The organism is Streptomyces sp. NPDC056160, from assembly GCF_042268205.1.
Taxonomy (GTDB): domain Bacteria; phylum Actinomycetota; class Actinomycetes; order Streptomycetales; family Streptomycetaceae; genus Streptomyces.
This window is the reverse complement of the sequence record NZ_JBHJUW010000052.1, coordinates 1-51,599: the sequence shown is the minus strand read 5'-3', so window position 1 is coordinate 51,599 and position 51,599 is coordinate 1. Positions and strand designations below refer to the sequence as shown.

General features: G+C 71.8%; 48 protein-coding genes. 22 read left to right on the top strand and 26 right to left on the bottom strand.

Annotated elements, in window-relative coordinates:
* Positions 1-88: 88 nt before the first annotated feature.
* Complete coding sequence (locus ACFC02_RS20665) at positions 89-508, bottom strand: tautomerase family protein (RefSeq protein WP_376359037.1); 420 nt, start codon at positions 506-508, stop codon at positions 89-91.
* A 265-nt stretch (positions 509-773) separates the two neighbouring features.
* On the opposite strand from ACFC02_RS20665, the gene ACFC02_RS20660 reads away from it, so the two are divergent.
* The 3 genes from ACFC02_RS20660 to ACFC02_RS20650 all read left to right on the top strand — a co-directional run bounded on the left by ACFC02_RS20660 (position 774) and on the right by ACFC02_RS20650 (position 3,266).
* Positions 774-1,268, top strand: coding sequence for a winged helix-turn-helix transcriptional regulator (locus ACFC02_RS20660; RefSeq protein ID WP_376359043.1), 495 nt, complete (start codon positions 774-776; stop codon positions 1,266-1,268).
* A 169-nt stretch (positions 1,269-1,437) separates the two neighbouring features.
* On the top strand, positions 1,438-2,019 hold the full coding sequence (locus ACFC02_RS20655) for a DUF6817 domain-containing protein (protein WP_376359034.1): 582 nt from the start codon (positions 1,438-1,440) through the stop codon (positions 2,017-2,019).
* A 332-nt stretch (positions 2,020-2,351) separates the two neighbouring features.
* Positions 2,352-3,266, top strand: a complete 915-nt coding sequence (locus ACFC02_RS20650; protein ID WP_376359031.1) for a ketopantoate reductase family protein — start codon at positions 2,352-2,354, stop codon at positions 3,264-3,266.
* A gap of 262 nt (positions 3,267-3,528) precedes the next feature.
* On the opposite strand, the gene ACFC02_RS20645 is transcribed toward ACFC02_RS20650, so the two are convergent.
* Positions 3,529-3,996, bottom strand: coding sequence for a hypothetical protein (locus tag ACFC02_RS20645; RefSeq protein WP_376359028.1), 468 nt, complete (start codon positions 3,994-3,996; stop codon positions 3,529-3,531).
* Between the two features lie 427 nt (positions 3,997-4,423).
* The gene (locus tag ACFC02_RS20640; protein WP_376359025.1) at positions 4,424-5,521 is read right to left on the bottom strand and encodes a LacI family DNA-binding transcriptional regulator; all 1,098 of its coding nucleotides are present in this window, start codon (positions 5,519-5,521) and stop codon (positions 4,424-4,426) included.
* Between the two features lie 227 nt (positions 5,522-5,748).
* Between ACFC02_RS20640 and ACFC02_RS20635 the strand changes: the two genes are divergently transcribed.
* From ACFC02_RS20635 to ACFC02_RS20605, 7 genes are all read left to right on the top strand, one after another.
* A complete protein-coding gene (locus tag ACFC02_RS20635; RefSeq protein ID WP_376359022.1) occupies positions 5,749-6,924 on the top strand; it encodes an ABC transporter ATP-binding protein in 1,176 nt (391 codons plus the stop codon).
* Positions 6,925-6,940: 16 nt separating this feature from the next.
* Positions 6,941-8,212, top strand: coding sequence for a spermidine/putrescine ABC transporter substrate-binding protein (locus tag ACFC02_RS20630; RefSeq protein ID WP_376359019.1), 1,272 nt, complete (start codon positions 6,941-6,943; stop codon positions 8,210-8,212).
* Positions 8,213-8,253: 41 nt separating this feature from the next.
* A complete protein-coding gene (locus ACFC02_RS20625) occupies positions 8,254-9,081 on the top strand; it encodes an ABC transporter permease (RefSeq protein WP_376359040.1) in 828 nt (275 codons plus the stop codon).
* Positions 9,078-9,923 (top strand): ABC transporter permease, encoded by an 846-nt coding sequence (locus tag ACFC02_RS20620; RefSeq protein WP_376359016.1) that lies wholly within the window; start codon positions 9,078-9,080, stop codon positions 9,921-9,923. The genes ACFC02_RS20625 and ACFC02_RS20620 overlap by 4 nt, the downstream gene beginning before the upstream one ends.
* 84 nt (positions 9,924-10,007) lie before the next feature.
* Positions 10,008-11,009 carry an SIS domain-containing protein gene (locus ACFC02_RS20615; RefSeq protein ID WP_376359013.1) on the top strand — a complete coding sequence of 334 codons (1,002 nt, stop codon included), beginning with the start codon at positions 10,008-10,010 and terminating at the stop codon, positions 11,007-11,009.
* Positions 11,010-11,125: 116 nt separating this feature from the next.
* Complete coding sequence (locus ACFC02_RS20610) at positions 11,126-12,034, top strand: PfkB family carbohydrate kinase (protein WP_376359010.1); 909 nt, start codon at positions 11,126-11,128, stop codon at positions 12,032-12,034.
* Positions 12,035-12,134: 100 nt separating this feature from the next.
* Positions 12,135-12,644 (top strand): hypothetical protein, encoded by a 510-nt coding sequence (locus ACFC02_RS20605; protein WP_376359008.1) that lies wholly within the window; start codon positions 12,135-12,137, stop codon positions 12,642-12,644.
* Between the two features lie 23 nt (positions 12,645-12,667).
* Here ACFC02_RS20605 and ACFC02_RS20600 read toward each other — a convergent pair whose 3' ends face one another.
* The 3 genes from ACFC02_RS20600 to ACFC02_RS20590 all read right to left on the bottom strand — a co-directional run bounded on the left by ACFC02_RS20600 (position 12,668) and on the right by ACFC02_RS20590 (position 18,451).
* Positions 12,668-12,940 (bottom strand): FG-GAP repeat domain-containing protein, encoded by a 273-nt coding sequence (locus ACFC02_RS20600; RefSeq protein ID WP_376359005.1) that lies wholly within the window; start codon positions 12,938-12,940, stop codon positions 12,668-12,670.
* A gap of 185 nt (positions 12,941-13,125) precedes the next feature.
* Positions 13,126-13,794: a TetR/AcrR family transcriptional regulator gene (locus tag ACFC02_RS20595; protein WP_376359002.1), complete on the bottom strand. Its 669-nt coding sequence runs from the start codon at positions 13,792-13,794 to the stop codon at positions 13,126-13,128.
* Positions 13,795-13,975: 181 nt separating this feature from the next.
* Positions 13,976-18,451, bottom strand: coding sequence for a type I polyketide synthase (locus ACFC02_RS20590; RefSeq protein ID WP_376358999.1), 4,476 nt, complete (start codon positions 18,449-18,451; stop codon positions 13,976-13,978).
* 282 nt (positions 18,452-18,733) lie between these two features.
* Between ACFC02_RS20590 and ACFC02_RS20585 the strand changes: the two genes are divergently transcribed.
* Entirely contained in the window at positions 18,734-19,555 is an 822-nt protein-coding gene (locus tag ACFC02_RS20585) for a BTAD domain-containing putative transcriptional regulator (RefSeq protein WP_376358996.1), read from the top strand.
* On the opposite strand, the gene ACFC02_RS20580 is transcribed toward ACFC02_RS20585, so the two are convergent.
* Both ACFC02_RS20580 and fabG read right to left on the bottom strand, forming a co-directional pair.
* Positions 19,545-20,282 carry a thioesterase II family protein gene (locus ACFC02_RS20580; RefSeq protein ID WP_376358993.1) on the bottom strand — a complete coding sequence of 246 codons (738 nt, stop codon included), beginning with the start codon at positions 20,280-20,282 and terminating at the stop codon, positions 19,545-19,547. The two genes, ACFC02_RS20585 and ACFC02_RS20580, sit on opposite strands and share 11 nt — an antisense overlap.
* A gap of 242 nt (positions 20,283-20,524) precedes the next feature.
* A complete protein-coding gene (fabG, locus tag ACFC02_RS20575) occupies positions 20,525-21,229 on the bottom strand; it encodes a 3-oxoacyl-ACP reductase FabG (RefSeq protein ID WP_376358990.1) in 705 nt (234 codons plus the stop codon).
* Here fabG and ACFC02_RS20570 point away from each other — a divergent pair.
* Positions 21,182-21,388: a hypothetical protein gene (locus ACFC02_RS20570; protein WP_376358988.1), complete on the top strand. Its 207-nt coding sequence runs from the start codon at positions 21,182-21,184 to the stop codon at positions 21,386-21,388. The genes fabG and ACFC02_RS20570 overlap by 48 nt on opposite strands.
* Positions 21,389-21,452: 64 nt before the next feature.
* Here the strand turns inward: ACFC02_RS20570 and ACFC02_RS20565 are convergent, their stop codons facing one another.
* The 3 genes from ACFC02_RS20565 to ACFC02_RS20555 all read right to left on the bottom strand — a co-directional run bounded on the left by ACFC02_RS20565 (position 21,453) and on the right by ACFC02_RS20555 (position 24,070).
* Positions 21,453-22,682 (bottom strand): beta-ketoacyl-[acyl-carrier-protein] synthase family protein, encoded by a 1,230-nt coding sequence (locus tag ACFC02_RS20565; RefSeq protein ID WP_360970028.1) that lies wholly within the window; start codon positions 22,680-22,682, stop codon positions 21,453-21,455.
* Positions 22,682-22,945: an acyl carrier protein gene (locus ACFC02_RS20560; RefSeq protein ID WP_376358983.1), complete on the bottom strand. Its 264-nt coding sequence runs from the start codon at positions 22,943-22,945 to the stop codon at positions 22,682-22,684. The genes ACFC02_RS20565 and ACFC02_RS20560 overlap by 1 nt, the downstream gene beginning before the upstream one ends.
* 114 nt (positions 22,946-23,059) lie before the next feature.
* A complete protein-coding gene (locus tag ACFC02_RS20555) occupies positions 23,060-24,070 on the bottom strand; it encodes a beta-ketoacyl-ACP synthase III (RefSeq protein WP_376358980.1) in 1,011 nt (336 codons plus the stop codon).
* A gap of 253 nt (positions 24,071-24,323) precedes the next feature.
* On the opposite strand from ACFC02_RS20555, the gene ACFC02_RS20550 reads away from it, so the two are divergent.
* From ACFC02_RS20550 to ACFC02_RS20535, 4 genes are all read left to right on the top strand, one after another.
* A complete protein-coding gene (locus ACFC02_RS20550; RefSeq protein WP_376358976.1) occupies positions 24,324-25,475 on the top strand; it encodes an aldo/keto reductase in 1,152 nt (383 codons plus the stop codon).
* A gap of 95 nt (positions 25,476-25,570) precedes the next feature.
* Entirely contained in the window at positions 25,571-26,269 is a 699-nt protein-coding gene (locus ACFC02_RS20545; protein ID WP_376358973.1) for an HAD family phosphatase, read from the top strand.
* A gap of 77 nt (positions 26,270-26,346) precedes the next feature.
* Positions 26,347-27,042 carry an HAD family hydrolase gene (locus ACFC02_RS20540; RefSeq protein ID WP_376358970.1) on the top strand — a complete coding sequence of 232 codons (696 nt, stop codon included), beginning with the start codon at positions 26,347-26,349 and terminating at the stop codon, positions 27,040-27,042.
* A 61-nt stretch (positions 27,043-27,103) separates the two neighbouring features.
* A complete protein-coding gene (locus ACFC02_RS20535; RefSeq protein ID WP_376358966.1) occupies positions 27,104-28,690 on the top strand; it encodes an MFS transporter in 1,587 nt (528 codons plus the stop codon).
* Positions 28,691-29,353: 663 nt separating this feature from the next.
* Here the strand turns inward: ACFC02_RS20535 and ACFC02_RS20530 are convergent.
* A complete protein-coding gene (locus ACFC02_RS20530) occupies positions 29,354-30,370 on the bottom strand; it encodes a ScbA/BarX family gamma-butyrolactone biosynthesis protein (protein WP_376358962.1) in 1,017 nt (338 codons plus the stop codon).
* Between the two features lie 411 nt (positions 30,371-30,781).
* Here ACFC02_RS20530 and ACFC02_RS20525 point away from each other — a divergent pair, with 411 nt between their 5' ends.
* On the top strand, positions 30,782-30,985 hold the full coding sequence (locus tag ACFC02_RS20525; protein ID WP_376358959.1) for a hypothetical protein: 204 nt from the start codon (positions 30,782-30,784) through the stop codon (positions 30,983-30,985).
* 115 nt (positions 30,986-31,100) lie between these two features.
* Here the strand turns inward: ACFC02_RS20525 and ACFC02_RS20520 are convergent, their stop codons facing one another.
* From ACFC02_RS20520 to ACFC02_RS20480, 9 genes are all read right to left on the bottom strand, one after another.
* Positions 31,101-32,345 (bottom strand): aminotransferase class I/II-fold pyridoxal phosphate-dependent enzyme, encoded by a 1,245-nt coding sequence (locus tag ACFC02_RS20520; RefSeq protein WP_376358955.1) that lies wholly within the window; start codon positions 32,343-32,345, stop codon positions 31,101-31,103.
* A gap of 58 nt (positions 32,346-32,403) precedes the next feature.
* A complete protein-coding gene (locus ACFC02_RS20515; RefSeq protein ID WP_376358952.1) occupies positions 32,404-35,508 on the bottom strand; it encodes an amino acid adenylation domain-containing protein in 3,105 nt (1,034 codons plus the stop codon).
* Positions 35,509-35,659: 151 nt separating this feature from the next.
* Positions 35,660-36,571 carry an SAM-dependent methyltransferase gene (locus ACFC02_RS20510; protein ID WP_376358949.1) on the bottom strand — a complete coding sequence of 304 codons (912 nt, stop codon included), beginning with the start codon at positions 36,569-36,571 and terminating at the stop codon, positions 35,660-35,662.
* Positions 36,568-37,305, bottom strand: coding sequence for a hypothetical protein (locus ACFC02_RS20505; protein ID WP_376358946.1), 738 nt, complete (start codon positions 37,303-37,305; stop codon positions 36,568-36,570). Before ACFC02_RS20505 ends, ACFC02_RS20510 begins: the two co-directional genes overlap by 4 nt.
* A 49-nt stretch (positions 37,306-37,354) precedes the next feature.
* Positions 37,355-40,489, bottom strand: a complete 3,135-nt coding sequence (locus ACFC02_RS20500; RefSeq protein WP_376358943.1) for an amino acid adenylation domain-containing protein — start codon at positions 40,487-40,489, stop codon at positions 37,355-37,357.
* Positions 40,490-40,543: 54 nt separating this feature from the next.
* Entirely contained in the window at positions 40,544-41,554 is a 1,011-nt protein-coding gene (locus tag ACFC02_RS20495; RefSeq protein ID WP_376358940.1) for a zinc-dependent alcohol dehydrogenase family protein, read from the bottom strand.
* A gap of 2 nt (positions 41,555-41,556) precedes the next feature.
* On the bottom strand, positions 41,557-42,354 hold the full coding sequence (locus ACFC02_RS20490; RefSeq protein WP_376358937.1) for a HisA/HisF-related TIM barrel protein: 798 nt from the start codon (positions 42,352-42,354) through the stop codon (positions 41,557-41,559).
* Positions 42,355-42,357: 3 nt separating this feature from the next.
* Positions 42,358-43,617: an FAD-dependent oxidoreductase gene (locus tag ACFC02_RS20485; protein WP_376358933.1), complete on the bottom strand. Its 1,260-nt coding sequence runs from the start codon at positions 43,615-43,617 to the stop codon at positions 42,358-42,360.
* Positions 43,608-44,327: a hypothetical protein gene (locus ACFC02_RS20480; protein ID WP_376358931.1), complete on the bottom strand. Its 720-nt coding sequence runs from the start codon at positions 44,325-44,327 to the stop codon at positions 43,608-43,610. Before ACFC02_RS20480 ends, ACFC02_RS20485 begins: the two co-directional genes overlap by 10 nt.
* A gap of 399 nt (positions 44,328-44,726) precedes the next feature.
* On the opposite strand from ACFC02_RS20480, the gene ACFC02_RS20475 reads away from it, so the two are divergent.
* Together ACFC02_RS20475 and ACFC02_RS20470 are read left to right on the top strand one after the other, a co-directional pair.
* Positions 44,727-45,149 (top strand): LuxR C-terminal-related transcriptional regulator, encoded by a 423-nt coding sequence (locus tag ACFC02_RS20475; RefSeq protein WP_376358928.1) that lies wholly within the window; start codon positions 44,727-44,729, stop codon positions 45,147-45,149.
* Between the two features lie 119 nt (positions 45,150-45,268).
* Positions 45,269-46,135 (top strand): helix-turn-helix transcriptional regulator, encoded by an 867-nt coding sequence (locus ACFC02_RS20470; protein WP_376358925.1) that lies wholly within the window; start codon positions 45,269-45,271, stop codon positions 46,133-46,135.
* A 234-nt stretch (positions 46,136-46,369) separates the two neighbouring features.
* On the opposite strand, the gene ACFC02_RS20465 is transcribed toward ACFC02_RS20470, so the two are convergent.
* The 3 genes from ACFC02_RS20465 to ACFC02_RS20455 are packed head-to-tail and all read right to left on the bottom strand — an operon-like array spanning position 46,370 to position 47,860.
* Complete coding sequence (locus ACFC02_RS20465) at positions 46,370-47,287, bottom strand: NADP-dependent oxidoreductase (RefSeq protein WP_376358922.1); 918 nt, start codon at positions 47,285-47,287, stop codon at positions 46,370-46,372.
* Positions 47,288-47,312: 25 nt separating this feature from the next.
* Positions 47,313-47,738: an ester cyclase gene (locus tag ACFC02_RS20460; protein ID WP_376358919.1), complete on the bottom strand. Its 426-nt coding sequence runs from the start codon at positions 47,736-47,738 to the stop codon at positions 47,313-47,315.
* Positions 47,735-47,860 carry a hypothetical protein gene (locus ACFC02_RS20455; RefSeq protein ID WP_376358916.1) on the bottom strand — a complete coding sequence of 42 codons (126 nt, stop codon included), beginning with the start codon at positions 47,858-47,860 and terminating at the stop codon, positions 47,735-47,737. The genes ACFC02_RS20460 and ACFC02_RS20455 overlap by 4 nt, the downstream gene beginning before the upstream one ends.
* Positions 47,861-48,196: 336 nt before the next feature.
* Between ACFC02_RS20455 and ACFC02_RS20450 the strand changes: the two genes are divergently transcribed.
* Positions 48,197-48,625, top strand: a complete 429-nt coding sequence (locus ACFC02_RS20450) for a hypothetical protein (protein ID WP_376358913.1) — start codon at positions 48,197-48,199, stop codon at positions 48,623-48,625.
* Here the strand turns inward: ACFC02_RS20450 and ACFC02_RS20445 are convergent.
* The gene (locus ACFC02_RS20445) at positions 48,606-48,878 is read right to left on the bottom strand and encodes a DUF4190 domain-containing protein (RefSeq protein ID WP_376358910.1); all 273 of its coding nucleotides are present in this window, start codon (positions 48,876-48,878) and stop codon (positions 48,606-48,608) included. The genes ACFC02_RS20450 and ACFC02_RS20445 overlap by 20 nt on opposite strands.
* A gap of 246 nt (positions 48,879-49,124) precedes the next feature.
* Here ACFC02_RS20445 and ACFC02_RS20440 point away from each other — a divergent pair, with 246 nt between their 5' ends.
* Together ACFC02_RS20440 and ACFC02_RS20435 are read left to right on the top strand one after the other, a co-directional pair.
* On the top strand, positions 49,125-49,625 hold the full coding sequence (locus ACFC02_RS20440; protein ID WP_376358907.1) for a MarR family winged helix-turn-helix transcriptional regulator: 501 nt from the start codon (positions 49,125-49,127) through the stop codon (positions 49,623-49,625).
* On the top strand, positions 49,616-50,872 hold the full coding sequence (locus ACFC02_RS20435) for an MFS transporter (RefSeq protein WP_376358904.1): 1,257 nt from the start codon (positions 49,616-49,618) through the stop codon (positions 50,870-50,872). Before ACFC02_RS20440 ends, ACFC02_RS20435 begins: the two co-directional genes overlap by 10 nt.
* Before the next feature lie 257 nt (positions 50,873-51,129).
* Here ACFC02_RS20435 and ACFC02_RS20430 read toward each other — a convergent pair whose 3' ends face one another.
* Entirely contained in the window at positions 51,130-51,486 is a 357-nt protein-coding gene (locus ACFC02_RS20430; RefSeq protein WP_376358902.1) for a 5-carboxymethyl-2-hydroxymuconate Delta-isomerase, read from the bottom strand.
* Positions 51,487-51,599: the final 113 nt, after the last annotated feature.

Below are 51,599 nucleotides of genomic sequence, written 5' to 3'. Positions count from 1 at the left end.
ACCGACAAATCCCAAACAGGACAGTCGATGACGTCAGTCAGTAGGCGAGTCAGGCTCATCAGCGGAACCACCAGTCATATCTTCACTGTCAGTAGTCGGTTGCTGCGTTCGTCTCGGCCCAGTGCCTCTCGGCGTCGGAGAGAGGCGGGGGCGGCACGATCCCGTTGATCATCCAGAGTTCACTGCTGGTCTCGTCGACGTGGAACTCCCAATGGAGATCAGCGTGCCGTTCGAGGTGGGGCTGGAGCATGCGCTTGACCCACTGGGCAGTCCGGCGGCGCGTCTGTTCGTCAGGGTTGCGCCGGGCGATGTGGTCCACGGCGATACGAACCCCCCGCGTGGCGGGCTCCCCTCCGACGAGGAAGTCCTCGGCGCGGGCTTCGTGGAACAGCGTGACCACGTAGAACCGGGGCAGCCCGGCCCTCTCGTAATGGTCGGTGATGTCCGTGGCCAGCCGACGCTTGTCCGCACTGTCGAAGATTCCAGGCGTGTGATGGATGTTCCACATGGGCACGGTGGTCTGTCACTCCTCGCATCTTGCGCCGGTCGCAAAACGGACGCCGAGGTGAGAAGCCGGAGCCGGCGCCGCACCGAGCCCTTCCCGAACTCCGTCCACCACGACTGCGGTGCCGTCGGGGCAACCGCAGCGTCTCCTCGCCGATCCCGAGCAACGATCTCGTCAGGCAGAGGGAACCACGCCCCAACTGGGTAACGCAAGCGTTAGTTATGTCAACGTTAGTTATGTCAACGTTAGTTATGATGGCGGCGTGGCGATGAGGTTCGAGGAGCGACTGAGCGACCGAGGCGGATGGTCGATCGGCGACGGCTGCTCGGCGGCCCGCGTGCTGGACCTGCTCAGCACGAAGACGGTGTTCCTGGTGGTCCGCGAGTTGTTCTACGGCACCACCAGGTTCGACGACTTCGTGGAGCGAGCCGGGGTGTCCGCACCGGCGGTGTCACGCGCCCTCAAGCAGTTGAAGGCAGCTCGCGTCGTCGAGTCCGTCACCTACCGGGCGCCGGGCCGGCGCGCCCGGGAGGAGTACCGGCTGACCTGCGCCGGGGAAGACCTGCTGCCGGTGTTCCTGGCATTGATGCAGTGGGGCGACACGTACCTGCAAGACGGCAGCCCGCCCTTGGCGTTCGTCGACGCCGACACGGGCCGGGCGCTCAGGGTGCGCGTCACCACTGACGAGGCCCGTGAATCGGCGTCCCATGACATCGAGGTCCGGGTGCACCCGGCCTGGCGACGCAAGCCGACGGAACGGTAGCCCAGTGAGATCGGGGTGCTGGCAGACCGCCCGATGGCCAGACCGCCCGCCGACAAGATCGCCCGACGGCCAGGCCGTCTGCCCCCCGCAGAGGCCTCATCGGGCGGTTCACCGGCGGCTCGTCGGGCGATCTTGTCGGCGGGCACACGTCACGGGTATAACTCCTCCCGTGAGCGAGATTCTGAACGAACCCGCATCCGTTGATCGTCCAGCCGTCGTCCAGTACCTGCGCAGCCGTGGCGCCGAGAGCATGCCGCACCCCGGCGGGACACTGCTGGAGCACCTGCTCCGCGTGAGCCACCGCCTGGCGGCCTGGGGCGCGGATGCCGATGTGCAGCTCGCAGGAATGTGTCATGCGGCCTACGGCACCGACGGCTTCGCCGAATCCCTGGTGGACCTGTCCGATCGTGCGGTCCTGGCCGGCCTGATCGGTGAACGGCCCGAAGCGCTGGTGTATCTGTACGGGAGTTGCGAACGGGCGGTGACATATCCTCGGCTGCACACGTCGCCCAGTCCGGCCTTCCGCGACCGGTTCACGCAACGTGACGTCGATCCGCGTACCGAGGACGTGCGGGCTTTCCTGGAGATCACCGCAGCCAACGAGCTCGACGTGTTCGAGCACGACGAGGACCTGGCGGCCCGGTACGGCCCGTGGCTGTACCGGCTGATGCAGTCCGTTCGCGACCTGGTGTCCCCAGAGGCATGGAACGCGGTGCACCTGCGCCTGGGGGACTGCCCCCCGGACGCGTGAGGACAGTCGGGCTCACGCTCCGCACGTGGCATGCCCGCTGGCTGACGGCCCGCGTCGGCTACGCCCCCACAACAGCCACAGACGTTAAGCGGAGCCCGGAGAGATTCCCCGCGACGGTCTGAACACCTGGGCGGACGCCGCGATCCGGCGTCGTAGCCCCCGGTCGGCATGACCATCTCGGCATCGGAGCCGGAACGGGTCGGTCTCGGCGGGACTTCGCGCCCGAATCCTGGTCACAGGGACCGCCGTCGACCCGGCGACCACTCACATCAGCGCTGGACCTGCTCGTCCTTCGCTGACACCCGACCACACCTGAAACGAAGGCCACCCCTATGAGCGTTGCACACCCAGGCACGATCGCCGTGCTCGGTCCCGGCGGTGTCGGCGGTCTGCTCGCCGCACTGCTGTCACGCGCCGGCCACCAGGTGATCTGCCTGGCCGGCGAATCGACCGTGCAGGCCCTGACCCGCAACGGCATCCGCGTGCGGAGCACACGTTTCGGCGACTTCACCGCCCCCGTGGCGGCAGCGACACACCTGACCGAGCCGGTCGACGTATGCCTCATCACCTGCAAGCAGACAGCCTTGGACGCGGCACTAGAGCGCGTTCCCGCCCGCGTGCTGGCCGACGGCCTGGCGGTACCGCTGCTCAACGGCGTGGAGCACCCCGCGCTGCTGCGGCGGCGCTACCGGCCCGAGCAGGTCGTACCCGGTGTCATCCGGGTCGAGGCAACGCGCACTGCACCGGGCGTGGTCGTCCACAGCAGCCCGTTCGTGCAGGTCGACCTCGCCGGCGCGACCGCGTCGGCGGACCGGGTCCGAGCGGCAGCCGCCGTGCTCGAAGACGCGGGCGTACAGACCCGGGTGTCCCAGGACGAAACCACGACGCTCTGGACGAAGATGGCGTTCCTCGCTCCCATGGCGCTCCTGACGACCCGCTACGGCATCACCATCGGCGATCTGCGCACCCGGTACCGGGACGAACTGCTGACACTGACGCACGAGGCGACAGCGGTCGCCCGCGCCTGTGGTGCGGGCGTGGACGCGGATGCCGTCATCACCATGTACGACGCCTTTCCCCCGGAGACCAAATCCTCGATGCAACGCGACGCCGAGGCCGGCCGCGCCCTCGAACTGGACGCCATCGGCGGCGCGTTGCTGCGCTCGGCCGACGAGCACGGCATGACCACGCCTCTGGCCGCCCGGCTGGTAGCGGAACTGAAGACCACCGCGCGGGCCACGCAGTGAACCGCAGCGGCAACGACTCCCGCCTGCCCATCTGCTGGCACGCCTCGAACGGCTCCGCGCCTCCCTGAAGTTCCGGCAGCTTCTGTCACAAGCCATGCCGCCCCGCCCCACCAGCCTCGTACGCCCGGGGCGTCGGCTGCGCCCGCCAGCCACAGCAGCAGGGAGGGCGCTGCGCCGAGAGTGCCCACCCCGTTCCAGTCGGCGTGGGCGTGGACCGCGCCGACCAGGGCTGAGCCGCTGGCCCCTCCGGCGAAGTAGCGCGTCATGTGCCGCCACGGTGGTCGAGGCCGGCCCTGGCGGCGTTGCGGATCCGCTTGGTGCGGCCGGCTTCGGCGAGGACCTCGATGGCCACGGTGTTCGTCCCGGCGGCTGTCTTGAGCTGGAGCCAGTTGGAGGACGCGAGCAGGTCGTCCGGCTGCCAGGGCAGCTTCAGCGTGACGGCGCGCAAGAGTGACCACTCCCGCAGGCGCTGAACCAGGAACGGGTGGTCGATCGTGGCCTCGGTCATCGCCTGCGCCCACTCCTCGTAGGCCGGACCGGCGTAGAGGCCCGCGGCTCGACGGTCCAGGTGCCGCAGCACGGCGGCCCGGGCCATCGTCTGGTCCGGATCAGTGAGCACGCGGCTGACCAGAGCGACCTCGTCCGGGTCGGCAACGTGCCCCAGCCTGTCGAGGTAGGCCGCACAGCGGGCGTGCTCGTCCGGGTTCCGCAGGATGTCGTGGACGTTCATGCGGCTCGCTCCTCGCGTTCGGCCAGGACGCCATTCTCCAACCGTGCGCCGACGCGGACGAGGGACACCAGGTGGGCCCCGGTGATCGAGTGAGAAGCCGAGACGGTCCGGGGGACCGACCTGGTGCGGCGAGATCGGCGGCCCTGATGCGGTGGCGCAAGCCTCGGGCGGTGCAGGAGCCGGGCAAGTTCCCGCTGGTTGCGGCGCTCCCCGTAGTGCGGGGTGGTATACGGCAGTTGGCCGTGCAGCGGCGCCGGGCGCGGACGGGCCGGTAACCCTCGGCCTGGACGGCGTCCTCGTCCTGGCGCATTCCGATGAGCGGGACGCCGCCGCGACGTGGAAGAAGTACTCCGGTCTCCGTCCGCTGAGGGGGGACGTCCACCAGGCCGTCTCGAAGTTCCCGGCCTCGCCGTGGACCAGTCGGGCATCAGTCGCCCGGCGTGTGCAGCCGCCGTACCCGCGCGGGCACGGGGCCGGTGGACTCGCGGGGGACGTAGGTGGCGCGCAGGGTGTGCCTGCGGGGACGGGTCGTGGAACCGTTGATACGGCGTACCAGGATGTCGGCGGCCAGGCCGCCCAGTTCCTGCACCGGCTGGCTGACCACGCTCAGCCTCGGCCGGACGAGTGTGGCCCAGTCGGCGTCGTCGAACCCGATGACCGAGATGTCGCCGGGGATGCGGGCGCCGAGGTCGAGCAGGGCGTCGAGGGTCCCGAGCGTGGCCACGTTGTCGGTGGTGAACAGTGCGGTGGGCCGGTCGGGCGCGCTCATCAGCTCCATCACGGCCGAGCGCGCCCAGGTCCGGTCGTATCCGGTGTGGCGGATCAGCTCTGCCCCGCGCGGAATGCCGGCGGCTCGCAGGGCCTGCCGGTAGCCGGTGAGACGCTCGGTCGTGGTCCAGATGTCCGCACCGGGGGCGAGCCGAGTGGCGTTCTGGTCGGGGGACGCCGAAGTGATCACGGCGATGCGGGTGTGCCCTTCGCCGGTGAACCTGGAGACCGCGGCCTTGGCGGCACCGCGGTTGTCGACGACGACCGTGTCCAGCGTGGCGCCGCTCAGCGCGCGGTCCAGGAGGACCACGGGGATGCCCGCGGCGACAGCCTTGTCGAGGTGCCCGTGATCGGTCGCGGCGGGTGCCACGACCAGGCCGTCCACACGGCGTTCGATGAACATCTGCACCGCGGCCCTCTCCGTCTCGCCCTTCTCGTCGCTGTTGGCGAGAACGACCTGTAGCCCGGCCTTGGCCGCGACGTCGGTGACGCCCCGCACGGCGCGGGCGAAGTAGGCGTTCTCCACGTCGGCGACGACGACGCCCAGGGTGTGGGTGCGCCCGCTGATCATGCTCCGGGCCACCGCGTTGGTGCTGTAGCCCAGTTCCGCGGCAGCGGCCAGGACCCGTTCCCGGGTGGCCGCGCTGGACGAGCCGTATCCGCCCAGGACTCGGGCGGCGGTGGCCTGGCCCACGCCGGCGTGCCGGGCGACGTCGGGGATGGTGACGCGGCGCGGCGGTGGTGGGGGCTGCGGCATGGGCGATCTTTCGTGGGTGACGTCCTCGGGGGACGCCGAGGAATCGGCCGGTGAAATTCGGAGCCATTCAACCATTGACGGGCGGCGCCTGTCCGTGTGTAAGGTCTGGCCCGTTGGTAACGTTATCAATTTTCGCCTGCACCGCCCCCTGCCTTTCCCAGGCTGGGCACGGCACCCCCGTCCGTGTCCGCCCCGATCCCGCGCCCCGAACACCGGAGGTATCACGGATGGCAACCGACACCCTCTCGCCGCCACCGGCCGCTGGCCCCGCCATCACGCTCGTCGACGTGGTCAAGGGCTTCGGCAGTGCCGGCGCCCGGGACGCGGCGGTCGTCCGCGGCGTCGACCTCGTCATCGGCGAGGGTGAGTTCTTCTCGCTCCTGGGCCCCTCGGGCTGCGGCAAGACCACCACCTTGCGGATGATCGCCGGCTTCGAGGAACCGACCTCCGGTCAGATCCTCCTGCACGGTCGCGACATGGTCGGCGTACCCGCCAACAAGCGTGACATCAACATGGTGTTCCAGTCCTACGCCCTCTTCCCGCACCTGAGCGTCGCCGACAACGTGGCGTTCGGCCTGCGCCGCAAACGGGTGCCCAAGGACGAGATCCGCGACCGGGTCGAGAAGATCCTGCACACCGTCGAACTCGCCGGCAAGGCCGACCGGCACCCCCGCCAGCTCTCCGGCGGCCAGCAGCAACGCGTCGCCCTGGCCCGTGCCCTGGTCAACCGCCCCCGCGCGCTGCTCCTGGACGAACCCCTCGGCGCCCTCGACCTCAAGCTGCGGCAGAGCATGCAGCTTGAACTCAAGCGCATCCAGCGCGAAGTCGGCATCACCTTCGTCTACGTCACGCACGACCAGGCCGAGGCCCTGACCATGTCCGACCGGATCGCGGTGATGAACCGCGGCCTGGTCGAGCAGGTCGGTCCGCCGCAGGAGGTCTACGAGCGGCCCTCCACCGCGTTCGTCGCCGGCTTCATCGGCACGTCCAACCTGATCGGCGGACGGCTGACCTCCGTGGGAGCGACGACCGGGGTGCTCGACCTCGGCGGCGGCCAGCGCGTGACCGTCCCGCTGCGCGGCCCCCACGTGGCCGGTGAGGCCGTCGAACTCACGGTGCGACCGGAGAAGATCACGCTGGCCGCCGAGCCGGCCGACAGCGCCAGCCGCGTCCGCGGCACCGTCCGGGAGGTGGTCTACCTCGGTACGTCCACCAGCTACACGGTGGACACCAGCACGGGTGCGGAGATGACGGTCTTCCAGCCCAACGACGGCAGCGCCTGCGTGTCTCCGGACCGCGGCCACACCGTCTGGCTCTGCTGGGCCACCGACCACTCCTACCTGCTCACCCGCCCCACGACCGCGGCGGCCGCCGCGGACCCGGTTTCCCTCACCTCGCGCTGACGACAGGCGGACCCTCATGCCCGAGCACCCCACACCTTTCGCGCCCCCGCCGCGCGCCCCGGCTCCCCAGGGCTGTACCCGGCGCGGCCTGCTGCGTGCCGCCCTCGGCGCCGCCGCGCTGGCCCCGCTCGCCGCGTGCAGCGTCCCCGGCGCCCGCGTGCACGTCCCCACCGGCAAGGCGGAGATCGCCGCCGCCGTCACCGACTTCTGGAGCGGGAAGAAGAAGTCGGGGCGGCTGGATTTCGTCAACTACACCCAGTACATCGACGTCGATCCCGCCGACCAGGGCAAGCACCCCACCCTCGACGCCTTCACCCGCGAGAGCGGCATCAAGGTCGGCTACGACGAGCTGATCGACGACAGCGCCTCCTGGTTCGGCAAGATCCAGCCCGAATTCGCCTCCGGCCAGGGCATCGGCTACGACCTGATGGTCGTCGGCGGCGACAGCTACCTCACCAAGTACATCGAACTCGGCTACCTCGCCCCGCTCGACCACACCCGCCTGCCCAACTTCGCGAGGTACGGCGGAGCCGCGTTCAAGAACTCCCCCTTCGACCACGGCAACGTCTACACCGTGCCCTGGCAGTCCGGCATGACCGGCATCGGCTACGACCCGGCCCAGGTCGGCCGGAAGATCACCAGCTGGCAGGACCTGCTCGACCCCAGGCTGCACGGCAAGGTCGGCATGTGGAACGACGCGGTGCAGATGGGCAACGTCGCGCTGCTGGCCGTCGGCGTGAACCCGGAGACCTCCACCCATGCCGACTGGCGCGAGGCAGCCGCCTGGCTGCGCAGACAGCGCGACGCCGGCATGGTCCGCTCCTACTCCACCGCGACCTACCAGTCCTCCCTCCAGCGCGGCGACCTGGCGGCCTCACTCGTGTACTCGGGCGACGTCTTCCAGGCCAACCAGAGCGGCTCACGACTGGAGTTCGTCATCCCCGACGAGGGCGGTCTGCTGTGGACCGACAACCTCTGCATCCCGTCGACAGCCGCCCATCCCGTCGACGCGCTGGCCTACATGGACTACGCCTACCGGCCCGAGGTCGCCGCGAGGATCAGCGAGACCGTGCAGTTCGTCTGCCCCGTTCCCGCCGCGCAGCAGGCCGTCGCACGCGACGCGGCCGCCGCCACCGGCAAGCGGCGCACCGTCCTCGACGCCCTGAGCACCAGTCCCCTGGTCTTCCCGACCAAGGCCGACCAGTCCAAGCTGCGCCGTCTGCGGGTGCTCGACGAAGAGGAGGAGAAGCAGTGGAACGCACTGTTCGAACCGATCTACCAGGCCTGACCCGTCGGCGGCGCCCGGGTGGCGCACTGGCCCCGTACCTGATGATCCTGCCGGGCTGGCTGTGGCTGGCCGCGTTCTGCGTCACCCCGGTGATCGTGATGGTGTCGTTGTCGCTGCAGACCGGCAACTTCATCGACGGCTTCCGCCAGACGTTCCACTTCAGCACCTACGCCGACGTGGTGCGCACCTACCACGTGCAGCTGGTCCGGTCCCTGGTCTACGGCGCCGTCGCCACCGTCGCCTGCGCCGTCGTCGGCTACCCGGTGGCCTATTGGATCGCCTTCCGGGCCGGCCGCCACAAATCGGTGTTCCTCTTCCTGCTCCTGCTGCCCTTCTTCGTCTCCTTCGTCATCCGCACCCAGTCCTGGAACGTGGTGCTCGCCGACCACGGCGTCCTGCTCGGGCCGCTGAAGGACATGGGACTGCTCTCCGCCGGCTTCCACCTGCTGGCCACGCCCTACGCGGTGATCGGCGGCCTGACCTACAACTTCCTGCCGTTCATGGTGCTGCCCGTGTACGTCGCCCTGGAACGGGTCGATCCCAAGGTGATCGAGGCCTCCACCGACCTGTACGCCTCCCGGACCCAGACGTTCCTGCGTGTGGTGCTGCCGCTGTCGCTGCCCGGTGTCTTCGCCGGCGTACTGCTGACGTTCGTGCCCGCCTGTGCCGACTACGTCAACGCCGGCATCCTCGGCGGCCCCTCCACGACGATGATCGGCAACATCATCCAGACCGAGTACTTCACCAACCTCGACTACCCCGGCGCCTCCGCGCTGTCCTTCGTGCTCATGGGCGCGTTGCTGCTGGCCGTGTTCACCTACGCCCGGACGCTGGGCACCGACGAGGTCCTGGAGGCGGCCGCGCGATGACCACCCCAACCGTCGCACCCGCGGCCGACGCGCCCGCCGCGCCGCGTCCACGCCGCGCCGGGCGCGGGCGCCGCCGCCCCACCCTGACTCTGTACACCGTGCTGGTGCTGGCCTGGCTGCTGCTGCCGATCGCCGTCATGATCCTGTTCGGGTTCAACGACACCGGCAGCAAGGTCAACTTCACCTGGCAGGGCTTCACCCTCCACTGGTACCGGCACCTGTTCGCCATCCCCAACCTGACCTCCGCCCTGGTCAACAGCCTCACCATCGCCGTCGTCGTCGCCGTGGTCGCCACCCTCCTGGGCACACCCATCGGGCTGGCGCTCGGCCGCCACCGCTTCCGCGGCCGGGGCTCCGTCGACCTGCTGATGTTCGCCGCCATCGCGGCACCCGAGATCGCTCTCGGCGCCGCACTGCTGTCGCTGTTCATCGTGCTGGGCGTGCCCCGCGGCTACTGGACGGTTGTCATCGCGCACGTGGCCTTCTGCATCCCCTACGTCGCCATCACCGTACGGGCGCGGATGGCCGGACACGACCCGACGCTGGAGGAGGCCGCCCGTGACCTGGGGGCCGGGCCGTGGACGGCGTTCCGGCTGGTCACCCTGCCGATGCTGCTGCCCGGCGTGGCCTCCGGCGCCCTGCTGTGCTTCGCCCTGTCCGTCGACGACTACGTCATCACCAGCTTCAACGCCGGCCGTACGGTCACCTTCCCGCTGTGGGTGTACAGCGCCAGCCGTACCGGCGTGCCTCCGCAGGTCAACGTCATGGGAACGCTGATCTTCGTCGGCGGCCTGATCATCGCCGGGGCGAACGTGCTGTTCTCCCGGCGTCGCGCGACCTGACCCGGTCCGGTCCGCGCTCTCTCGCACACCGGCTCACCGGCACACGCCGGCCGGTACGGAACAACCTTCGAGGAAGTCATCACCGTGCTCAAGTTCAACGAAGCCGAGTTCGTCTCCCAGACGGAGAGCCTCCTGGCGCTGCGCCCCCAGATCGAGAAGGTCGTCGACCGTCTGACCGACGACGGCTACGACAACGTCCTCCTCGTGGGCGCGGGCGGTACCTACGCGCAGATGTGGCCCTACGAGCACCTCGCCCGGCGTTCCTCGCTGCTGCCGGTGCGGGCCGCCGTCGCCGCCGAACTCGTCGTCTCCGGCGACGCCCGCCTCGGTGAACGCACCGTCGCCGTCTTCACCTCCGTCTCCGGCACCACCGACGACAGCCTCCGCGCCATCGCACACTGCAAGTCCCAAGGCGCCCACACGATCGGCTTCACCGGCTACCCCGACTCCCCCGTCGCCCAGAACGTCGACACCGCGCTGGTCTCCGAGCCCAAGGCCTGGCCGTTCGACGTCCAGCTGCTGCTGTTCATGGGCCGACTGCTCTCCCGCCGGGGCGAGTTCGAAGGCTACGAGCGCCTCGCCGACGAACTCGCGGGCCTGCCCCGCATCCTGGTGGACGTCGCCCGGCAGGCCGAGCCGGTGGCGGCGGCCTTCGCCGAAGCGCACAAGGACACCGACTACCACTTCCTCATCGGCGGCGGAAACCTGTGGGGATTCACCTACCTGTACTCCATGTGCATCCTCGAGGAGATGCAGTGGCTGCGCACCACCCGGGTGCACAGCGCCGAGTTCTTCCACGGCTCGCTGGAACTGCTGGAGGAGAACACCAGCGTCGTCGTCTTCCAGGGTGAGGACGAGACCCGGGCCCTGACCGACCGGGCCGAGGCCTTCGCCAAGCGCGTCTCCAAGGACGTCACCGTCTTCGACACCCGCGACTACCCCCTGGAAGGCATCAGCCCGCAGTTCCGCGGACTGCTCGCCCCGCTGGTGCTGGACACCGTGATGGACCGCGTGAGCAAGCACCTGGAGCGGGTGCGCGACCACTCGCTCGACCTGCGCCGCTACTACCGCGTCATGGACTACTGAGCCCTCTGACCGGTTCCCCTCGTCCCTCACGTCCCGCGCGCCGGTGCCCCGGCACCGGCGCGCCCACGCCGGGCGCCGTGCCTGCGCACACCGTGCCCGCACCTCGGGAGTCACTCATGAACGTCCTCGGCTTCGGCGACAACACCGTCGACCGCTTCGTGGACCGCGGCACCGACTACCCCGGCGGCAACTGCGTCAACGTCGCCGTCTACACCCACCGGCTCGGTCTGGACGCCGCCTACCTGGGGGTGTTCGGTGACGACGACCTCGGCACCGCCCTGCGCACGGCGCTCGCGGCGCAGGGTGTGGCCGTGGACCGCAGCGTCGTACGCCAGGGCACGACCTCGGTCTCGACCCTGCACGTGCAGGACGGCGACCGGGTCTTCCTCGGCTACGACCCCGGCGGCCACGCCGTCCGCCGAGCCCTCCCCCTCACCCCCGCCCTGCTCACCTATGCCGCGTCCTTCACCCTCGTGCACTCCAGCGTCTACTCCCGTACCGAGGCCGTACTCCCCCGGCTCGCCGCGGGCGGCCCACTGATCAGCTTCGACTTCTCCGACGAGGAGGAATACCGCACGCCCGCCTACCTCGACCGTGTCTGCCCCCATGTCGACCTGGCCCTGCTGTCGTGCTCGCACCTGGACGAGACCGCCACGCGTACGCTGCTCACCGAGGCGGTGCGGCGGGGAGCCGGGATGGCACTGGCCACCCGTGGCCTGGACGGGGCGCTCGTGTACGACGGCCGGACCACGACCGCCGCGCCGGCCCGGGTCGCCGACCCCGCCTCCATGTCCGACACGATGGGCTGCGGAGACGCCTTCCTCGCCGGGTTCGCCGTCTCACTGCTTCGCGACGGATGGTCCCGGCAGGCTGCACCGGCCCCCGAAGCCCTGGAACGCGCCCTGCACCAGGGCGCGCGGGCGGCCTACCACCAGTGCTTCGTGGAGGCCGCCTTCGGCTTCGGCTGGCCGACACCAGTGGCGCGGACCGGGGGACGGGACCCCAGCGAGCAGGCGCCCTGCTGACACGTCCGCGCGCCCGTACGCCCCGAAGGCCCGACCAGCGCCGGCGGGTCTCCGACCGCCCCGGCACGGGGGTGTACGGGGGCCGCCGCCTTCTCCTGACTTGGCTCGCGACGACGACTACCACGGCCTCGCGATCCAGCAGGGTGCTCCCACGGCGGACGAGGCACTGCGCGCGGTCATACACGGCGGCCCCTTCAGCGAGAACCGGGACCACGCGTTCCAGTACGGCTACGCCTACCGGCGGCTGTGTTCGCTCGCGGGCGTGTTCCTGCCCAACGACTGCTTCACACCGCACGGGGGCGACTGGCTGTCTGTCGTCGACCGGGGTCTCACAGCGCTGGGCGTCACCGCCGTGTCCGTAGAAGCGTTCAGCCACGGCGCCCCGCCCGCGCCACTCCCGTACGCCTTCACACCCGGCTGCGGTGAGTGGACCCCCGACCACATCGCCGAGGCGTTGCAGCAGTTCGAGGCCACCAAGCGCGTAGCCGACGAGTCCGGACAGGCGATGCCGCTGGAAGCCGGAGTATCGGAGGCCGTCACGCAGTGCCTCGACTGGATGCGGCAGGCGCGGGCGGGGCCCGGTTTCGGCGTCATCGGTTTCCGATCCTGAATTCGAGGACGCCGCCGCCTCGTTCACCGCGCGCCGGTGCCGCGGCCCGCGTGGACGAGCCGGCAGCCGACGCCCCGGCACGCCGCGCCGACGTAGCGTCCGGTGGTCGTGGTGACGAGGTCCGCACGCCCGTCGCCGGTGACGTCGCCCAAGCCCAGGACGGTGTCCATGACGTTCCAGCCGCCGGAACCGGCCAGGACCCGGGAACCGAGGGAGGCGGTCCTGCCCGGGTACAGCCACAGCTTTCCGGTGGACGCCTCGCGGCCGATCAGGTCGGCACGGCCGTCACCGTTCATGTCGCCTGCCCCGGCCAGGGCGTTCGTGCCGAGACGCTCGACGCGCCGCGAGAGGAAGATACCTCGCCGAGATGATCACTCCGCCGCGGGCCCACCGGTGGAGCGGCGGGGGTGCGACCGAGTCACACCCGGCCGGTTCACCGCACGTCACCACCGCACTCGCGCCCCGGTGGTCACCACCGCACTCATACTCCGGTGGTGGCCTCGGCCGGCCCGCGTGGTGCGAGTGCGGCCGGTCCGCCCCGGGGGTAAGGGAGTATCCCGGAGAGTACGATGCGCAGGATCTCGCGCAGTTCGAGGTGGAGCGGCACCTGCGGTTCCGCGCTCTGGGACCAGCGGTAGAGCAGGCCCAGGTAGGCGTCGCGGAGGATGTTGCCGACCCGCATGGGGTCGATGTCGACGGCGACCTCGCCCCGTCGGCGGCCCGCCTCCACGACGGTGGCGAACACGTGCCCGGCGTAGGGCTCCTCCAGCAGTGGCCGTCCCGCCTTGACCCATGCCTGGAGCATGGCGGAAGTGACCTCCCGCTCCGTCTCGTTGAACTCGGCGAGCGCCAGCATGCAGCGCTCCAGGTGCACGGTGACGCCGTCACCGTGGGCGCGCAGGGACTCCTCCATACGCGCCTCAAGACGTTGCTTGCGTGCTTCCGCCCAGGCAGTGACCAGGTCTTCTTTTCGCTGGAAGTAGTTGAAGAACGTCCCGCGTGCGACGTCCGCGTGTTCGGCGATCTGGTCGATCGTGGTGCCGTCGTATCCCTGCTCGGCGAACAGCGTCAGCGCGGAGGTGTAGATCCGCTCCCTGATCCGCTGCTTACTGCGCTCACGGCGCCCGGGGAGGGCGGGCTCAGCGCTCATGTGTTCCTCGCTTCTCACGACTGTGTGAGACCCCCCGGCCACCAAATTTATACCACAGTACATGGTTGGGCCGCGGTCCCCGGGCCGTCCCGCCCGCTCGCCTTTCACCTCAGTTCTCATGCCTCAGCTCCCACCCCTCACCCCCCCACTCCTCACCTCTCGACCTCTCATCTCCCATCTGTCACCGACCCTGGGCCTCGGCGAGTGCCGCCGTGTCCGGGGCCGCGTCAGCGGTCGTCTCGGGCGCGGCCAGGCAGGCGGCGATCTCTCCGATCGGCTCGGGCCCCAGCAGCCGCTGGGCGGTGACGTCGAGACCGAGGGAGTTCAGCCGTACCCGCAACTCGGCCGCCAGCAGCGAGTCCAGTCCCAGGCTGCGCAGTGACCGGCGCGCGTCCAGCCGCGAGGCCGAGACACCGAGGACGGTCGCCGCGTGCCGCAGCACGTCCGCGGCGCCGACCGCCGTCCCGTTCTGCGCCCGCCGGGGCGCCGGTGCCGCGGGGCCCGGGTGGCCGGGATGGCCGTGGCGGGCGCGGGACGGCCACGTCGGCTCGTGCCGGCGGGTGCCCGGGTGCCGCCGTACGGTGGCGTCCTGAGCGACCGGGGCGACCGGGGAGGCGAGGGCGGCGACCGGGGAGGCGAGGGCAGTGTGCGCGGGCGGACCCGCCAGGGAGCTGCCGACAGGCTGTACCGGCTCCGCCGTCGTGTGCCCGGTGGTCCGGGCCTGCCCCGCAGCTCCGGCAGGATCCGTGATGCGGGCGTGCTCGGCGGCAGCGGTCGGGGCAGGGGCAGTGGGCCAGGCATGGCCGGTGGGCCAGGCATGGCCGACGTGGCCGGTCGGGCAGGCCTCTTCAGGTGCGCCGGCGGGCATCACCGCCGGCTCTGCGGGTGTGCCGTGGGACGCGAGTCGCCGCAGCCGTATGCCCGCGAACTCCGCTATCCGGTGCCCGTCCGCCGCCAGGAGCCGGACCTCGCAGTGGGCCTCTCCGGGCTGGGCACCCGGGGTGCAGCGGGCCAGCGACCAGTGGTCCGCGCTCAGGGCGTCGGGGTCGTCGACACGGACGTGCCCGAAGGACACCGGTACCCAGGCGCCGGGGGAGGCTCCGGAGGCCGTACGGGGCCAGGTGGCCGACATCGTCAGCAGGGCCGCCTCCAGGGCCGCGGCGGCGGGAGCGGGTGCGGGTGTGCCGTGCATCCGGGCGACGCACTCACCGGCGCCGGTCCACAGTTGCGCGGCTGTGCGCAGCCCGTCGTCGACCACCAGTCCACGCGCCCGGGTCCGACGGTAGAACTCGGCGGCGGGCACGTACTCCCCGCACCGGGTCAGCGCGTCGTCGAGGAGTTCCTGCCCGCCCAGTCGCTGCGCTGCCCGCTCCGGTGCCGGACCTGCCGTCGTCCGCAACCGTCCGCTCAGCAGGACGTCGCCCTGCTCCCCGTCACCCCCGGTGGGTTCGGTGGTGACGGCAAAGGCGAACGCCTCCCGTCCGGGCAGGGCCACGAGGTCGACCCGTACGGCGGCGTCCTGCGCCCGCTCCAGTTCCAGCGGCCGGGGGCCGAACTCCACGTCGCTCAGCGCGCCGTCCAGGTCACCTAGGGCGTCCCGGGCCGCCGTGCGCACCGCGTCGAGGTACAGCACGACGGGCACCGCGGCGGCCGTGCCCGCGCCGCGCACCCCGCTGCCCAGGGTGGACAGCCCCAGGTCGCGGAGGGTGAACACGCTGCTGTGGCGGGCCTGCGATGCGGTAGCGGTGGCAGCGGCCGGTTCGCGGCGCAGTTGCTCCAGGTCCCACGCGTACGTCGGCAGCGGCACCCGGGCGGCCGGGTCCCGGTGGCCGGTCCCGCAGCAGCGGCCCCGGTCCGTCCCGTCACAGCCGCCGTCCCGGCGGTCCGCACCATCGCAGGTGTCCCGGTGGTCCGTAGCGTCGCAGCCGTCCCGGTGGTCCGTAGCGTCGCAGCTGTCGCGATCCTCCGTCCCGTAGCAGCGGTCCCAGTCGACGCGGCCGCCGGCGGCGAAGACCCGGCCCAGGGCGCGCAGCAGGTTCTCCGCCTCCGGCTGCCGTCGCTTCAGTGTCGCCACGGCGGCCGGCGCCTCCCCACGTGCCCCGTCCTCCCCGCGCGCCCCGCGTTCCCGGAGGGCCGCGGTGATGGACTGGCTGAGCAGGGGATGGGGGCTGATCTCGACGAAGACGGTCTCCTCCGCCTCGGCGGCGGCACGGACGGCGTCGACGAACCGCACCGGTTCTCGCAGGTTGTCCGCCCAGTAGGCGGCGTCGAGACCGATCCCGTCGACCGGCTCGCAGTGGACGGTGGACAGCATCTCCACCCCGCCGGTCGCAGGGGAGAGGTCGGCGAGCGCCGTGAGCAGGTCCTCGCGCAACTCGTCCATGAGCGGGGAGTGGGAGGCCACGTCGACCTTCACCCGGCGGCAGAAGACACCCTCGTCCTCCAACCGGGTGGCGATGCTCCGCAGCGCCTCGGTATCACCGGCGAGGACGGTGGTACGAGGCGCGTTCCGCGCGGCGACGCAGACCGTGCCGGCGTACGGCGCCGCCGCGGCGGCGGCCTCCTCCGCGTCCAGTTCCACGACGAGCATCGCCCCGCGCCCCGCCAGGCGGGACATCAGGCCGCTGCGCCGGCAGACGACCGCCGCCGCGTCGCGCACCGAGAGCGCGCCCGCGGTCCGGGCCGCGGCCACCTCGCCCATGCTGTGCCCCATGCACAGACCGGGCTCGGCGCCCTTGGCACGCAGGGCCGCCGCCAGGGCGACCTGCACGGCCCATACCAGCGGCTGCACCACGGCCACGCCCTCCCAGGGCTCCGCCTCGTCCGAGCCGTCGCCGTGGCTGTCGCCGGCGTCGGCATCGGCGCCCGTCAGGGTCTCGATCACCGACCAGCCCAGTTCCGCCCGCACGGCCGCGTCGCACTCGGTCAGCGCCCGGCGGAAGTCGGGGTCCTGTTCGAGCAGCGCGCGTCCCATGCCCCGCCACTGGGCGCCCTGCCCGGGGAAGACGAAGGCGATCCGGCGGTCACCGTCGAAGGGTGCCTCACCGGTGCCGCCGTCCGCGGTCTCCTCGCCCCGCGCGAGGGCGCGCAGCGCGTCGGCCATCTCGTCGTGGGTGGTTCCGACGGCCCACAGGCGGTGGGGGTGGCAGTCGCGACGGGTCGCGGCCGCGCGGCAGACGGCGCGCAGGGAGTGGGCGCGCCCCGGGCCGCCCGCCTCCAGGTGGACGGCGTAGCGCTCCGCGAGGCGGCGCAAGGATGCGGGGGTGCGGGCGCTGAGGACCAGCAACTGCGGTTCGGCCGCTTCCGGTTCGTGCGCGGGGCGGTCCGTTACGGGCGTGGCCGCGGGCGTCGGAGCACAGGGCGCGGGCGGGGCGCCGCCGACGATCACCTGCGCGTTGGTGCCCGACAGGCCGAAGGAGGACACGGCGAGGACGGCGGACGGGCCGGCCGGGTCCAGCGGGGTGTTGCCCGCGACGGCCTGCAGGGGCACGTCCGGCTCGGTGAGGACCGGATGCGGGTGGTGCTGGTGCAGGGAGGCGGGGATCAGACCGTGGCGGGCGATCAGCACGGTCTTGATCAGGCCGATGATCCCGGCGGCGGCCTCGGCGTGGCCGATGTTGGTCTTCACCGAGCCGACGCGCAGCGGCCGTCCGGCCGGCGGGTCCTGGCGCAACGCGTCTGCCAGGGCGCGCAGTTCCACCTCGTCGCCGACCCGGGTGCCGGTGCCGTGGGCTTCGACGTAGTCGAGGCTGCCCGCGGTGACGCCCGCGCTGCGGCAGGCCGCGTGCAGCATCTGGGTCTGCCCCGTCACGGCCGGCTGGAGCAGCAGACCGCTGCCCGCGCCGTCGTTGGTCACCGCGCTGCCACGCAGCACGGCGAGCACCGGGTCGCCGTCGCGCAGGGCGTCGTCCAGCCGCTTGAGCAGGACCGCGGCGACGCCCTCACTGCGCACGAACCCGTCGCCGGAGGCGTCCGCGAACTTGCAGCGGCCGTCGGGGGCGAGCATGCCGCCCTGGGAGTAGGTGACGGCGTCGGCGGGCGAGAGTATCGCGTTCACCCCGGCGGCGACGGCCAGCTCGCTCTCGCCGCTGAGCAGGCTCTGCCGGGCCAGGTGCACCGCCACCAGGGACGAGGAGCAGGCGGTGTCCACGACCAGACTGGGCCCGCGCAGATCGAGGGCGAACGAGACGCGCCCCGCGGTGACCGCGCGCAGCCGGGCCCCGGCCATGGCGTGCACGTCCATGGGGGTGTCACCGGCCTCTTCGCCGTACTCGGCGGTCGCCTGCCCCACGAAGACCCCGGTGGCGCTGCCTGCCAGGGACGACGGCCGGATCCCCGCATCCTCCAGCGCTTCCCACACGACGTGCAGCAGGAGCCGCTGCTGCGGGTCCATGGCGAGCGCCTCGCGCGGGGCGATGCCGAAGAAGGCGGCGTCGAAGCCGTACAGGTCGTCGAGGAAGCCGCCGTGCCGGGAGACCGTGCGGCCCGGTACGGCGGACCGGGGCTCGTAGTAGGGCCCGATGTCGAACCTGTCCTCGGGGACGGGTGTGACGGCGTCGGTGTTGTCCACCAGGAGCCGCCAGAACGCCTCCACGTCGTTCGCGCCCGGGAACCGGCCGCCCATTCCGATGACCGCCACCTCTGTCGTGCCGCTCACACGCATCTCCCCCTCGCCGTGTTGCCCGCATCCAAAGATAAACCGGAGTCTAACAATGACCTCGATCACCACGTGACGATGGCGGTACGGGCAGGCTACGGACGCATGAATCAGGTGTGCGAAACGGATCTACGGGTCATATGGCAACACCCTTGGCCGGGAATCGATGTGCCCTGCACCAAAGTTGGCGCTACTGTTGGCTCAATGATGACCTCCAGTACATGAATACACTGGTACACATGTTGGTGGTGACGTCAGGTCGCCGGCGAAGGAGGAACGACCATGATCGTCAGAGTGCTCGGACCGCTTCGGGTGACGGTGAACGGCACCTCGGTGGTCCCTACCGCTGCGAAGGCGAAGAAGCTGATGGCCATGCTCGTCCTCAACCGCGGGCGGGTCGTGCAGCGGGCCACCATCGAGCGTGAGCTGTGGGACCTCGACGCGCCCAGAAGCGCCTCCACCGGGATCCAGAACTGCGTCATGTGGATCCGCAAGGGCATCGGATGCGCCCAGCCGGGCGACGCGGGCCGCCTCGCCCGGCAGACGCTGATCACCGAGCCCACCGGCTACCGCCTGGAGGTACCGGGAGACCAGTTCGACGTGGTCCGCCACCAGCGGCTCGTCGCCGAGGCGGCCACCGCCGAGGCGGGCGGCGACCTCGCCGAGGCCTCCGCCCTGCTGAACGCCGCGCTGAACCTGTGGCGCGACGCCCCGCTCGCCGACGTACCGGCCGGGCCGGTCCTGCGGGCCCACGTGCGGCAGTTGGAGGAGGACCGCAAGGCGGTGCTGACCCAGCGCCTCGCCCTGGACCTGCGGCTGCGCCGGTACGCCGAGGTCGTCGGCGAACTCCACGCGCTGGTCGCCCTCGACCCCTACGACGAGGTGCTCCACGAGTACCTGATGCTCGCGCTCTACCTCTCGGGCCGCCGCAACGACGCGCTCACGGCCTACCGGCAGGCCCGCCGCGCGCTCGCCGACGGCGTGGGCCTGGAACCCTCGCACCGGCTGCGCGGCCTCCAGGAGCGGATCCTGGCCAGCGAGGAGGCGCCGTCCGGCGCCCTGCCGGGGTGGCCCGTCCGCGTGGCGGAGCCGGTCAGGGTGTGAGGGACGGGACCGCGCGCGGACCGGACGGCCGCAGGGAGGCGGCCAGTTCCCCGGTCACGACCGCGGCGCCGGCCGCGGTGAAGGGGAAGAAGTGGCCGCCCTCGACCTGCCGCGACCTGAAAGGACCGCTGGTCAGGTCGGCCCACTGCGGCAGCGTGGCGAGGGGGACGAGTGGATCGTCGGCGCCCGCCAGCGCCGTCAGCGGTACGTCGACGCGCAGCCCGTCCACCGCGAGCAGCGCGTCCTGGGCCAGCGCCAGGTCGTGGGCCAGGGTCCGGCGCGCGTCGGGCAGGGAGGTGTCCTCAAGGGCGTCGGCGGCCAGCCCGTGCAGCGCCAGGACGGCCGTCAGACCAGCGTGGGTTCCGAGGAGGTCCGGCCGCGGGAAGCCGCGGCGGCCGGGCAGGGCGCAGGACACGACCAGGGCGTCGCACCGCGCCTGTCCCGCGTGCGCGGTGAGCAGGGCCAGCAGCGCGCCCAGACTGTGTCCGTAGAAGACGGTGCGTCCCGCGGCGGGCGCCCGCAGTTCCGCCCCGATGCCCGCCACGGCCCGCGCGAGTGTCGTGCCCGGCGCGCAACCCGCCCGCCGCTCACGCCCGGGCAGGGTGACGCCGATGACCTCGACGTACGGCGGGAGGCCGGCCGGCACCTCCCGGTAGCGACGCGCACCGCTTCCCGCGTGCGGAAAGACGACGACGCGCGGCCCCGGGCACGCCGCGGGCCGCAGCACCTCCGTCCAGCGCCGTGGCTGATCCGCCCGGGGACGTGTCCCTTCCTCGGAGCGGGCCGACGCGCCGGAGGAGGACGATGCGCGGGAGGCAGACGATGCCTCGGAGGACGACGATGCCCGGGAGGACGACGATGCCCGGGAGGAAGACCATGCCCGGGAGGAAGACGATGCGTCGGTCGAGGGCGATGCGCGCAGGGGTCGGGGGCGGTCGCGTCCGGCGGTGGCGCGTGGCGGCGTACGGCTCACAGCCCCATGCCCAGGCCACCGCTGACGGGAAGGACCGCGCCGGTGATGTAGCCGGCCTCCTCGCCGGCCAGGAACCGGATCGCGGCGACCACGTCGTCCACCGTGCCGGGCCGGCCGAGCGGTGTCATCCCCATGACCTGGCTCATCCTCCGGTCGGACAGCGAGGCGGTCATGTCCGTGGCGATGATGCCGGGCGCCACCACGTTCACCGTGATCCCGCGATCCCCCAGCTCCCAGGCCAGGGAGCGGGCCAGGCCCGGCAGGGCCGCCTTGGAGGCCGCGTAGTTCGTCTGCCCGGGCGCCCCGAGGAAACCCAGCACCGAGGAGACCAGCACGATGCGGCCGCGCCGGGCCGGCAGCATGCTGCGCACCGCGGCCCGCACCGCGGCGAACGCCCCGGTCAGGTTGGTGCTCAGCACCTCGCCGAACTCCTCGTCCGACATCCGCAGCATCGGCCGGTCCCGGGTGATACCGGCGTTGGCCACCAGGACCTCCACCGGACCGTGCGCCGACTCGGCCTCCCGCAGCGCCTCTTCCAGCGCACCGGGCTCGGTGACATCGGCCTTCACGCCGAGCACACCGTCCGGCGGGCTGCCCGTGCGGTGGCTGACGGCGACCTTGTCGCCCTGGGCGGCGAAGGCCCGGGCGATGGCGTGGCCGATGCCGCGGTTGCCACCGGTGACGAAGACCGAGCGGTTCATCCTGTTCTCCTTCTGCACTTCGACGACCTGCACTTCGACGACCTGTACTTCTACGACCTGTACTTCTACGACTTCTGCAACATCCGCGACTGCTACGTCTTTTGCCGGTCCGAGACCCGGGCGGTCGCCCCGCACGACGGCGGGACGGCCGCCCGGTGAGGCAGCCCGACGAGGCAGCCCGGCGGGGCAGGCCGGCGGGACCGCCCGGCCGGAGGCCCAGGCCTCAGGCCGCGGTGAAGACGAGCGCGGCGTTGTGCCCGCCGAAGCCGAGCGACGTGCTCACCGCCACGTCCACCGGTGTCCTGCGGGGTTCGCCGCTGACCAGGTCCAGGTCGAGGGCCGGGTCCGGGTTCTTCAGGTTGGCGGTGGGCGGGACCACCCCGTGCTGCACGGCCAGCACCGTGTACGCGGCCTCGATCGCTCCGGCCGCGGCCAGGGCGTGACCGGTGACTCCCTTGGTGGAGGTCACCGCCGCTCCCCTGCCCACGACCCGGCCCAGCATGGTGCCCTCGACGAGGTCGTTCATCGGCGTGGCGGTGCCGTGCGCGTTGACGTGCCGTACCTCGGACGGGGCGATCCCGGCATCCGCGAGGGCGCCCCGCAGAGCCCGTTCGATGCCCTCGCCGCCGGGCTGCGGGGCCGTCGCGTGGTGCGCGTCGGAGGTGGTGGCCCAGCCGCCGACCAGCGAACGGATCCGGGCCCCGCGGGCCCGCGCGTCGGCGGCCCGCTCCAGTACGAGGACGCCCGCCGCCTCGGCGGCCACGAAGCCGTCCCGCTCCGCGTCGAACGGCTTGCCGGCGCGTTCGGGCTCCGCACGGGACTTGGACAGGGCCCCCATGCGGCACAGGCCGGACATCACCGTCGCAGTGAGCGCCGACTCACTGGCACCGGCCAGCACGATGTCGCAGGTACCGGCGCGCAGCATGTCCCGGGCGGTGCCGACGGCGGTGGCACCCGACGCGCAGGCCGTGGCGGTGACCAGGCTGGGACCGCGCGCCCCGCAGTCGATCGCCACGTACCCGGCCAGCATGTTCGGCATGTACTTGGTGACCAGCAGCGGAGAGACGCGGGCCGGACCGTCCTCGGACAGGGCGCGGTACTGCTCCTCCAGCGTCGCCGCACCGCCCAGCGAGTTGCCGAGCACCACGCCGACGCGGGTGCCGTCCCAGTTCTCGGGGTCGAGCCCGGCGTCCCGGACGGCCATGCGGGAGGCGACCAGCGCGAGCTGCACGAAACGTTCCAGCTGCCAGGAGGCGAACCCGCCGAGCAGTTCCTGCGCGTCGAAGCCGGGCACCCGGCAGGAGAAGTCGGCCGACAGGTCCCCGAGCGCGTCGTCCCGGGTTGCGCAGGAGCGGCCGGTCAGGACCCGCTCCCAGTTCTCCTCGACGCCGATCCCGGCGGGGGTGACCAGCCCGAGCCCGGTGACGGCTATGGCGTCGGTGCCGCCCGCCATCAGACCTTCGCCCCCTTGGCGACGAGCAGGTCGACGACATCGTCGAGGGTGTGTTCCTCGGTGAGTTCGCCGTCCTCGATGCGGACGCCGAACTCCTTGTCCAGCACGAGTCCGAGTTCGATCAGGACCAGCGAGTCGAAGGAGAGCTTGCCGAGGGTCACGTCCGGTGCGATCGTCTCGGACTTGATCCTGAACTGGCCCGAGAGGAGTGCCGTGACGCGCTGCGCGATGGCCTGCGTGGTCTGCTCCTGGACTTCCTGCATGGTGTGCTCCTGAAAATAGGAAAGGGGGAAAGGGGGGTGAGAAAAGCGGAGCTGGTGTTGGAGGAAAGAGGGAAGGGAAGGGGAACGGGGAGACGGGGCGGGTGCCGGAGGGCGTCAGGCCGGGGTGATCTCCGGCCACACCAGGCCCACCGACCCCCAGGTCAGACCACCGCCGAAGCCGCCCAGCACGACGCGCTGGCCGCCGCGTACGGTGCCGTCGGCGACCGCGTCGGCGAGGACGAGCGGGACCGAGGCGGCGACCGTGTTGCCGACGCGCTCGATGTTGGACGGGAAGCGCGCGAGCGGTACGCCGACGCGCTCCGCCACCGCCGCCAGGATCCGGGCGTTGGCCTGGTGCAGGACGATCCGGTCGAGGTCCGCCGGCGTCCCGCCGAGCGCGGCGGCCGTGGCCTCCACGGAAGCCGCCATGTGCCGTACGGCTTCGGCGAAGACGGGCCGGCCCTCCATCGTGAAATAGGTGGCCGCCACTTCGGCGGGCAGGCCGGTGGACCGCTGCCGTGAACCCCCCGCGGCGACCTGGATGAGGTCGCTGCGGCTGCCGTCGCTGCCCAGGTGCAGCCCTCGCAGGGCGCCCGGCTCGTCCGGCTCACCGGAACGCAGCACCATGGCGCCGGCACCGTCGCCGAAGATCGCCCGGGTGGTGCGGTCGGCCGGGTCGAGGATGGTGGAGAACGTGTCCGCGCCGATGACCAGCACGGACCCGGCGATCCGGGACTCCACGAGGCCCGCGGCCACCCCGAGGGCGTAGACGAAGCCGGTGCACACCGCGGCGATGTCGAAGGCGCAGACGCCGCTCAGCCCGAGCCGGCTCGCCACCTCGGGGGCGGTCGCCGGACAGGGCCGGTCCGGGGTGCTGGTGGCGAGCACCACCGCGTCGACGGTGTCCGTCCCGGCGGACTTCAGCGCCCGCCGGCCGGCCTCGACGGCCAGGTCACCGGTGGCCGTGCCCGGGTCCACGACGTGCCTGCACGCGATCCCGGTACGGCTGCGGATCCACTCGTCGGAGGTGTCCAGCTGCCGGGCCAGATCGTCGTTGGTGACCGAGGCCGGCGGCACCCAGGCGCCCAGTCCGGCCACCACCGCCGCGCGGCCCGTCCCGCTCATCCCTTCCCTCCGCCGCCGCGACCGGGCCGGAGCCGGGCACCGCCGGCCGCCCGCGGATGCTCGCCTGCTGTTGCCATCACTGCGTACTCCTTCTCGCTGCCGTGCCGTACGGCCGGCCTGCCCGTGATCCCGGGACCGGCCGACGGGATCACTGTGGCAACGGCTGCTCCGCTGCCGCTCACCACGCGCCCACGTCCCGCTCACGTGCGGCCGTGAGCGCCACGTGAGCCGTGCGGGAGCAGGCGTTGCGAGCATGGTGGGGGCGCCCGGCGGCAACCCGCCGACCGCGGCCGCCCGTCGGGCCGGCCGCCCGCGCCCCGGTGCGGCGGCCGCTTCACGAACGAGTACGACGAACCAGTACGACGAGTACGACGTGTGCGACGAGTACGACGTGTGCGAGGAGAGGAAACCAGTGCGCCAACGCAGGATCGGTACGGGCGGGCCGTCGGTCTCGGCCATCGGCCTCGGCTGCATGGGCATGTCGGAGTTCTACGGACCCACCGACGAGGAGGAGAGCCTGCGGACACTGCACGCGGCACTGGACCTCGGGGTCACGCTCCTCGACACCGCCGACATGTACGGCAAGGGACACAACGAGCGACTCGTCGGCCGTGCCCTCACCGGCCGCCGCGACCAGGTCGTCCTCGCCACCAAGTTCGGCATCCGGCGCGACGACAGCGACCCTCGGCAGGGCCGCCAGGTCGACTCCAGCCCCGAGTACTGCCGCACGGCCGTCGACGCCTCCCTGCGGCGGCTCGGCGTCGACCACATCGACCTCTACTACCTGCACCGGCGCAGCCCCGACATCCCGATCGAGGAGACCGTCGGCGCCATGGCGGAGCTGGTCGAGGCCGGCAAGGTCCGCCACCTGGGACTGTCCGAGGTCGGTGCCGGCACGCTGCGCAGGGCGCACGCCGTGCATCCGATCGCCGCACTGCAGACCGAGTACTCGCTGTGGACCCGCGAGGTGGAGCAGGAGATCCTGCCCACCGCACGCGAGCTCGGCGTCACCCTCGTCGCCTACTCGCCGATCGGCCGGGGCTTCCTGACCGGTGCCATCACCCGGCCCCAGGACCTGGACCCCTCCGACTTCCGCCACTCCCACCCGCGCTTCCAGCCCGAGCACCTGGAGCGCAACGTCCGCATGGTGGAGCGGCTGCGCGAGATCGCCCAGGACGCCGGCTGCACGCCCGTCCAGCTCGCGCTGGCCTGGCTGCTCTCCCGCGGCGAGGACATCGTGCCCATTCCCGGCACCCGCCGGGAGACGTACCTGCGGGAGAACCTCGCCGCCGCCGACATCCAGCTCACCGCCGCCCAGTCGGCCGCCGTCGAGGCCGCCGTACCGGCGGACGCCGTCTCCGGCGAGCGCTACGACCCCGCGGGCATGGCCACCGTCGGCCACTGAACCCCCGCGGGCACGGCCACCGTCGGCCACTGAACCCCAGCACACCCGCCCCACCGACAGATCGCCCCCACCCGCACCCCAGGAACGGAACACCCGTGGCAGACAAGCTCCAGCAGCTCAAGCTGGCCGCCGTCAACATCGACGGCGTCCTGCTCAACGACACCTTCAGCCCCGTCATCCACAACTTCATCGTCAGCCGCGGCGGCGAGTACACCGCCGACGTCGAGCGGAGCATCTTCTCCCAGCCGCAGCTGGTGGGCGGGCAGGGGATGGCCAACGCGGCCCGGATGCCGTGGACCGCGCAGGAAGCCATCGACGTCTACTTCAAGGAGCGCGAGGAATACCTCCGGGACCACCCCGTCCAGCTCCTCGACGGCGCCGTCGACCTGCTGCGCCGGCTGCGCGCGCTGGGCCTGCGGACGGTCAGCTACGGCGGCCTGGACGCCTCCCACTTCGACCGCTACCTGGGCGAGTACGCCGACCTGTTCGACGAGCCCCGCTACGTCTGCACCAACGACTTCCGTCCCGGGCTGCGCGAGATCACCACCGAGGTCTTCGGCCTTGAGTACGACCAGGTGCTCTTCATCGACGACGTGGCCCGCGTCGCCGAGGTGGCCCGGGCACTCGACATCCCCTTCATCGGGCACCCCAGCTCCTTCGAGCACAGCTTCCAGCCGCAGCTGATGCGCGAGGCCGGCACCCGCCACATCGTCGACTCGCTGCACTCCGTCGACGAGGACCTGCTGCGCACCCTCGACGCCGAGGCCGCCGCGCACACCGTCTGGCGCGGCTGACACCGCGCCCCCCGTCGTACCGGCCCGGCCCTCCCCCGCGTCGGGCCGGTACCCCCCACCACACAAGGAGCCACGCCGTGGACCGCGACCGCGACTGCCGCGCGCACACCGTGCTGCTGGACTTCGACGGAGTACTGAGCCTGAACGCCTCCAGCCTGCTGCTGAAGGCCCTGCACGAAGGCATCAACCGCCACACCGACCTGCCCTACGAGGCCACCGCGGCCCAGTTCAAGGCCATCAGCACCTTCCCGCAGCGCGAGAGCCTGCACATGCTGTTCACCGGCCTCGGCATCGAACGGCACCTGGCGGCCGAGATCGCCGCACTGCGCTCGCTCACCGCCGTCGGCGGCACCGCGCTCACCCTCGGCGAAGGCGTCAGGGAGTTCTGCGCCGAACAGCGCGCCCACGGTCTGCGGCTGCGGGTCTTCTCCACCATGGACCGCGCCACTGCGCGCCGCGCCCTGCTCGACGGCCTCTTCGACGACCAGGACTTCGTCCCCCTCGACCACGCGTCCAAGGCCGACCCCGACACCTACACGGGGCTGCTCGCCGCCGAGGGCGAGAGCCATCCGGAACGCTGGCTGCTCGTCGACGACTCCCCGCTGGCGCTGCGCGCCGCCAAGATCGCCGGGCTGCGCACCGTCCTCATGCGCGGCGAGGTCTTCACCGACGCCGACGTGGCCCCGTTCGGTTCCTACATCGACGCGCGGGCCACCTCCTTCGCCCAGCTCGGCGACGTACTGCGGACAGACGGGGCGGCGCTGCCGGCCTGACCACGCCGCCCCACCACCCCCACCACCCCCACTCCAGGCACCAGACACAGGAAGCCTCCCTATGTCCCACACACCTGCCGAAGCAGAGCCGGCCGCCGCACGAGCCGCCCGGACCGCCACCCGGTCCGAGCCGGGCCCCGCCCCCGGCACCCGGCCCGCGATCGGCCCCACCCGGACCCTGGTGGCCATCGCGCTGGCGGCCGTCATGCTGCCCATCTCGGTGACCGGGCCCGGCGTGGCGCTCGCCGACATGTCCGGCGCGCTGCACGCCTCGGCCGCCTCCACCCAGTGGGTCCTCAACGCCTACAACGTCGCCTTCACCGCGTTCATGCTGGCCGCCGGTTCCGCCGCCGACCTGTACGGGCGGCGCCGCATGTTCCTGACCGGGACCACCGTCTTCGCGCTGGCCTCCCTGGTGGCCGGCACCGCGCCCACCATCGTGCTCGTGGACGGCGCCCGGTTCGTCCAGGGCATGGGCGCGGCGGCGGTCCTCACCAGTGGTTCGACGCTGCTCGCGCACACCTTCGCGGGAGCCGCGCGGGCCAGGGCGTTCGGCATCTTCGGCGCCTCCATCGGATTCGGCCTGGCGATGGGCCCCTTCGTGTCGGGAGTGCTCGTCGGCGCGGCATCCTGGCACGCCGTCTTCCTCGTCAACGTCGTCCTGGGCGCGGTGGTCCTCGTCCTGGCCCGGCCGCTGCCCGAGTCCCGCAACCCCGAGGCGCGGCGGATCGACAAGCCGGGGGTGGCCACCTTCACCCTCGCTCTGCTGCTGCTCGCCCTCGCCTTCGTCGAGGGGCCCTCGCGCGGCTGGACGGGCGCCGCGACCCTCGGCTCCTTCGCGGGCGCCGCACTCTTCCTCGCCGCCTTCGTCGCCGTCGAACTCCGCAGCGACCAGCCCATGTTCGACCTGAGCCTGCTGCGCCGCCCCACCTTCGTCGCCATCATCTGGCAGCCCGTCAGCATCGTCTTCGCCTTCGCCGCCCTGCTGGTCTACCTGCCGCCGTACTTCCAGGGCGCGGGTGGCGCCGGTTCCACGATGTCCGGCGCGATGCTGCTGCCGCTCACCCTGCCGGTGTTCGTGCTGCCCCTGTTCTCCGGGGCGCTCGTCAAACGGCTCTCGGTGCGCACCCTGCTGGCCCTCGGCCCGGCCGTGCTCGCCGTGGCGCTGCTGCTGATGACTTTCACCGACCCGGTCTCCTCGCGCACCGGTCTGTACGCCGCGCTGCTGCTCGCGGGCATCGGCATCGGTCTCGCGTTCGGTGTCATGGACAACGCGGCGGTCAGCGTCGTGTCCCCGGAGCGCGCGGGCATGGCCTCGGGCATGTTCAACACCCTGCGCGTCGCCGGCGAGACGATCGGCGTGGCCTGCGTCGGCGGCCTGCTGCTGACCTCCACCCGGCAGCGGCTGTCAACCGCGGCCGGCGCGGACAGCGGCACGATGGCGGACGACGTGGTGCAGGGCAGGCTGTCCTCGGTCCGCCGCGGTGGGGGCGAGGAACTGGTGCACCGGGCCGTGCAGGGCCTGGAGCACGGCTGGAGCGTGGTGTACGTCGTCCTCGCCTGCGTCGCCCTCGCCGGCGCGGTCGCCATTTTCACCCTGGTCCGGGACCGCGACCTGGACCCGGCGGCGACCGGCAAGGACGACTGAACTCCCGCCCGGACGCCGGGGACCACCGGCCCCGGGACCACCGGGACGACGTCCCGGACCGCTTGAGCGCCTCTGCCGCCGCCCCGGTCCCGCTGCCCCGGTTGCGCTGCCTCCCGCCCGGCCGCTTCTGCCTGGCCCTCACTGCCCGGGGCCAGGCACGCGTTCGCCCCCGCTCCCTCGCCGGCACCCCGACCGGCTGGTGAACGCCACGGCCGTGGGCCGGGTGGGCCGGGCGGGCCCGGCAGAACACCACCCGCCCCTTCCGCGCCGCCCGTCCGGCACCGGCCGGCTCTTCGCGAGCACGGCTCCGGCGGGCTCCTGCATCACCGTGGCCGACGTCCTGCCGCGCCCGGTGTCGTGCGCGGCGCCTACCCGGCCCGTCACGGCGCCCTGACCGTTACGTGGGTCACTTGCCTGGCGGCCTGCGGTCTGCCGCCCGCTGTCCCTGGGCTTACCGCACGACGCCACAGGGGACTGGGCCTGGCCGCTCGTGGCCGCACGGACCACACGCGGTGGTGCGGTGGCCGCCGTACGACGACCACCGCACCACTGTGCGCGGGACGCCCCCCCGACCACCACCGCACCACCGTGCGTGGGACGCCCCCGTCGATCACCGCACGAGGGCCACCTCGACGGCATCGGCGGCATCGACGCGCGCCGTCGTCATGCCTCGCTGTCGTTCCCCGCCCGCACCAGCGAGAAGACGGCCTGCGCCACGTCCCGGCCGCCCTGTTCGAAGGCGACCGGGACCGTCTCGCCCCCGCCCGCATCCCGCCGCCGCGGTCGCCCGGCCCGTACGGTCAGCGGCTCGTCGAGTTCGGCGTAGGCACCGAAGGACGCGCGCAACCCCGACAGCGCCCAGCGCGCGGGGTCCTCACCGGTGAACTCCCCGGCCGACAGCAGCGCCGCCTGCCGCCCCGCCTCCATCAGGACCATGCCCGGCACGTGGTCCTGCGGATGGTCGAACAGACTGGCGTGGCCGCCGTCCACGCGCAGCCGGGCCGCGACGCCGTCCTCGCCGCGCACGGCGTCGAGCAGCACCACGTTCTCCGGGCGCGCCCGCCCCACGCGGGCCGGCTCCACCAGCCCCGCGAGCTCCGGGGTGCGGTAGGCGTCCGACGTCGGTGCCGTCCCGGCCGGACGGTCGCGCAGCTTCGCGTACACCGTGTCGGCCACGTACTTCACCCGCATGGTCACCTCGCCCAGCGGACGTCCCGACACCGACACGCGCATGCGGTACGCGAGTGCGCGCAGCGATCCGGCGATCCACTGCGCGTCCTGCGTCGTGGCGTCGACGGTCACCGGCACGGGGCCGCCCGCCCAAGGGGCCAGGGCGCCGTCGGACAGGGTCATCGACCAGTCCCGCAGCACGAACTTCGTCCCGAACGGCGCACCGAAGTGCGTGTGCACCGCATGGGTCTCCGCCTGCCGGCAGCATTCGAGCAGCAGCAGCGGGTCGACGAGCCCGACTGTCGTGTGGTCGGTGTAGTACGTGTGGGAGGGCGGCAGCAGGGCGGCCGCGACGAAGTGCTCCTCGTCCACCCGCGCGCTGTCCGTGAGGAACACCTCCGACAGCGCACGCCGATGGACGAGGGCGCGCCGCACCGTCTGCTCGCAGGTGAGCGCGGCCCGCACGGCCTCGGCCACGTCTGCTCCGGCAGGCCCGGTCACTACAGTCATCCGGCTCCTCTTTCACTTCTCTCACGGCATCGGGGGGAAGGGTCGGGCTCGGCTCGGCCGTCACTGCCCGCCTCCCCGGTCGTCACACTCCCAGCCGCGCCTAACACCCGACTCACACCCGCGTCATGACGCGAACCGCGATCGCGATCGGGCGTGGCCCTGACCATCACGGCCTCGATGCGTCCGTACCGGCTCCCGGCGCGCGATGCCGGCCGGACCGGGGACTCGGCCTCGTCCCTGAACGCCGACGGCGGCCGCCGCCCGGCCCCTCGTGCTCAGCGCCCTGACGCCGCGGGCGGCGGCCGTCCTGCGACATCAGGGCGTTGCGGCCCCTGACCCTTCGTCCCGGCCGCCGACGGGCAGACCCGCCGGCAGGGCGCGCCGGCTTGCCCTGACGTGCTCACGCATCACATGCTCGGCACTGTCGCCGTCCTTGGCGAGGATCAGTTCCACGACGCCGGCGACCTCAGCATGTTCGTCGCGGCCGGGGCGGGGGCGGTCCTGCACCTGCCGACCTACCGGCTCGAACCGCTCTGGGTGAAGGGCACGGGCGGGGCACCGCTGCCCGCGGGCGCACCCGACCGCTCCGAGGCAGTGGTCCGGCAGAACCACTGAGGGCCTGGACGGCCCCGGTCCGACAGCCGGTACGACTCCGGCCGACCGGACGGCGCCCCGCTGCACGGCGGACGGCGGTGGCGGGACCGTCACAAGGACCGTCATCCCCGACGCCTCACCGCTCGCCCTCGATCGGCAGACGGGTCCTGCGGCGGTGGAGGAAGCGGGTGAGCCTCGTGACCGCCTCTGTGAGCATCTCGGTCGGTGCGAGGGTGACGATGCGCAGGTGCCCGGGTGGCACCGGACCGAGTCCGGAACCCGGGACGACGAACAGGCCTTCCTCGCGCAGCAGGCCGCCGGCCACGGACTCGTCGTCGGCCAGACGGTACCGCCCGCGGTCGATGCGCGGAAAGGCGTAGAACGCGCCGCGGGGTTTCACGGTCCGCACCCCCGAGATGCCGTCGAGGAGGCCGCACAAGTGGTCCCTCCGTCGGCACAGTTCCCCTCCCGGGGCGGTCAGGGCGGTCGTGTCGTCGACGCGCAGCGCGGCTTCCACGGCGCGCTGCGCCGGGACGTTCGGGCACAGGCGGAGGGAGGTGAGCGTGTCAAGCGCGTCGGTCAAGGCGTTCTCATGGCCCGGGCACCCGGTCAGGGCCAGCCATCCCATGCGGTACCCGGGGATGCGACTGCGTTTGGAGAGCCCGCCGAACGTCAGGCAGGGCACGTCCGGAGCACGGGTCGCGAGCGGGGCGTGCGGTACGCCGTCGTAGAGATGGTCGGCGTAGATCTCGTCGGCCAACAGCACCAGGCGGTGCCGACGGGCGACGTCGGCGATGCCGTCGAGGATCTCGGGGGGCCAGACGGCACCGGTGGGATTGTTCGGGTTGATCACCAGCAGGGCCCGGGTGCGGTCGGTCACCCTGCGCGCGATGTCCGCCGGGTCCGGGAACCATGCGGATGCCTCGTCGCACCGGTAGTGCACCGGTGAGCCCCCGGCCAGAACAGCGGAGGCCGTCCACATGGGGTAGTCCGGCGCGGGAACCAGGACTTGGTCGCGCGGCCCCAGCAACGCGTGCAGAGCCAGGGCCGCCAGCTCCGACACGCCGTTGCCCAGGTAGACGTCGCGCGAGCCGACCGTGTCGAGCCCCTTCGCCCGGTAGTGCCGGGCCACCGCTTCACGGGCCGCGGGCAGCCCCTGCGCGGGGCTGTATCCGCAGGAGCGGCCGAGGTTGTCGCGTACGGCGTGCACCACCTCGGGGCTCGGGGCCAGACCGTACGCGGCGGGGTCCCCGAGGTTCAGCGCGAGTACGTCGTCTCCCGCCGCTCGCATGCGTTCGGCCTGCGCTGCCAGCGGGCCGCGCAGACTGTAGGAGATGCGGGACAGCTTCCTTGACGTGCGGATGTCCGCGTGGGCGGTCATGAGATGCCTCGGGATGGTCGGGACGGGCGCAGCAGCGCGGATGTGGGGATGCGTACGGTCATCGGAGGGCGTCGGGCGGTGCCAGGAATCCCGTTCGCCTGAACTCGTGCAGATAGGTGTCGAGCAGGTCGGCGTCCACGGGCGGGCAGACCAGGGGGCTGTCGGCGAGCGCCGCGTCGGCGTTGCGGCGGCCGAACGCCGGGAAGACGCCGTCGGTGTACATCTGCTTGATGGAGACCTCGCTGTCGCGGGCCGGTTCGGCGAACATGGCCACGTACGGGGCCATCGGGTGATCGGGGTGTCGGGCCGTCAGGTCGGCGAGCATGTCCGTCCACGCCTGGTAGGACACGGTCCGGATCTCGTACCCCATGGCGGCCAGCCGTTCCACGAGCAGGGGCAGGCGGGCGTCGTGGGGGTTGGTGACGTGGTAGACGCGCCCATCGGGTTCCTGGTGGGTGATGATGTGGGTGATCGCGTCCGCCGTGTAGTCCACGGGCACGAAGTCCAGCGGCAGGTCCATGTCCGGGGCGAGGCCTGTCTCCGCGATGGTGCGGAACAGGGCACACATCATGGTGTCCGTGTTCCAGACTCCGCGGTCCACGGTGCCGGTGACCTCGTAGGGGCGGTGGATGGCCACGGGCAGTCCGCGTCGACCCGCTTCGGCGACGAGGCGTTCGGCGACCCACTTGGTCTCGGGGTACCCGAGGGACAGCCGGTCGGCGTGGTCGAGGGGTGTGTCCTCGTCGACGTGTTTCGTGCCGGCGGTGCCGAATCCCGCGATCACCGCGATGGTGGATATGTAGTGGACCGGCTTGGTGGTGTGCCTGCCCGCCAGTTCCAGAATGGTGCGGGTGCCGCCGACGTTCACGGGTGCCAGCGCCCGGTAGGGGTAGGCGAAGTTCACCCGGGAGCCGCAGTGCACGATCAGGTCGACGTCTCGGGCCAGGCGGTCCCAGTCGGGACCCGTCAGGCCGAAGTGCGGCTCTGCCAACTCCCCGGGCACGGGGACCACATGGCGGAGCAGCGGTTCGGGATCCAGACCGTAGCGCCGCATCCGGGCTGCCAGCCGGCCGCGGGCCTGTGCCGGGTCACCGGCGCGGATCAGGCAGTGCACTCGTTCCGCGCCGTTGCGGATCAGCCGGTCGGTGAGGTAGACCCCCAGGAATCCGGTGGCGCCGGTCAGCAGTACCTGGCGGGGCGCCCGGGGATCGGCCGCCTGGGGCGCGGCGTAGCGAACTTCGGGGGCGAGGCGGCTCTCGGCCGTGAAGTCGGTCTCCGTACGTCCCGCGTCCTCGTGCCCCGCGAGGAGTCCCTCCACCGTCGCGGTGAAATCGCTCAGGGACGGATCGGCGACCAGGCTGCGGATCATGGTGCGCCCGGATGCGGCTCCGATCCCGAGTCGTTCGCGTACCGCGGCGGTGACCTGGGTGGCTCGCAGGGAGGTGCCTCCCAGGGCGAAGAACCGTGCGTCGCGCCCGACCGCGTCCAGCCCCAGGACATCGCGCCACACTCCGGCGAGGATCTGCCCCACCTCGCCGCGGGGGGCGCCCTCGTCGTCGGCCGGGGCGGCGGCGGGCGACGCCAGTGAGGCCAGCGACCGGCGGTCGACCTTGCCGCTGGAGGTGAGGGGAAGCGCGTCCACCAGCGTGATACGCGTCGGCACCATGTAGGTTGGCAGCCGGTCGCGTACATGCTCGTGCAGCTGGTTCACGAGTGCGTCCTGCTGCCCGCCGGCGTGCGTGACGACCGCGGCGACCAGCCGCTCTCCCGCTCCCTCGCCGACGACGTCGACGGCGCTCTGGTGCACCAGTTCGTGCGACGACAGCACCGACTCGACCTCGTCCAGTTCGACGCGATAGCCGCGGACCTTCACCTGCCGGTCGCGGCGTCCGAGGAACTCGAGCGCTCCGTCCTCGCGCCGACGGGCCAGATCGCCGGTGCGGTACAGCACCCCGCCCACCGGATCGGGGCTCCACCGGTCCTTCACGAAGTGCTCCGCGGTTCGGTGCGGGTCGTTGAGGTAGCCGAGGGCCACCCCGTCCCCGCCGACCCACAGCTCGCCCGTCTCGCCGGGCGCGGCGATCTCGCCGTCCTCGCGCACCACATAGGCGGTCGATCCCGCGACCGGCACCCCGATGGGCACGTTCTCGGCCTGCGCGGACAGGTCGTCCACCCGGTGGACGGTGGACAGGGAGGAGTTCTCGGTGGGACCGTAGCCGTTGAGCAGCGCGCCTGGCCGGCCCTTCTCCAGCACGGAGCGCACCGCGCGAGGGCTGAGCACGTCACCGCCCGCGATGAGACGGCGCAGGCCGGAGAACATCCTCGGTGCGATGTGGGCATGCTGGTGGAAGAGGCCCGCGCTCAGCCACATCACGCTGACGTGCCGACTGTGCAGCACGTTCTCCAGTGCCTTCGGATCCAGCAGGTCGCCGTCCTCGGCGAGTACGAGGCAGGCGCCGTTCGCCAGGGTGGAGAAGATCTCGAAGCACGAGACGTCGAACGTCAGGTTCGTGGTCGCGAGGACGCGGTCGTCCTCCAGGATGCGCAGGTCCCCGGCCCCGCGGGCCAGCCTGGTCTGCCCGCGATGGGGGCACACCACGCCTTTGGGGGCGCCGGTGGATCCCGAGGTGTAGATGATGTAGGCCGCCTCACCGGCGTTGCGCTCGTGCCACCAGCGCGGATCGGCGTCTGCGGGGGCGGCGAACAGTTCGTCATGGGGGACGACGGCCGTCTGCTCGGGGGCTTGCACGGGCTCGTCCGTCTCGTGGACGCTCAACCGTGCCCCGGCGTCCTGGAGGATCTGGTGCAGGCGCTCGGCGGGCTGGTCGGGGTCGAGGGGAAGGTACACCCCGCCCGCGTGCAGAACGGCCAGAACGGTGGCGACTGCCGCCGGGGACCTGCGCATCACCACGGCCACGACGTCTCCGGCGCGGACTCCGCGGGCCCGCAGACCGGTGGCGCCGCGCATGACCTGCGTCGCCAGTTCCCCGTACGTCCATGCCCCACCGTTCCACTCGACAGCGGCAGCCTCGGGCCGGGCGTCGGCCACTTCCGTGAAGAGGGAGGGAACAGTGGCGTCCCGGGGGTAGGTGACGGACGCCTGGTTCCAGGTACGGGCGTGCCGGGGCGGAGCGGTGGGGGTGGGGTTGTCCTGTGTCGTCATGACGACTCCTGTGTACGGCGGGATCGGGTGTGCCGCCTCCCCGGGTGTCCTCCGCCGGGGAGGCGGCGCGAGGACCCGAAGGGGGTGCGGGCGGGTCCTCACGGGCACGGTGCGGGCGTTTGCCGCACCGTGGTGCGGTGGGAAAGGGGTCCTAGGCGTCTCGCCTCTCGGCGACGATGCTGTGCACCGACGCCTCCTGCCGGAGCAGGGCGACGGCGAGCTCCGTGGCCATGCTCCTGATCGCCTCCAGCGGCGGGCTCGTCTCCTGCGGGAAGTGCGCGTCGATGTTGCTCTTCAGTTCCAGAACCCATCGGGCGGCGTCTTCCGGTGACGGGAGCATGCGCTCGTCCAGGACGCGGAACCCGCTGTCCCGCAGGACGCCGGTGACATACCGCAGTGACTTGCGGTGCCCCAGGGCGAGATGGTCCGTGTCCGGGGGCAGCTGCGGCTCGGCGGTCAGGAACCTCTCGCTGTAGAGGGTCTCGGAGATGACGAACAGCCCTCCTGGCCGCATGCGCTGGGCCAATGCCCCGACCGCGGTCTCGTACACCTGAGGGGGGAAGTGGGTGATGGCGCCCCGGGCCGTCACCAGGTCGTAGGGCTGTCCGCTGTCGGGCAGCTCGGCGATGTCGGCGGCGTCGCACAGGTAGAGGTGGATGCGGTCCGTGCCGGCTGCCCGGCCGGCGCAGTAGGTGAGCTGTTCGGCACTGATGTTGATGCCGTCCAGGCGAGGGCAGTCGGGGAAGACGTCCGCAAGGTGCCGTAGCGTCGCTCCCCATCCGCATCCCACGTCCAGGATGCGCCGCGGGGTGGGGTGGTGGGGTCCGAGACCGGCGGCCACTGCGAGTTGCAGCCGCAGGTGCCTGAGGCCGGCCTCGTCCAGGGAGACGGGACGTGGGGAGTCCGGGTGGCCGAAGACGCCCCACTGGAAGTGCAGTTGTTCACCGAGGACCTTCTGCCAGTCGCCCGGCGCGTCCTGGTAGGCGCGGACGACCTGCTCCCGGAACGAGTCGGTGCGGCGGCCGGTGACCACCTCGTACGCCGGACCGTCGACGCGGTTCACCGGTTTCCCTCGCCTTGGCCGGGGCGCCGTGCGGGGGTCGGCCGGTCGCCTCGCGTCTGAGGGGTCGCGGCCGTTTCGGCTGCCGCGACCCGCCAGACCTCCAGCAGCGAGCCCGCGACGCGGTGGGCGTGGAACAGGGCCTCGTCGGGGTCGTCGCCACGGTCGAGGCCGTCCTGGACCACCGCCAGGGCGAGGTCGTTCAGCGCGTCGTCACCGGGGTCGTCGTAGTAGTCGATGAACTCCTGCGGGACCTCGGCGCCCGCCGCACGCAGACGTCGTGCGACGGCAGTGGCGCCGGAGTAGTAGATCTGCATGTCGGTGTGGACCGCCAGGGCTGCCGCGGCCTGGCTCGCGGACGTCGCGATCCACGACATGTTGCCGTGGAAGGAATAGGCACCGAGGTCCGTCGACCAGTCCGCCAGATCGGCCTCGCTCATGCCCAGGGCGCGGGCCACGCCCGCCAGCTTGGGGGTCGCCTCGCGGACGATGCGCACCAGCGTCGACCAGAGTTCGGCGGCGGGCTCGTGGGGGAACCGGGTCAGCAGGGTTCCGTACGCGACGAGTTCGACCGCGTGTGCCTGGTACTCGATCTGGACCAGGCGCCGCAGCGGTTCGAGGGTGCCGGGGCCCGTCAGGGGCGCCAGGGTGAGAGGGTTGCCGGGTTCTCGGCCGGCGACGGCCTGCCGGACGTGGTCGGCCAGGGCCTTCGCGTCGCTGTGGGTGTGAGAGGACATGTGATTCCCTTCTGGAGTACGGCTCTTGTGCAGGTGAGGGCTCCGGCGCTCACGGCGCGCAGGCCGGGGCCGCGCAGTACCCGGGCGGCGGACCGCCGGTCGCGGTGGGCGGCGGGAGGTAACCGCTGTCCCGGAGTTGTCCGAGACAGTGGTCGATCAGCCGGTCGTCCACCGGCGGGCACGTCAGACCGGCGTCCGCCGACACACGGTCGGCGTTGCCTTGGTCGAAGTGGGGGAACGTACCGGAGAAGTACGCCTGCTCGATGGCGTCGCATACCGGCACGGGCTCGGCGAACAAGGGGAGGTAGGGGGTCATCGGGTGCCGGGGGTCCGCACTCGTCGCCCGGGCGACCGTGTCCACCCACGTCCGGGGCCCGACCACGCGTACGCGATACGACATGGCGCGCAGACGGTCGACGAGGAGGGACAGTTGTCCCGCTCGGGGATTGGCGATGTGGTGGACGCGGCCGTCGGGCCGCTCGTGGGTGATCGCCCGGGTGATCAAGTCAGCCGTGTAGTCCACGGGGACGAGGTCGAGGGACAGGCGGACGTCGGGGGCGGTGCCGGATTCTGCGATGGTGCGGAACAGCGCGCACGTCAGGGTGTCGGTGTTCCATGCGCCGTCGTCACACGCGCCCGTGAGGTACGAGGGGCGGTGGACGGACACGGGAAGCCCTTGCCGTCCCGCATCCATCACCAGTTCCTCGGCGACCCACTTGGTCTGGAGGTAACCGGGCGGGAGCCGGTCGGGATGGCCGAGCGGTGTGCACTCCGCCACGTGGCTGACTCCGGCGCGTCCGGATCCGCCGAGGACACCCAGGGCGGAGATGTGGTGGAGGGGCTTGAGCCGGTGGGCCGCGGCCAGTTCGACGACCGTGCGCGTGCCGCCGACGTTGACCGGGGCCAGTGCTCGGTAGGGATAGGCCAAGTTGACCTGCGCGCCGCAGTGCACGACGAGGTCGGTCGTCCGTGCCAGCCGGTTCCAGGTGTTCTCGTCCACGCCGAAACGTTCGGCGGACAGATCTCCCCGGACCACCGTGACCCGGTCGTCCAGGCTGCGCGGGTCCAGTCCGAAGCGTCGCATCCGGGCCGCGATACGCGCGGCACCGCGTGACACGTCCGGTGCGCGGACGAGGCAGCAGACGCTCCGCGCTCCGGCCCGCACGAGCCGCTCGATGAGGTGGACGCCGAGGTAGCCGGTACCACCGGTGACGAACACCGTGCCCGGAGAGCCTGCCACGAACCGCGCGCCGGGGGACGACGGGACCCACCTCGCTCGCGCCTCGGCCCGGAAGTCCGGCGATCCGTCCGGTACGGGCCTCGTGCCCTGCTCGGCGAGGCGCCGTACCCGGCCGGTGAAGGCCGCGAGTGCGGGAGCGCTCAGCAGGGCGTCCACGAGTGCGCTGCTGAACTCCGGGCCCAGGCCGAAGCCGCGGCGGACGGCCGCCGCGGCCTGCACAGCCATCAGCGAGGTCCCTCCCAGGGCGAAGAAGTCGTCCTCGCGCGCCACGGCGTCCGTGCCCAGAACCTCGCACCAGATCCGCTCGACAGCCGACTCGTCCGCGTCCTCCCGCGGGGCCGGGGCCCGGCGGCGGCCGGCTTCCGGCGGGGCGAGCCGGGACAGGAGACGGACGCGGTCCGCCTTGCCGCTCGCCGTCAGCGGCAGGCTCGTCACGCAGACGATCCTCCTGGGGACCATATGGGCCGGCAGACGGTCCTGGACGTGCTCGGACAGGCGAGCGGTGAGCGTGGTGGCATCCGCGCGAGGGGAACGGACCACGACCGCGCCGAGGTGTTTTCCCGGCCCTTCACCCAGGACGTCGACGGCGGCCTCCCGGACATCGGGATGGCTGGACAGCACTGCCTCGACCTCTTCGAGCTCCACCCTGAAGCCGCGCAGCTTCACCTGCCTGTCCCGGCGGCCGAGGAACTCCAGCACTCCGTCGGCGCGCCGGCGGACCATGTCCCCCGTGCGGTAGAGCCGCGCCCGTGGGTCGTCGCCGAAGCGGTCGGGGACGAAGCGCTCGGCAGTGCGTTCGGCGTCGTTGAGGTAGCCGATCGCCACGCCGTCTCCGCCCAGCCACAGCTCTCCCTCCTGGCCGGCCTGCGCGAGGGTGCCGTCGGGGCGCACCACGTAGGCGGTGGTGGCGGGAACGGGTGTGCCGATGGGAACGAGTTCGGCGTGCTCAGGCACCTCGTTCACCACGTGGGAGGTACTGATGACACTGTTCTCGGTCGGTCCGTAGCCGTTGACCAGAGTGGCGGGAGGGCCCTGTGCCAGCACGGCTCGGACGGCGCCGGGACTGACCGTGTCACCCCCGACCATCAGGCAGCGCAGGCCGGAGAACAGGTGCGGCGCCGACTGGGCGTGGACGTGGAAGAGCCCGGCGCTCAGCCACAGGGTGGTGATGCGGTGGCGTCGCAGACACTGTGCCAACGCCTCGGTGTCGAGCAGGTCGTCCCGCTCCGGCAGGACGAGGCATGCTCCGTTGAGCAGGGTGCAGAAGAGTTCGTAGCACGAGACGTCGAACGTCGGGTTCGCGGTGGCGAGAAGGCGATCGCCGGGCTGTGGGACCGCCGGGTGGTCCGCGGTGACGAAGCGGACCAGTCCCCGGTGGGAGCACAGTACGCCCTTGGGGGCACCGGTCGAGCCGGAGGTGTAGATGAGGTACGCGGCGTCGGTCGCCAAGGGCCCGGCCGACCGGCACGGTCCCTCCGGCGTGTCCTCGCCGTCGAGGTCACCGGTGGTGACCCGTGTCGCGGCCGGCGAGGACGCGGGGACCTCGGCGTCCGTCGCGGTCACGAGGCACGTGGGCGACGAGTCCTCGATCATGGTGACGAGGCGGTCGCGGGGCGTCCGCGGGTCGAGGGGGAGATAGACGGCGCCCGCCGCCAGGACGGCGAGCACGGTCACCACCCACTGGGCGGAGGATTCCAGCAGGACGGCGACGATGTCGCCGTCCTCCACGCCCCGGGCACGCAGGCACGCGCGGGCGCGGCACACCCGGTCGTACAGTTCACGGAACGTCCACTGGCCGTCGTCCCAGACCAGGGCGACGCTTTCCGGCGTCTTTCGGGCCTGCTCGGCGAAGAGGTCCGCAAGGACGGCGTCGCGCGGGTAGCCGGCACCCGTGTCGTCATGCCCGCTGACGCAGTCGTGGTGTGCGGGCCTCGTGGACGGCATGATCGATCCCTTCTCGTGCGGCAACTGGTGGGCAGGTGGACGGACTCGCGGCGGTCACCCGGTGAGCACGACCCTCCCGCTGCGCCCCGCCCGCCGGACGTGGCCGAGCGCGGCGGGGAAGTCGGCGAGGTCGTAGCGTTCCGCGACCTCCAGGCCGGGCAAACCGCGCGCCACGGTCGCCTCGACCTCCCGGGTGAGGTGACGCAGCTCCTGCGCGTCCAGGCGCTCCATGCGTGCGGGGAGCCAGAAGCCGCGCATGGTCACCTGGTGGAAGACCAGGTCGTCGGGGGTCACCTGGAGCGGGCTGCCGGAGAGCATGCCGTAGGAGATGAACTGTCCGGCCGGGCGAAGGCAACGCAGGGCGGCGCCACCGATGGCCCCTCCGACCGCATCGAGCACGGCGCCCACCCGATGACGCCCGGTGGTGTCGAGCACCGTCTCGACGAGCGTGCGGGCGGAACTGACCAGTACGGGCTCCGCTCCCGTACGCGCCAGTACGCGCGCCTGCTCCCGGCGTCGGACCACGGGCAGGCAACGGAGGCCGCGCCGGCGTGCCAGGTGGACCGTCATGCGGCTCACGGCGGACGCGCCCGCGGTCAGGAGCAGCGTGTCACCCGGTTCGAGGGCGACCTCGCGGAGCAGCAGAACGGCGGTGAACGGGTTCACGGTGAACTGGCAGGCGACGTCCGTGGAAACGTCGTTCGGCAGGGGGAGAACAGAGCTGCCCGGCACACAGACCTCCTCCTGCCACGTTCCGGAGGCCGAGACGGCCACTCGGGTACCGGGCACGGGGCCCCTCGTCCCCGCGCCCAGGGCCTCCACGGTGCCTGCTCCCTCGAAGCCGGCGACGGCCCAACCGCTGCCTTCGGCGCGGCCGTCCGGGTGCGAGGTGAAAGATGCCTCCCGGCCGTACGCCCCCTGGACGAACAACAGGTCCGAGGGGTTGATCGGGCGTGCGGCCAGCCGTACCCGCACCTGGTCCGGCCCGGGTTCGGGGCGGGGAAGTTCCGTCATGTCCAGTACGCGGGCGGGGTCGCCGTACTCCTTGAAGGCCAGGGCGCGCACGGTCAGCCCACTCCGTCGCCAAGACACCGGCACAGGGCTTCACTCAACGAGCCGATGGTCTCCTTGCCGCTGTGGACCACGTTGTTGACGAGTACGTGCGTGGCGTCGCCGCCCCGGAGCGCATCGGCCAGTTGCTCCGCCGAGCCCGCACCGCCGGAAGCGATGACCGGAAGCTTCGAAGCGTGTGCCACGGCCCGGGTGAGGTCCAGGTCGTAACCGCTGCCCGTGCCTTCGCGGTCCACGCTGTTGGCGAGCAAGGCACGCACGTGGAGGTTCCCGAACCGCCGGGCCACCTCCAGGACGTCGACCGCGGTCGGGGTGGCACCACCGTCGACGAGGGCATGCCATCCCTGCTGCCGGTCCCCCGAGCAGTTGACGACGCCCATGAGCCGCCGGGCCCCGAGCAGGCTCGCCGTTTCCGCCACGCGCTCGGGTTCGGTGACCATGCTCGTGCTGACCGAGAGCGCGTCGGCGCCGGCGGACAGCACCTGGGTGCAGGCTTTTGGCGAGGGCAGGGTTCCGTGCTGCACGGAGACGAGCAGGTCGAGACCGGTCGCCTTCACGTCGTGTAACAGGTCGGGCAGATAGCCGGAGTCGGACCAGGCGTCGACGACGTCCAGGAACAGTTGCTCGGCGCCGTCGCGCGCGTACCCGGCGGCGATGCCGACCACGTCGAGCGGGTCGCGCAGGCCCCCGGCGCCGGACGGGCCGGTGGCCACTCCTCCACGTACGTCGATGCAGGGAATCACCTGCCTGGCCAGGCGCGCCGGGGAGAGGGGTTTCGTACCGTCTTGTCGCATCAGTCATCCGCCTTGGGTGTCGTCGCAGAGCCGCCGCAGTCGTTCGCTGCGGGGTGCGAGGGTGTGTGCTGCGGCCAGAGCCGATGCCATGGCCGCTTCCTGTGTCTCCACCGGTGTCGTGCAGTGTCCGAGGAAGAAGAGGCGCTGCCCGTCCCGCACGGCGCCCAGCGTCTGCCGTGCGCGACTCGCCCCCGGGGTGGGGAGTGACGCCCGGAACGAGGAGCGGGCCAGTTCCTCCCGGGGCCGGCCGCAGCGGTGGTCGAGCTGGCTGACGAACAGGTCGAGCCCGAGCGAGGGGCCGTACCATGTCGTCGTCCGGCTCCGTTCCCCGTCCACGGTGGTGTTGGCGGTGGACCACGCATGCCGTTCCTCGGGCATCCCGAAGGGATCGCGGTGCAGTACGTAGGTCACTTCTCGGTACTCGACGGCCTCCAGGGCGGCTCGCCGGGCCGCCGTGCCCGCCAGACCGATGAGCGCTGCCCGGGCGCGGTCCGCCGGGAGTGCCAGCGCCACTGCGTCCACGGGGTGGACGTCCCCCGTGGAGTCCGCCAGTTCGAACCCGTCCTCCGTCTGACGCACGGCTCGCAGACCGGCGCCCAGCCGTACCGTGGCCGAGCGTGCACCGGCGGCCAGCCCGTGGACGAGGGAACTGGTGCCCGATCGGAGATAGGTCGTACGGGCCACGTCCTTTGGCCGGACGGCAGTCGCACCCACTGCGCGTGCCGACAGGGAACGCACCTCCCGCAGTGTGGTGCCGTGCAGGGAGGCGGGCAGTGCGCACAGCAGGCGTTCCGTCGAGGGCGGGAGCGCCCAGCAGTCGAGGACGTCGCCGAACGTGACCTCCCAGGACATCCCCTCCCTCTCCCATCGGGCCGACTCCTCGGCGAGACGGACCAAGGCCTCATGCGCCTGTCCTCCGGTCGTGACCTGGCGAGCCGTGTCGGTGGGTTCGCCGGGGGAGACCCACAGAGCGGAACGTTCCTGCTCAGCGATCAGCACCCGGGAGGCGGTGGTCGGCACCAGGGTGTCCGTGGGCAGACCGACCGACGCCACGATGTGCCGCCAGACCGGAGACGCCTCGACGGGCGTCTCCCTGACACCGAGATCGACGACATGAGCCGGCCCACCCGCCGTGGTGAGGACGGAGTCGGCGTTTCCACCGAGCCTGCGGCGTTCCTCCAGCAGAAGCACCTCGTGACATCCGTCGAGCAACCAGGCCAGCGTGAGCCCCGCGATCCCACCGCCTGCTATGCCTACTCGCATGCGCGTGATCCCTTCCCGCCGGCCGAGGCCGCGCCGACGGCGGCCGGTGCTCGCTGCGGCCCGGCAGCGAACCGCCAGAACCCGTCGAGTCCTTCCACCAGCAACCTGGACACGGACACGGCCCGTTCGGCGGAGTCGCCACGGCGGATGCCGTCTTCCACAGCGGCGGCGGCCAGGTCGAGCAGCTTCGACGGTGTCGGCATGTCGTAGTAGTCACGGAAGGCGTCGGGCAGGCGCATCCCCGCATCCGTCAGTGTCCGCACCAGTTCTCGGCACTCCCGTGCGTAGGCCGCGAAGTCCGCGCGGAGCGCCAGGGCGGCGGCAGCACGCTCGGCATGCAGGCACACCCAGGAGACCGCCATGGGGAAGGAGAGCGCACCGTCGGCCTGCGAGAGGCCAGGAGGGACAGGGGAAGGCGCACCCAGGTCCTGGGCGCAGGCGTCGAGCCCGGGCCTGAGCGAGCGCAGAGCGGAGTTCAGTTCGGCGAACAGATCGCCTGCCGGCCCGCTCGGAAAACGAGCGAGGAGTACGGCATAGGCGACGGTCTCGGCCTCCATGCACCACAGGTCCGCCTGGACCATGCGAAGCAGGCTCCCCTTCGAGAGCAGTCCGGCACGAGCCGACCGCAGCAGCGGGTTGTCACGCTGCCCGATGATCTCCTCCTGCTGCGTGAGCAACTGGTCCACAGCAGACGCAGGATCGACATTCATGATTTCCCCTTCCCGACGTCTCGAATTGACCGCCTGTCAAGTGCCACGGGTGCCCGGGCTTCGCACCGGGTAACGACCAGTCATTCGGTACCTTCGATACGGCACCTCTGTCCTTCGGTCCCGGTTCGATCCTTGAAGCGGGACCGTGGAGGGGCGGATTCACGGAGAAATGCGGGCCCGACATGTGACGTACCTTCGGCTGCCATGCGATGCTCTGATACGTGGTGACACACGTGAGCTCGTGTGTGACCACGTGACAGGAGCCGGGAAAAAAAGCGGACTTGACCGGATCGCGAGTTCGCGGCACCGAGAAGAAAGGGGGAAGATTTCCATACTGACATCTGCTCTGCTCAGGCCCGCCCCGGCCTTGAGTGTGAGTCCCCTCCCGAGGAGCAGCCCGTGCCCGACGAGGATGAAGCCTGCCGCCAGGAGATCGTACGCAGTCTTCAGCAGTTGCTCACGGAACTCGACGCGATTACCCATCTCCTGAGGAGGCTGGTGAACGCATACGAGTCGCAGCCCGGATCGTCGATCCATTCAGCGCAGACGCGAGGGACTCCCACTCGTTCCGAGGGCACGGAAAAAGATCCCTTCACGGAGATGACCGGCTCGTTCACCGAACGGGAGAACCAAGTCTTCCGACTCCTGCTGACCGGAATGTCGAACCGGCAGATAGCACGCAACCTGGGTATAGCCGAGCGCACGGTCAAGAACAACTTGCACTTGATCTACCGGAAGCTCGGAGTGGCGGGCCGGACCGAAGCCATTTCAAGATTTATCGGCCCCTGGGCCGGGACGGACTCGGGTTCCGGCAGCGACTGAGCGGGCGCGTCGGCGTGAGCGGCTCCGTGGTGCAGTTCCACGAGAGTGGGGGGCAACGAGCTCAGGGTGGTGGCGGCACCGCCTGCCTTCACGCGGCCGGACGGTTCAAGATGGCCGGTATGGATCTGAGTGAGTTCGGCGAGTTCCTGAGGTCGCGACGCGATCGCATCCGGCCAGGTGAGGTGGGGCTTCCCCAGTCGGCACGACGTCGGGTGCCCGGGCTGCGCCGCGACGAGGTGGCCGCCCTGGCCGGGGCCTCGGTCGACTACTACAACCAGCTGGAGCAGGGGCGTGGCTCGCAGCCGTCGGAGCAGATGGTGGCAGCGCTCGCGCGGGCGCTGCGACTGACCGAGGACGAGCGTGCGCATCTGTACTTCCTCGCCGGGCGCCCGTTGCCGCCGCGGCACGGACCGTCGGCCCACGTGCATCCAGGCATGCTCGACCTGCTCGAACGCCTGCCGGACACGCCGGCGGCGGTGATCACCGACTTGCACGCGACGTTGGTGCAGAACCGCCTCGCCACGGCCCTGCTCGGGCCGGTTCCCGAGCGGAAGGGGATCGAGACGAGCTTCGTGTACCGCTGGTTCACCGACCCGCGGGCCCGGCTGCGCTACCACCCCGACGAGCACGATCACCAGTCCCGGGTCTTCGTGGCCGACCTGCGCGCGGTCTCGGCCCGCCGCGGCGGCGACACCGAGGTGCGCGGTCTCATCCGGCGACTGACCTCGACGAGCAGTGAGTTCGCCCACCTGTGGGCGCACCAGGAGGTCGCCGTGCGCCGGGCCGACCGGAAGAGGCTGATGCACCCGGAGCTCGGCGCGATCGAGCTCGACTGCCTCAGCCTGCTCAGCGAGGACGGTTCGCAGCGGCTGCTCTGGTTCACCGCCCCCGTGGGCGGCGACTCGGCGGAGAAGCTCCAGCTGCTCGCGGTCGTCGGCAGCCAGGACGTCCAGACCTCGACGCAGAACAGCTCGGCCGCTCCCTGAGCGCGGCGTCCCGCGGTCGGGCGCCGGGGGCAGCCGGGGCGGGACGCGCGGCTCGATCAGGTGCGCGCCTCTGCCGCGAGCGCCGTCTCGTCCACCCTGACGTACTCGGCGCAGGTTCCGTACTCGCGCTCGGACGTGTCGAGCAGGCCGCCGCCGACGTACCGGCGTCCTCACGTACCCGCGTGCACGCGTGCCCGCGGCGATGGAGGTACCGTCGTCGGCGGCAGCTGCGTGTCACGGCTGGACGATGACCTTGCCCTTGGCGTGGCCCTGGGCGAGGTAGGTGTACGCCTCGGCGGCCTCGCTCAGCGGGACCGTACGGTCGACGAGGATGTCGAGGCCTTCGTTCGCCAGCGCGACGACTCCGGCCAGACGCTCGGTGTCGGATGCGTGGAAGACGAACGCGCTGCGGACCCCACGGGCGGCGGCCCGCTCGGCGTCCGGCGGGGCGGGGAGGCTGATCAGCAGGCCGCCTGGTCTGAGGACGTCGAGCGACCGGATCTCGGTGTCACCACCGATCGAGTCGACGACGACGTCGACATCGGAGACCGCCGTGCGGAAATCGATGCCGGTGTAGTCGATGACGTCGTCGGCCCCGAGCTTGCGGACGATCTCGGCGGCGCGGCCGGAGGCGGTGGTCACGACGTGCGCACCGGCGCGGTGGGCCAGCTGGACGGCGAAGCTGCCGACCCCGCCGGCGCCTGCGTGCACGAGCACCTTCTGGCCCGGCCGCAGCTTCGCGACCTCGGTCACTGCTTGCCAGGCGGTCGCGGCGGCGGTGGCCAGACCGGCGGCGATCCCCAGCGGGATCGTGGTCGGCGCGGGCACCAGGCTCGCCGCCGGCACCACGGCGTACTCGGCGACCGCGCCGCCTGCGGTGGGGTCGGTCCGGGTGATCACCGCGTCGCCGATGCTCCAGCCGGTCACGCCGGACCCGAGCCGCTCCACGCTGCCGGCGAGGTCGGTGCCGACGGTCGAGGGAAGGGTGATCGGGAAGTAGTCCTGGACGTGACCGGCGCCGATCTTGATGTCGAGCGGGTTCAGTGCCGCCCCCGCGATCCGGACCAGGACCTCTCCTGGCCCGGGGACCGGCTCGGTGAGATCGTGGACGACCGGGGTGTCGCCGTACGCCGTGTACCGCAGTGCCTTCATGGGTGTGCTCTTTCGTGTCGCTGCTTCAGTGGGTGGGCCGGGCGTCGACCTGCTGGAACCAGTCGAGCCAGTCCTCCATGTGCCAGGTGCGGACGATGCGTCCGTCGAGCACCTCGTGGAACTCGTGGATCCGGACCCGGATCTCCCGCCCGGTCGCCGCGACGCCGAACATCTCGCCGCTGTGCACGCCGCGCATCTCGCCGCGTACGCCGACGAAACCGTTGCCGTCGGGGCCGCGGCCGTCGACGATCTGGTGGACCACGATGCGGAAGTCGCCGAACGCCTCGTTGATCCCCTGGATCAGCGGGGTGGCACCGGCCCGGCCGGGTGCCTGGTCCGGGCCCAGCGGGATGTCGGCCCAGTCGTCGGCGACGATGTCGTCGAGGAGTTCGGGCTTGCCCCTGAACGCCTCGTAGAAGGTGCCGATCAGGTCTTCGACGGTGCGCGTCATCGCCTCTCCTCGGTGGTGGCGGACGCGGCGACCATGAGGAGGTCGTCGAAACCCGGTCGGCGGAAGAACTGCTGCTGCTCGGTCGCCCGTAGGGCGTCGATCGCCACCTGACTGGACTCCACGGTTGTCGCCGCCTTCCTGCTGGTCTCGGACTTGCGAGACCAACACTCGGCTGCGCAGAGCCGCGCGAGAAGGCGGGGCTTACGCTGGTGACGGCATCACCACCCCGATTCGCCCGCGTGCACGGCGGAACCCGCACGTCGATCTGGCCGCGGCGGACCGCGAGGTGGGCTTCTGCCACTGTCGGCATGCCGGCACCCGTCCCGGCAGGTGCGTGCTCGCCCGAGGCGCGCCCCCGTACTCGGCAGGCGGCCGGCGCGGGGAGGGGCAGCGGCGGTTTCCCTGTCGGCTCAGGGAGGACGGAGCACAGCGACCGGCGGCCTCCGTGCTGGTACGGGGTGCGTGCCCGGAACGTTCACGGCGAGCGCCCGGCGCACGGCGGTACTCCCGCCGGCCTGCGGCTGGGCGACGTCGTCGGCCATGCCGTCGGCGAGGTGGTGGACCGGCGGCCGGAGGGTGCCGTCCTGGTCGGTAACGGCTGGGGCGGTCACCCCGTCGCCGGCGCCGCCCACACGCCGGCCGTCCGGGTACGCCGCGTCGTGTACCGCAACGCGGTCGTGCCCGAGCGCGGCATCTCGACGGCCGCCCAGGGCGAGGCGTACGACGCGGTCATGCGCGAGTGCGTCGCCGCCTCGCCGGACGGGACCGTCCCGCTGCCGTTCGGCACGGTGCGGTACGGCTTGGCGTGGGACGGGCCCGCGGAACCCCGGCAGTTCTCCGGCGGCCGCAGCAGCCGGAGGGCGTGGGTCAGCCGACGTTCCAGGTGAAGCTGCCGCCGTTGCCGGCCGCGACGGCGAACATCACGATCATGAGTACGATGTCGGCCACTCCGAGGCCGATGCCCCACTTCGCCATCGCGGAGCCGGTCTGATGCAGCGCGACGGCGCCGAAGATGATGGCCAGCGGGCCGAGGATGATCGGCAGGAAGAGCAGGCCGACTATGCCGCAGACCAGCCCCGCGATCGCCAGTCCGCTCGTCCGGCTCGTCTTGTGGGCGCTCGTTCGACTGTAGGACGACATCGGTATCTCCCAAACTGTCGCGGTCGGCTTCGTTTCTTCCTTCAGTTCCTTTCTGGTTGCCCGTCCCGGCCGGGCCATGCCTGGCGAGGTCCGGTCAAGCACCTTTGTCGAGCGGCAAGTTGGAGGCGGCATCGCGGCGCCGACGGGGGAGCACGGCGATTCGGGAGGAGTCGCGGACGGCAGCGTCGCCGCCACGGCCACGACAAAAGCAACAGCACTTGTATAAGTGCTGTTATGGTGAGCCGCATGGTCAGCCCCCACCCGGTCGATCCGACGCAGCAGAGCCTGTGGCGACCCCTGCGCCTGCTCCAGGCGTCCATGGACGCCGACATCGCCCGTCTCTACTCCGAGCGGCAGATCGAAGGTCTCAAGCCCAGCTTCGTCATGGAGTTGCTCCGGCTGCACGCCCACGGCCCCATGACCATCGCGGAACTGGCCGAGTCGGTTCAGCGCACGCATTCGGCGCTCAGCCAGAAGGTCGCCGCGATGCGCACGGCCGGCTGGGTGCAGACCGTCGTCGGTGAGGACGCACGCACGAGGAAGGTGACGCTCACCGACAAAGCCCGCCGCGTCGTGGATCGTCTGGCGGCGGAATGGCGGGCCACCGAGGCCGCCGTCGCTGACCTGGAGGCCGAGACCCCCTACCCGCTCTCCCGGGCCGTCGCCGACATCGAGCGGGCTCTGGAGCGCAAGAGCTTCCACGACCGGATCGCCGAGAAGCTGGCGGAGGACCCGGCGTGGGACTGAAACGCACACTGATCGACGTGACCCCGTTACGGTCGTCACCGGCGTTCAGGCGGTTGTGGGCCGGTCAGACACTGTCCGGTCTCGGCAGCCAGATGACGCTCGTCGCGGTGATGTTCCAGGTCTGGCAGACGACGAAGAGTCCCCTGTGGACGGGAGGCGTCGGGCTGGCCCAGGCTGTCCCGCTCGTCGGGCTCGGGCTCTTCGCCGGATCGCTCGTCGACCGGGTGGACCGCCGGAAGTTCTACCTGCTCACGACCAGCGGGCAGGCCGTGTGTTCGCTCCTCCTCGCGCTCCAGGGCTTCCTCGGGCACGTTCCTGCCGTCGGCGTGCTGGGGCTCGTCGCGCTCCAGTCATGCTTCGGCGCGGGCGGCGGCCCGGCTTCACGCACCTTCGTCTCCCACCTGCTTCCCACGCACCGGCTGGCCGCAGGACTGGCGTTGCGGCGCATCGCCTTCCAGGGCTCCATGCTGCTCGGTCCCGCGCTCGGCGGACTGATCGTGGGCGGGCCGGGAGTCGGCACCTGCTACGTGATCGACGCCCTGACGTTCGGTGCCGCGGTCTACGGTGCCTTCGGCTTGCCGCGCATGAGCCCCGCAGACGAGCCCGCGCGGCCGGGCCTGCGGGGAGTGCTGGACGGCCTGGCCTTCTTGGGCCGCACCCCCGTCATTCGCGGGGCCCTGCTCACGGACCTCGCCACCACTGTGCTGTCGATGCCCATCAGTGTGTTTCCCTTGATCAACGCCGAACGGTTCGACGGCGACCCACGCACCCTCGGACTGTTCCTCACGGCCATCGCCGCCGGCGGCGTCGCCGCGTCACTCTTGTCCGGAAGCTTCACCCGGTCCGCCCGCCCCGGCCTGGTCATGCTCGGCGGATCCGCCACCTGGGGCGCGGCGTTGGCGCTGTTCGGCACGTCACCCGGCCCAGGGGCCGGTTTCGCCTTCCTCGTCATGGCCGGCGCCGCCGACACCGTCTCCGTCGTCTGCCGGAGCACCGTCGTCCAGACGCACACACCTCGCGAGCTGCTCGGCCGCGTCAGTGCGGCTGAACAGATCGTCGGGCAGGCCGGGCCCGACATCGGCAACATGCGCGGCGGCCTCGTGGCAGGTGTCACCTCGGGAGCAGCAGCCCTCGTCAGCGGTGGCCTGCTCTGCCTCGGTGCCGTGGCCGTGGTGGGCGCCACGACGGCAGACCTGCGCAGGTCTGCCGTAGCCTCCTGCACCCCTACAGCCTCCGCCGGGCCATGAACCCGCTCCTGCCGGCGCGCAGGGCGACGCAGTGGTGGGTTCAGGCTTTCGTCGCCGGTGCACCGGCACTTCGGCGTCCTGTTCCGTGGACGCAGGCTGCGGCATGCTGGTGCGCAGAACCGGGGGGGCGGCACGGCCGACGGCACAGCTGCCGGGACCTTCGCACATCCCTCGGCCGCGCCCGCCGGTCACTCCGGCTCACCGCGGCCGTCGCACACCGGTGTGCCCGTCCCCTGAGCAGCGCCGGCGGGGAGGGGTCACAGGGTCCGGAGGCGATACGAGCCGGCCAGGTCCCGCACCTCCACGGAGCACACCACGTCGTCCGTGGTGGCCTTGCGCACGTGGCTCTCCAGCAGGCCCAGTATGTTCTCGGACAGCCGGGCCTTGAGTCCGTCGGAACGCCCGGGCAGCAGCCCCACCTCCACATGTACGAAGAGCGCCTCACTGCCGTGCCGATGAGCGACGTGGGTCTCGGTCGCCTCCCGGAACAACGTCTTGCAGGTACCCGCGGAACTGCTTCCGGCGAGCACCATGGGATGGAGTTCGGCGGTGAAGGCCGACAGGTCGAAGAGGCCGGCAAGTCGTCGGGGACAGTCGACGGTGATGTGCGGCATGGAGAAGGTCTCATCCCCTCGGATGCTCCTATGCTTGTCAAGCTGCAGGAGCGAGGTCGGTTTGGGTGATTCGTTCGGTTGGTGTGGCGGTCAGAGCGCGGTAGACCTCGCGG

What these genes read in the sequence shown, in the direction of transcription:
- ACFC02_RS20645 (WP_376359028.1), bottom strand. Translation starts at nt 3,996, where the DNA reads ATGAACGTCCACGACATCCTGCGGAACCCGGACGAGCACGCCCGCTGT.
- ACFC02_RS20430 (WP_376358902.1), bottom strand. Translation starts at nt 51,486, where the DNA reads ATGCCGCACATCACCGTCGACTGTCCCCGACGACTTGCCGGCCTCTTC.
- ACFC02_RS20530 (WP_376358962.1), bottom strand. Translation starts at nt 30,370, where the DNA reads ATGACTGTAGTGACCGGGCCTGCCGGAGCAGACGTGGCCGAGGCCGTG.
- ACFC02_RS20535 (WP_376358966.1), top strand. Translation starts at nt 27,104, where the DNA reads ATGTCCCACACACCTGCCGAAGCAGAGCCGGCCGCCGCACGAGCCGCC.
- ACFC02_RS20565 (WP_360970028.1), bottom strand. Translation starts at nt 22,682, where the DNA reads ATGGCGGGCGGCACCGACGCCATAGCCGTCACCGGGCTCGGGCTGGTC.
- ACFC02_RS20460 (WP_376358919.1), bottom strand. Translation starts at nt 47,738, where the DNA reads ATGACGCGCACCGTCGAAGACCTGATCGGCACCTTCTACGAGGCGTTC.
- ACFC02_RS20665 (WP_376359037.1), bottom strand. Translation starts at nt 508, where the DNA reads ATGTGGAACATCCATCACACGCCTGGAATCTTCGACAGTGCGGACAAG.
- ACFC02_RS20505 (WP_376358946.1), bottom strand. Translation starts at nt 37,305, where the DNA reads ATGTCCTCTCACACCCACAGCGACGCGAAGGCCCTGGCCGACCACGTC.
- ACFC02_RS20630 (WP_376359019.1), top strand. Translation starts at nt 6,941, where the DNA reads ATGCCCGAGCACCCCACACCTTTCGCGCCCCCGCCGCGCGCCCCGGCT.
- ACFC02_RS20610 (WP_376359010.1), top strand. Translation starts at nt 11,126, where the DNA reads ATGAACGTCCTCGGCTTCGGCGACAACACCGTCGACCGCTTCGTGGAC.
- ACFC02_RS20635 (WP_376359022.1), top strand. Translation starts at nt 5,749, where the DNA reads ATGGCAACCGACACCCTCTCGCCGCCACCGGCCGCTGGCCCCGCCATC.
- ACFC02_RS20650 (WP_376359031.1), top strand. Translation starts at nt 2,352, where the DNA reads ATGAGCGTTGCACACCCAGGCACGATCGCCGTGCTCGGTCCCGGCGGT.
- ACFC02_RS20620 (WP_376359016.1), top strand. Translation starts at nt 9,078, where the DNA reads ATGACCACCCCAACCGTCGCACCCGCGGCCGACGCGCCCGCCGCGCCG.
- ACFC02_RS20600 (WP_376359005.1), bottom strand. Translation starts at nt 12,940, where the DNA reads ATGAACGGTGACGGCCGTGCCGACCTGATCGGCCGCGAGGCGTCCACC.
- ACFC02_RS20555 (WP_376358980.1), bottom strand. Translation starts at nt 24,070, where the DNA reads ATGAGCGGGACGGGCCGCGCGGCGGTGGTGGCCGGACTGGGCGCCTGG.
- ACFC02_RS20440 (WP_376358907.1), top strand. Translation starts at nt 49,125, where the DNA reads ATGGTCAGCCCCCACCCGGTCGATCCGACGCAGCAGAGCCTGTGGCGA.
- ACFC02_RS20445 (WP_376358910.1), bottom strand. Translation starts at nt 48,878, where the DNA reads ATGTCGTCCTACAGTCGAACGAGCGCCCACAAGACGAGCCGGACGAGC.
- ACFC02_RS20525 (WP_376358959.1), top strand. Translation starts at nt 30,782, where the DNA reads ATGCTCGGCACTGTCGCCGTCCTTGGCGAGGATCAGTTCCACGACGCC.
- ACFC02_RS20625 (WP_376359040.1), top strand. Translation starts at nt 8,254, where the DNA reads ATGATCCTGCCGGGCTGGCTGTGGCTGGCCGCGTTCTGCGTCACCCCG.
- ACFC02_RS20470 (WP_376358925.1), top strand. Translation starts at nt 45,269, where the DNA reads ATGGATCTGAGTGAGTTCGGCGAGTTCCTGAGGTCGCGACGCGATCGC.
- ACFC02_RS20550 (WP_376358976.1), top strand. Translation starts at nt 24,324, where the DNA reads ATGGTGGGGGCGCCCGGCGGCAACCCGCCGACCGCGGCCGCCCGTCGG.
- ACFC02_RS20595 (WP_376359002.1), bottom strand. Translation starts at nt 13,794, where the DNA reads ATGAGCGCTGAGCCCGCCCTCCCCGGGCGCCGTGAGCGCAGTAAGCAG.
- ACFC02_RS20640 (WP_376359025.1), bottom strand. Translation starts at nt 5,521, where the DNA reads ATGCCGCAGCCCCCACCACCGCCGCGCCGCGTCACCATCCCCGACGTC.
- ACFC02_RS20480 (WP_376358931.1), bottom strand. Translation starts at nt 44,327, where the DNA reads ATGAATGTCGATCCTGCGTCTGCTGTGGACCAGTTGCTCACGCAGCAG.
- ACFC02_RS20520 (WP_376358955.1), bottom strand. Translation starts at nt 32,345, where the DNA reads ATGACCGCCCACGCGGACATCCGCACGTCAAGGAAGCTGTCCCGCATC.
- ACFC02_RS20490 (WP_376358937.1), bottom strand. Translation starts at nt 42,354, where the DNA reads ATGCGACAAGACGGTACGAAACCCCTCTCCCCGGCGCGCCTGGCCAGG.
- ACFC02_RS20560 (WP_376358983.1), bottom strand. Translation starts at nt 22,945, where the DNA reads ATGCAGGAAGTCCAGGAGCAGACCACGCAGGCCATCGCGCAGCGCGTC.
- ACFC02_RS20660 (WP_376359043.1), top strand. Translation starts at nt 774, where the DNA reads ATGAGGTTCGAGGAGCGACTGAGCGACCGAGGCGGATGGTCGATCGGC.
- fabG (WP_376358990.1), bottom strand. Translation starts at nt 21,229, where the DNA reads ATGAACCGCTCGGTCTTCGTCACCGGTGGCAACCGCGGCATCGGCCAC.
- ACFC02_RS20465 (WP_376358922.1), bottom strand. Translation starts at nt 47,287, where the DNA reads ATGAAGGCACTGCGGTACACGGCGTACGGCGACACCCCGGTCGTCCAC.
- ACFC02_RS20585 (WP_376358996.1), top strand. Translation starts at nt 18,734, where the DNA reads ATGATCGTCAGAGTGCTCGGACCGCTTCGGGTGACGGTGAACGGCACC.
- ACFC02_RS20515 (WP_376358952.1), bottom strand. Translation starts at nt 35,508, where the DNA reads ATGACGACACAGGACAACCCCACCCCCACCGCTCCGCCCCGGCACGCC.
- ACFC02_RS20500 (WP_376358943.1), bottom strand. Translation starts at nt 40,489, where the DNA reads ATGCCGTCCACGAGGCCCGCACACCACGACTGCGTCAGCGGGCATGAC.
- ACFC02_RS20485 (WP_376358933.1), bottom strand. Translation starts at nt 43,617, where the DNA reads ATGCGAGTAGGCATAGCAGGCGGTGGGATCGCGGGGCTCACGCTGGCC.